Raw genomic sequence first — 57,032 nt, 5'->3', positions numbered from 1 at the left:
AAACGACTTCGCCGAAACGCCGTACACAGCCGAAGAGGTACAGCGCATCATCGACAGGCAGAACACAAATGGATGGAGCTATGCGGCGGCCGAACACTTCACCGGGCGCCTCACCACTACACCGAATGGCATGTTGATGGGATTGGGCGGCAATTTGATCGAAGATCCGCTGAGCCAACAAGGCGGTTCCACGTACGGCGACGTCTTCGTGGTGAACATCGACAACCCCGAGGATCCTGCGGAACAACTCCGCACCATCATCAAGTCGGTACGTATGTGGTACGACGGCGACGATGGACCGTTCAGGGGCGCACTCGATCTTGATCGGATCTTGCATCACGAGGAGCGCCATTCCCAGCAGTGGGCTCAGCTCGGCTTCAAAAACTTTGTCGAACAGTACGGGCAGAAGATGCTGGAGGAGCCGGTTACCGGTAGCCGCAACCCATTCGAGGACAATGCCGGCGCCTCCGACGGAGGTTATCACGAATGATCTGCCGGACCCGCGCGGTACTCATCCTGCTCATGACTTGGATTGCCGTCTGCGGCTGTGACCCGCTGGGAAAGCCGTCGCTGGAACCGAGTTTCGGAGTTCGTGTGACGGACGGAAAACTCCGGATCTGGACTGGTTCGCTGTGTAACGGCACTACGGGTGTCGATCTCACTTTCGATATGTCCCAAGACAGCGAGGCGACGCTGCAACTCCGAACACCCGCGACTGCACTGAAGCAGACGTCCCAGGCTGCCGGCTCGGAACCCGCCCTTGGGCCAGACCCCGGCGTCGCAGTCGAGTACATCACGGTCGGCGGACCATACCCCGGCCTCGAGATCACAAAAGCACTGCCGCCCGATTTCGATTGGCACCGTATGACATCTCTCTTTGTCGGCATCGAGGGCCCACCCACCGCGTGGGGGACTACAACCGATCTCACGAAGGTGCTCGCCGAGTCCGCACAGCACCCCTCTGATGCCTACTGGTTCCAGGGCGTCGGTTGGCTGACTTCAACCGATGTCGTGGCCCAAAATGGCAAGACTTTCCTGACGTTGTGCACGCCCGACCCGTCCTGACCACTTGCGCAAAGAAGATGAGGTCAGGCGCGGAGACTGGTGCCGATGGCCTTCGCATTCATCGATGTGAACGTCTCGGCAGCGGTCACAATGCTGATGGATTCGGCGGCATTGGGTCGAGACCAGTTGGGACACCAGGGCGGTTCCACCATCGGCGACATCTTTCTGGTCGACATCGACAACCCAGCTGATCCCGCTCAACAGCTCCGCGACGTCATCGGCCGGACAAGCTTGGTACAGCGAACAGCGTCCCCCATCGGGTTCGATGACCGATCTCGAGCCGTCGCTACCCCGGGCATTTGGCGCCCGCATCACGGCAGGGAAGCTTCAGATCTGGACCGGATCGCTGTGTATGCGCGTCAACACGATCAAGTTCCAGTTCGACTGGGACGAAGACGCCAGAGCAGAACTGGCTCTACAAACACCGGTCAAGTCGCTTCAGCTACATCCGCCACCAGGCCAAATCCAAGGCGGCATCGGGCCGCCGGAGTAGACGTCGAGCACCTCACCTTCGGTAGTCCGTATCCCGGCTTCAATGTCCTCAAACCTCTTCCCCCCGAGTTTGATTGGCGCAAGGCCAAGTCGCTGGGTGTCCTGACCGAGGTGTTCGAACAGTCCGCACATCACCCGGACGACACCTACTGGTTCCAGGGAGTCGGCTGGCTCAACCCGGCCGATGTCGCCGAGCACGACGGCAAAGACTTCCTGACCGTCTGCGCCCAGGTGAAATGAATTTCAAGCGTGCAGGGTGACGCCGCGGCCCTTGGCGTTCATCGAGGTGAAGGCCTCGGAGATCGCGATCTCACCAGCCGGAACGTGGGCCGCGACGACCGCCTGGGATTTGAATGCCACTGCGGCGGCACTCAAGCTGTGTCCGAATACGTGGTTCTGGTCCGGGGATTCACCCCAGACCAGAATCTCGGCACACCCGGCGGGAAGCTGTCGGCCGTCATCCGAGACCACCTTGGCATAGGCGTCGGGTCCCATGACCAGGACGCATTGCTCCTCGTCCGGTAGGCCCGGCGCTCCCCCCGCATCGACCAACTCGGCACCGAGGATCTGCACCGGCCGAACGTCGACCGCATCGGACAGCGCCACGCTGACCCGCCAACCACTCATCGTCCTGTCGACGATCAGTCCCCCGGCGTTGACAGCCAGTTCCGCGGCGTCCCGTGCCACCACGTGCATACGGTATCCGACTGCACCGCCGCCTTTTTCGCCCTTCATCGCAGTACTCGCACCGGGACGTGGGCCCATCCCGCGACGTTCTGCATACTCACTCGCTCGCAGCGGTCCCACGCCACCTCGTAGCGGGGCATGAAGTCCAGGAGCTTGTCCAGGGCGATGCTGCATTCCAATCTGGCCAGTGCAGCACCGAGGCAGCTGTGGATCCCGTATCCGAATCCGAGGTTCTGAGCCTCGGTCCGGTCTCGGTCGATGTCGAACACGTCGGGATCCGTCCAGGCATCGGGGTCACGGTTGGCCGAACCGCCGACCAGGAACACCGGCTTGCCCGCCGGAATCGTCACACCGTGCAGCTGGATCTCACGTTGCGAACGCCGAACGTTGTACTGGGCCGGAGCCTCGTACCGCAGCAGCTCTTCGATCGCGGCCGGTATCTTGCTGCGGTCCTCACGCAGACGCTGCCACTGTTCCGGGTGGCGGGCGAACATCACGGTGGCCGCACCGACCAGCTTGGTCACCGTCTCGGCCCCGGCACCGCCGAGAAGTGTGGCGAATCCCGCGATCTCGGAGTTGCGCAGGCGGGTCAGCTCGCCGTCCTCGCGTTCGATCTCGGCCGAGATCAGCCGGCTGATCATGTCGTCGCGCGGCTCGACCTGGCGCTGTTTGATCAGGTCGTAGTACAACAGCCAGGACTGGGCCATCGCTTCGATCCCGGATTCCGACATCTCGATCTGGCCCGGCTCCCGGTGCAGCGAGGCATCGATCCACAGCCGTACCTGCTGGCGTGATTCCGGCGGGACCCCGAGCATGGTGGTGATGACCTCGACCGGGAAGTATGCCGAGAAGTCGGACACCACATCGAATTCCGCCGGATCGACAGCCGCGAGGTAGCGATCGATCTGCTGGGACACCATGTCCTGCAACGCGGTGATCGCCCTGGGGGTGAAGACCTTGTTCACCAGGCTGCGCATGTGCCGATGCTCGGGCGGATCCAGCGAGATGATCATCTTCGCCGGTGCCTTCTGTCCTGTCCGGACCATGGCGAGGTCGACGCCGTACGCCGACGAGTACGTCTCGAAGTCCTTGAATGCGGCCGCCACGTCGACGTGCCGGGTCAGCGCGTAGAAGTCGTATTCGGCGCTGTAGTAGACCGGAGCTTCGGACCGCATGCGCCGATACGTCTCGTACGGACCGTTGAAGAAATCCGCCGAGAACGGGTCGAACACCACCTGCGCCGTCGTCAACATGGCCTCCCGCCGGAACACCCAACCCGCCCCGACATCATTGCGGGACGCCCAACTGTAATAGTTACAGTAGGTCTTGTTCAAGTATCCGATCGGCTAGTACCTCGGCTAGCGTGCGGGTGGCACCCCACTACGCCTGGTCAGCACCGGCCTTCAAGTTACCGCTGGAGTCACCTGGTCGGCGGTACCAGCGCGGTGAACTCGGCGCTCTGCGGCAGTAGCTGCACAAGGGTTGATCCGACCGCCCACATGGCAGGCGGATCGGCGATCTGCCATAGCGTCTCGCAGGTATTGGTGTCGACTGCCGTCAATGCCCCGTCACGTTCGAATCGACCGATCACCACCGTGCCGTCGGAGCCGACGAAGTCCATCGCACCCAGCGGTACCCCGGAACACGCCGAGACCTGGTCTCCAGTCGTCAGGTCGAACTTCTTCCACACCATGTCACGTCCGTGGACACCGAGATCGTGGTTGATGAAGAGGTGTTCGCCGATGAATCGGTCCGCTACGGCGTTCTCGGTCCTGACCACCGACATCGGAGTGCCGTGATTGTCGAGCACCAGCTGCGCATCGTCGAGGTTGATCGCCAACACCGGCAGCTCACCTTCGCCGGTGGGCACAGCCGATGCCCCCTTCGGTGGGCGATACTCGCCGACCTTGGTGCCCTTCTCGTCGTAGAACCCGAACACCTGGGAACCACGGCCGCGCCGCTCATCCACCATGAAGCCGCCGATGACGGGTTCGACTTGCCGGTCCACGTTTTCGGCCAGCACCGCCCCGTCGACGACAGAGAACACGGTCTCCGGACCGTCGGCATTCATGGTCGCCGCTACCGTTGCCGGTGGGTCGCCCGGGAATCGGCTTCGGTCGAACGTCGACAGCAGGTCACCGTCGCCCGCCACCGACCACGTCAGCTGTCCCTGGTCGCCGATACCGTGCGCTCCGACACCGGTTTCCAACGCGACCGCATAGTTGCCGACCTGCTTCACTTCAAGAGCTCGCGCGCCTTCCTGTTGTGGACGAAGTCCGGTCGGAACGTGCGCGATGATTGCACCTGCGTCACTGTCGACGACCCACACATCGTCGCGATCATCGCTCAACAGATCGTTGACACACACCAGCCGTCGCGGGCCGTTGAGAAAGCAGTCGGCGGATCGGGCATCGGGAATGTCCACCGGAGGAAAGAGCGTCGTACCGTTCGAGACATCGATGCCCAGCACGGCGGTCTTCCTCAGTCCCTTTGTGCGGACAAGATACTCGACAGTGAAGTAGGCGCGGTTGCCGTCGTTGCCGATGAATTCCGGGTTGATCCTGACCGGTTCGGAAAGGATCTTGTTGAGATCCACCCGCCACCCTGGCACCGGCTCCGATTGCAGCGACGGCAACAACACCTGACCTGGCACGCCGACCCGGCCGGGGTAACTGACCGGATCGAGTTCAACCGCGGACGGAAATGGGAGCCAACAGCCGCTGACGAGGCCTGCGATGCCGACGAGCGTCGCCGGCCACCACTTCCGACAGTGCCCACCGGATTCCGCCTCCGACCCACGCATGCGATACCCCCAAATCTCGTCTGCCTGGACACCGGTGACATTAGCAACGGTGCGACGCCGGCCCGGACATCAATTTGTGTTCAAGGGATAACGCACTCGTCAGTGGGTGATCTGCCAGTCGGCGGCCTCGCGCTGCTGATTCCAGAACTCGTCAAAACGTCCGCGCGCGGCCAGCAGTTCGTCGATACTGCCGTCCTCGACGATCTTTCCGCCATCGAGGAACAGCACCCGGTCCGCATGCCGGATGCTCGCCAGACGGTGCGCGACGATGACGCGGGTGCGCGACTTCTCATCAGCGGTCAGGGCATCGACCACGGCAGCCTCGTTCTCGGTGTCCAGCGCGCTGGTCGCCTCGTCCACCAGCAGCACCGGCGCCGGCTTGACCAGGGCACGCGCGATGCTGACCCGCTGACGTTCGCCACCCGACAGTGCCGTCCCGGCTTCACCGACCTTGGCACCGTCACCGTCGGGCAGCCGCGCAGTCAGCTCGTCCACACGGGCCAGTCGCGCCGCGGTGGCGAGCTGCCCGGCGTCGGCGTTCGGGTCGCCGACCAGAATGTTCTCCCGGATCGTCCCGTCGAACAGATAGGGGTGCTGGAACACCACACTTGTTGCCGCCCTGCGGGTTTCAGCGTCCATCTGGGCCGTGTCGACACCGTCGATCAGCACTCGCCCCGCGGTCGGCTGGTGCAGGCCCGCGATCAGCGAGAGGATCGTGCTCTTGCCCGAACCGGACGGGCCGACAATCGCGGTGGTACCACCGGGCTCCAGGACGAAGCTGACGTCCTGCAGCACCGGGGTGGTTCCGTAACCGAAACTCACGCCTTCGAACTCGATACGCGGCGCGGCGGTCGTGTCCAGCGTGGCGCTGCCGGTGGCCATGACGGGGGCATCGAGGACGGCCCGGATCCGGCCGAGGGAAGCCCGGGTGGTTTCGATCGCCGGGGCCAGCTCCGACAGCGAGGTGAACGGCTCGAGGTAGCGCGCAGCGACGACGATCATCGCGATCGCCTCGGGCACGCCGAGAGCGCCGCGCACCGTCAGCACCGTGGCCATGCCGGCCAGGATCAACAGTGCCAGTTGGCTGGCCAGGCTGAACAGCAACTGTCCGGGCACCTGCATGAGCAGCAGCCGCATGCTCGCGCCGTGCTGGGCAGCCAGGGCGTCGCCGACCATGCTGCGGGCCGGCTCCACCCGCCGGGCGGAGCGCAGCGCCTGCTGGGTGCGGGCGAACTCGATGATGCGTTCGGTGAATGCCCGGTTGGTCTCGTCGGCCACTGTGTCCGCCTTGCGGCTCAGCCGGCCCGAAGCCCAGAACGCACCGAGCAGGATCACGACACCGGCAAGCGCGGCCAACCCGAGCGGGACCGAAATGAACAGCAGCGCAATACCGATGGCTGCGGGCAGCAGAATCGCCCCGATCAACGGCGTCAGGAGGTTGACCACCATGCCGACCAGTTCGGGGCCGGTCGCCGCGATCGCCTGACGGGCGTTGGCGGTGTTCGCCCCGTTGTCACCCCCCAGCCAGTCCATCCGGATGCCGGGCAGCCGGTCGGCCACATCGTGTTGAGTGTTGTCGAGCAGGGCGAAGCCCAGATCGAATCCGAGCCGTGACGTTGCGGTGTCGATGATCCAGCCGATGACCGTGGCGGCGGTGAGCCAGCCCAGCCACGGCAGCGCGTCACGTGGCACATCGCTGAACAACGCTGCCACAAGGGGAATCAGCAGCACGGTGCCGGCCGCGCGGATCACCACCGAAACGAGGGTCAGCGTGGCATAGACGCCGACCCGGCCGCGGCGGTCTGCCGGGATGAGAGCGATCAGGGTGCGGATCATCGTGCGGCCTCTCCTGCGGTGACGGCGTCGCCGGGATGCAGTGACTGACCGGTCTGCCAGAGCTGGTGGTAACGCCCACCCGCGGCGAGCAGTTCTTCATGGGTGCCGGTTTCGGCGATACGGCCGCCGTCGAGCACCACGATCTGGTCGGCGTGGGTGATGGTGTGCAACCGGTGCGCGATCACCAGCACGGTCCGGTCCCTGGTCAACCGATTGAGCGCCTGCTGCACAAGGTATTCCGATTCCGGATCGGCGAAGGCCGTCGCTTCGTCCAGGATCAGGACCGGGGTGTCGGCCAGGATGGCCCTGGCGATGGTGAGACGTTGCCGCTCACCGCCCGAGAGTGCCGACGACGCCCCGAGCACCGTCTGATATCCGTCGGGCAGGCGCAGGATCCGTTCGTGAATCTGGGCGTCGCGGGCGGCCTGCTCGATCCGGGTCTGGTCGGCGTCCGGGTCGGCCAGCGCGATGTTCTCGGCGACGGTACCCGCCACCAGCTGGGTCTCCTGAAGCACGAACCCGACCTGGCGGTACAGCTCGTCAGCCGGTAGGGACCGGATGTCCTTGCCGTCCAGCCGGATCGAACCCGTACCCACGTCATGGAACCGGGCCAGCAGCGCGGCCAGAGTGGACTTGCCCGAGCCAGAAGGACCGACGAGCGCGGTGACAGTGCCCGGACGCAAGGTCAGCGAGACATCCTGGATCACCGGAACGCTCGGCCGGTACCCGAAGGTCACGCCGTCGAACACCACTGCGGCCGACGCACCCGGCTCGTCCGCGTGCTCGAGCAGCGCCAGGTCCGCCTCGTCGAGCGCGTTCTGGATGCGGCGGGCGGCCAGCATGCCGCCGCGGATTCCACCCAGCCCGTAGCCCACACCGAGCAGCCGGACGCCGAATGTGGTGCCCAGCAACAGGAACGGCAGCAGATCGACGGGGTCCATCGAGCCGCCGATGATCATCGGGGTGCCGACGGCGGCGATGAGCCACAGGAACGTACCGGGCCGGGTGACCAGGTCCATCAGCGACTTCTTGCCGGTGAACGGGCGCTGCCAGCCGACGAGGAAGCCGATGTACTCGTCGAGGCGGCGACGGAAACTCGACGATGCCGCACCGCCGAACACCCGGACGACGGGCTGGCCCTCGAGGTAGGCGCCGGCCTCTCCACTCATCCGGTCGGCCCAGCGTTGCGCCTGGCCGATCTTGGCACCGGACTGGATGGTCATCACCGACATCAGCACCAGATAGGTGAGCACCGGGATGAACAGCACCAGCGCCAAGCGCCAGTCGACGGTGAACAGGTAGACCAGCACGGCCACCGGAGCAACCACCGCCGCAACGGCATCCGGGATCGCGTGGGTGACCAGGTAGTGCAGTGACAGGGTGTCGTCCTGCACCAGCTGTTTGATCGAGCCCGAACCGCGGGCGGTGAACCAGCCGAGCGGCAATCGGGCCATCTTGGTCAACAGCCGGGTCCGCAGCTCGCGTGCGAACTTCGCGTCGAGCCGATGCAGCCACAAGGTCAGGCCGGCGCCCAGCAGCGCGCCCAGACCCAACAGCCAGACCGCAGTCAAACCCAGTGTCCACAACCGGGATTCATCAGCACCGGACAACAGCAGCCGGGCCAACTCGACCAGCAGGACGAAGGGCGCCAGCTGGACCAGGGTGATGATCGCCTGCAACACACCCGACACGATCAGCGGGGTTTTCAGTGGGGCCAGCAGCCGTCCCGCACCCTGAGCGCGCCAGGTGCCGCGTGCGGGCGCAGCCGTGGCTGTGGCGGCAACAGGCTCGGCCACAACAGCTTCGGGGCCGGCGGTTACGGACTCGGCCTCAGGGCCGGGCTCGGCTTCGGTGCGATCGGTACCCATTGCCCGGCCCTCGGTCCAGTAGGCCTGGGCGTGCAGTTCTGATTTGGGGAAGCCGAACTCATCCTTCAGCCGCGCACGCAGATGTTTGAGCGAGCCGGCCTCCGGTGTCACCCAGCAGTACCAGTCCGACCAGTCCCTGGCCTCGATCGCGGCGGCCAGTGAGGTCGTGTCGTGGCGCTTGACCCAGTGCACCTGTAGCCGTGGGTGCTCGGCGATCGGGATCAGCAGGTCGTTCTCGTCGTGCTGTTCGAGATAGGCCTCGATCGGGATGTCGCGCGGCAGGGCGCCGATGATCCCGTTGATGGCGGGTATGGCCGCCGCGTCGCCGATCAACAGGTAGCCGGCGGGCAGGTCGTCCGGCACGGTGAATCCCGTGGAGCCCAGGGCCATCACCGGGATCGTGTCGCCCGGCTTGGCAGTGCGCGCCCACTTCGACGCCGGTCCCGACGGCTCGTGCAGCACCACGTCCACCGCGAAATGTCCGGTGTCGGGATCCATTTCGGACATGGTGTAGCCGCGCTGGAATTCGGTCTTCGAGCCGTCGGGATCCGGAACCCAGAACCGCAGGTACGACGTCGGCTCGGCGATGGCGTCCTCGAACACCGTCGGCGACACCAGGCGCAGGCGCAGCATGTTCGGTGTCAGATAGGTCGTCTCGACCACGGTCGCCTGGTGATCACGCGCGCCGAAGCCGCGCATCATCACTCCCTGAAATCCGCGTGCCATCAGCGGTCCTCTCCCTGGGCGGTCAGATCCGCCACGATGTCGGTCATCGGCCTGCCGGGGGCCACGGACGTCAGCAGTCCCCGGATCAGCGCGTTCATCAGAAGTTCCAGATACTGCGGGCCACTGAGTTGCATACCTGCGGTGTGCACCGGCCCGAGCGCCGCGTCACCGGCCAGTCGTTGGGCGGCGGCATCGCGCTCTACGACGAACTCGTCGCCGCCGCTGGCCTCGGCCTTGAGTTCGTGCTGGGCCGCGAGCCCGATCGCGAGCACGGCCACCGAACTGCTGAGCAGCGCTGCCCCCTCGGCCGTGTAGCCGCGCCTGCCCAGTGCGGCGATCTCGTCGGTCAGCAGCTGGGCGCCGGCTTCCCCGCGCGGGAACAGCACCTGCATGTAGGTGGCCAGGCCCGGATTGTCCAGGGTGAACCGGTGCAGGCTGACCCCGAACGCCAGCAGATGGTCTTCGACGGAGCGGGTCGGATCGTCGACGAACTCCAGCTCGGCGAGCAGGCTCTCCCCGACCAGGCGCTCGAGTTCCCATCGGCCGCTGATGTGGCGGTACAGCGCGGTCGCGGAGACCCCGAGTCGGGCCGCGACGGCATTGATGCTCAGGTTGCGCATGCCGAGCTCGCGACCGGCGGAGACGATGTCGGACACCGCGATCAGCGGCGGGCGCCCACCCACGCGCGCGGGGACACCGGTTCCGGCCACGACTACCTCCACAGGAAAGTTACCCCCACAAACTAAGGGTCACCTTAGTGCGCGTCAACCCCCGCTTGCATAACAGAGCGATTGCTCTGTTATCGTGACCGAGTGCCCCGCCCTCGCGTCTACGATCCGGATTCGGTGCTCGACGCCGCCGAAGCCCTGGCCGTGCACTCGGGACCCGCCTCGGTGACCATCCGCGCGATCAGCGAGGCCGTCGGCGTTTCCAACGGCGCGCTGTATCACTCGTTCGGGTCCCGGGCCGGACTGCTCGGCCAGGTCTGGCTCCGGGCCGGGCGTCGGTTCCTGGCCCTGCAGCGTGAGCTGGTCACCGCGGCGCACCGCGGCGCCGACGCGATCGCCGCGGCCGCCTACGCGCCGGTGATATTCGCCGAACGACACCGAGCCTCCGCGCGATTGCTGCTGCAGGTCGGTCGCGACCAGGTGCTCGGCCATGATCTCCCCGCCGAGCTGGTCGAACAGATACGCGAGCTCGAAAAACAGCTGGTGGACTTGATGATCGAACTCTCGATGGCCACGTGGGACCGGCGCGACCGGGCCGCGGTGGACACCGTGACGACCTGCATCGTCGACCTACCGACCGCGATCCTGTTGCACCGCAACCGACTCGACGACCAGACTTCCCGCCACCACCTCAGTGCCGCCGTGGCGGCCGTGCTGGCGGTAGGACCCGCCCCCAACCCCAGAAGGAAGGAATCCCATGGCCACAAATCTTGATTACGACGGCGAGATCGCCATCCTCGACCTCGGCGACGACGAGAACCGGTTTTCCCCGGAATTCCTCGACGAAGTCGATGCGCAACTCGACGCGGTCCTCGCCAGGGGCGCACACGGCCTGGTGACGACCGCGGACAGCAAGTTCTATTCCAACGGTCTCGATCTGGATTGGCTTGGCGCCCACAGTGATCAGGGCGATTGGTATGTCGGCCGGGTACAGGGCCTGTTGGCCCGCATGCTGACCCTGCCCATTCCGACGGTCGCGGCCGTGGTCGGACACGCCTTCGGGGCGGGCGCGATGCTCGCCATCGCCCACGACTTTCGCGTGATGCGCGACGACCGCGGTTTCTTCTGCTTCCCCGAGGTGGACATCCGGATTCCGTTCACACCGGGCATGGCCGCACTGATCCAGGCCAAGCTGAGCCCGCAGGCCGCGGTCGCGTCGATGACCACGGGCCGGCGGTTCGGCGGCGTCGATGCCAAGGCGTACGGCCTGGTCGACGCCACGGCCACCGAGGGTTCGGTGACCATCACGGCCACCGAACTGCTGCGGCCGTTGGGCGCCAAGGACTCCGGCACCCTGGGTGCGATCAAGCAGGGCATGTTCGGCCCGGCGGTCCAGGCCCTGACCCGGGCCGGGCAGGCCGGCTAGACCGGGATGGCCGTGCCGGTCTCACGTTCGGCGAATTCGACGACGCGGGCGGCGATTTCGTAGTCGCACGCCACCGCGGAACGTCCGATCAGTACAGGACCGCCACGGAGCCCGAAACGGCCGTCCACCCCGACATAGCTTCCGGGCGGGATCGGTTCGCTCAGGCAGTACAGCGTGGGCGCCGCCCCCGCGTCGATGTCGTTGGCCAACACATCGGCCACCGCCTTGACGCCGCGCTGTACCGCGCTCATCAACGGTTTGTCGGAGACGTTCGGCAGATTGGACGCGACCCAGCCGGGATGCGTGAGTTGGGTGACCACCGGCGAATTCGCCGTACGCAAGCGGCGGTCGAGTTCAAGGCCCCACAACATGACGGCCAGCTTCGACCGGCCGTAGGCACCCATCACCGTCCACTTGTGGTGGCGCAGGTGCATGTCATCGAGGTGCAGCGTCGCGGACTTGTGCGCTTCGGAGCCGACGTTGACGATCTGCCTCCGGACCCTGCCGAACAACAGATTGGTCAACGCGAACGGTCCGAGCAGGTTGGTACCGATGGTCGTCTCGAAACCGTCGACCGTGTCCGTGCGGTGCTGGCTCAGTGCCCCGGCGTTGTTGATCAGGATGTCGACGTCACCTTCGAGGCGCCCCGGAAAGGCTTGCACCGAGGACAGATCGGCGAGGTCGAGTTCGATCACCTCGGTGGACCCGCCGATCTCCGCCGCGCGTTCGGCGCCCAGCGCAGTGTTACGGACTGCGAGGACCACGTGCGCGCCTGCGCGCGCCAGCGCCCTGGTCGTACCGAGGCCCACCCCATTGGTCGCGCCGGTCACGATGATGCGGGTGCCGGTGAGGTCGCCGAGACGACTCGGCGTCCAATGTGTGGTCATGGCAGGGTGATCCATCCCGGCAGGCTCAGGCCGGGATGGTCACCTCGGGGTGTCAGTTGCCCCAACCGCGCTGGCCGTCCCAGCCACCGCAGATGCCGTTCAAGCAGCCGTGGCCCCAGCCACCCTGGGCCGGGTTCCAACCACCGCAACCATTCCAGCCGGGGCCGCTGTCGCAGCCACCGCCACCGCCGGCGTCACCGCCGCCGCTGGGTTGAGCACTGATCGTCGTCGCGGGCGCGTCAGTCATAAGTGCGGCGGTCGGTCCTGCTGCAATCGCCACCGCGGCTCCCGCTACGAACACTGACCCCATGAGTTTTCGTATGGTTAGCATGACTCCATACTCCACTCCTGTGAGCCTCCTGCCAAGTGATGTGATCAAGCCCGCGTGTAGCGCAGCATTGTCACACCGGTCCCAGCAAAGGCGTCCGGGTAGTCGCAGAAAACGGGCTTGACCCGCATACCGACACAGATTTCCTCGGGTGCGACGTCAACGAGTTCTGTCGAGAACCGCGGACCCTCATCCCATTCCACGATACCCAGAATTTGCGGAACGGCATCGGCGAAGTGCGGGCCCACCGGCCGGCGGGCCACGGTGAACGAATACAAGGTGCCCATCCCCGAGATCTCCCGCCACTCCAGGTCACCGGCTAGGGTGCGGGGCGCCAGCACGCGGGGGTAGAACACATAGGCCTGCGTCGACGGCGAGTACTGGATGACGATGCGGTGCTGCGCGAGCGCATCCCAGAAGGGCGCGCTGGTAGGGGTTTTCACCGGCATCGGCCGGGTGAATGCGGTCATCGGTTTCAGTCGCCTTCCAGGATCAGAGTGGTTTGCTCGGACAGGATGCCGCCGTTACCGGACACGAACGCGCGATTGCAATCGCTGACCTGGGCCGCGCCGGCACGGCCCATGATCTGGCGGGTGGCGTCACACACGTGGTGCATGCCGCCAGCCAATCCTGCTTGCCCGAAACCGAGTTGGCCGCCTGCGGTGTTGAGCGGGAAATCACCGCGGAAGGTCAGGTCGTGATCGGACACGAAGGACATGCCCTTGCCCTTCTCGCAGAATCCGGCGTCCTCCAGGCTGAGCAGCACGGTGATCGTGTAGCAGTCGTAGATCGACACCATGTCCATCTGGTCGCGCGTCAGCTCGGTCATCCCGAACGCGGTATCGGCAGCCTTGCGCATCGGCGTGTCCAACAGATTCTCGGCGTAGGTAGGGGTCTTGAAGGGCACGTGTTCACCAAAACCCTTGATCCACACCGGCCGGTTGCGGGAACGAGCAGCCACCTCGGCGCTGGCCACGACGACCGCGGCCCCACCGACGCACGGCATCACGATCTCCAGCATGTGCAGCGGATCGGCGATCACCGGGCTGGCCAGCACATCCTCGATGCTCAGCGGGGTGTCTTTCCAGATGGCACCGTCGGTGTGGTTGGCATTGACCCGTTGATCCACCACGATCTTGGCCATCGCCCGCTCGTCGTAGCCGTACTCGTGGGAATAACGTTGGGCCACCTGCCCGTATGGCCCATTCTGACCGAGGTTGCCGTAGGGAATCTCGAATTCGGCCTGCGGCGAGCCGAATTGGTTGCTGGACGAACCGAAGAACACCGCATCGGTCAGTGCCTTCGGTTTCAGCTCGGAGGACGCGGTGATGTAACGCGCAGGCAGGGCACACAGCACCACGTCGCACAGGCCGAGTTCGATTGCGGCGGCCGCCCGCCACACCATTCCTGCGGCGCTCGCCCCGCCGAGGTCCAGCAACTCTGCGAAGTTCGCTCGTACACCGAGGTATTCGGCCACGGTGGAAGGTACGAAGATCTCCGACTCGCCCAGATGAGAGGTGACGATGCCGTCGACCTCCTCGGCGGACAGACCGGCATCCTCCAGTGCCGCTGCTGCCAGCAGTGCCCATTGTTCGAGGGTGAACGGAGCCGGTGCGGCCTTCGACAGGCGTTCGGGCGGCAACTCGACGTAGCCGACGATCGCGGCGTCGCCTTGTAATCCCCTACGCGGTCTCATACTCACTCCTCACTTACGGGGTAGTCCCAGGATCAGCTGGGCGATGATGTTGAGCTGGATCTCGGTGGTGCCGCCGCCGATCAACTCGGCGGGAAGGTCCAGGTAAGGCGCCACCACGGCCGGTTGGCTGTCCTGTTCCAGGGCAAGCGGTCCGGTGAGGCCGAGGGTGAGTTCGGCCGCACGGCGCAGCATCACGTTGGTGGCCACCTTGGCGATGCTCGACGCCGGACCGGGGGGCTGCCCGTCGAGCAGGCGCAACGTCTCGCGGACCCCCAGTGCCTTGAGCGCGTTGGTGTAGGCGTCGATCTCGCCGATGGCGTGCAGGACCGGGTCGGGATCGGGGCTGACCGCGACGAGTTCACGCAGTGCGCCCATCCGGTCGATGTGGACGTAGCCGCTGATCGCCACCCGTTCGTGGGCCATGGTGCTGATCGCCAACTGCCAGCCCGAAACCGGGTCCCCGAGCAGCATCTCGTCGGGCACGAACACGTCGGTCAGGAACACCTCGTTGAACTCGGCGCGCCCGCTGGACTGGGTGATCTGCTTGAATTCGACTCCGGGTGAACGCATGTCGAGGATGAAGTAGCCGATGCCGCGGTGCTTGGGGGCGTCGGGGTCGGTGCGGGCCAGCAGCGCACCGTAGTCGGCCCGATGTGCGAGCGACGTCCAGATCTTGTGCCCGTTGATGCGCCAGCCGCCCTCGACCCGCACGGCCCGGGTGCTCAGGGCGGCCAGGTCGGAGCCGGCACCCGGCTCACTGAACAGCTGGCACCAGGACAGGTCGCCCCGCAGCGTCGCGGGCACGAAACGCTCCTGCAGTTCGGCAGATCCGGCCGCGATGACGCTCGGCAGGATCCATTCGGCGATACCGATCGAGGGTCGCGCCAGGCCGGTGCGCTTGCCGAACTCCTCGTCCACGATGAGCTGCTGGCGCACGCTGGCATCGCATCCCCACGGCGCGGGCCAGTGCGGTGTGATCATTCCGGCGTCGGCCAGCAGGTTGCGCCGGTCGCCGACGGGGGACTCACCGCGATCGTCCTGTAATCCGAAGCCGTTGTCGGACAGCGTTAGTGCGCGGTCCAGGACCTCGGCGACGCGCGCCCGGAAGTCGGCATCGGAGTCGCCGAGTTTCACCGTCAGGTCGCGGGTGACGGTGGCCGACAGCTCGCCGAGTTCGCGGGTCCACCGCGACACCGGACCGATCGAGGCGGCCAGACTGGTGGCTCGCCGCCAGTACAGATGCAGGTCGTGTTCCCAGGTGAAGCCGATCGCCCCGAGCATGGTGAGTGCCTCAAGGACGAGGCCGGGAACCGGCATGACCGTTCTCACCGCGGCCGAGCAGGCGGTCAGTCGATGCTGGTCGGTGTCCGCGGATCCGTTAAGGGCACGCACCGCATCCCAGGCCGCTGCTGTCGCCAGCGCACTGTTCACGAGCAGCATCGCCGCCTTGTGTTGCAGCGCCTGGAACGTCCCGATCGGCTTGCCGAACTGTTCTCGCGTGCGCAGATGCTCGGTCACGGTGTCCACACACCACTGGGTGATGCCGGCTGCTGTCGCCGCGGTGAAGGCGACGGTCAGATCGCCGACCCAGCCGGCGTCGAGCCCGGGCAGGACCGCACCGGCAGGCACCGCCAGATCGTGCAGATGCAGGATGCCCAGATCGGTGGTCAGATCGGTGCCCCGACGCGATTCGACCTGCGCCTCAGCCGGATTCAGCACTGCCCAGGTCAGGCCGTCTGTCTCGTCGGTGAAGGGCACCACGACACGCTGTGCCGAGCAGATCCCCAGGGCCGGCCCGGACGACCCGGTCAGACGCCAGCCGTCACCGTCACGCCGGGCCGCGAAGGCACAGTGCTCACCGGACAGCACGACCGCGCGGGCGCCCGCGGCGATCTCTTTGAGGAGGGTTGATGCGGCCGCGCCGTCCAGGGCAGCCACCGCAGCCCCGGCGATCGCGGTGGTGAGCAGCGGCCCCGGCAGCAGCGCCGAGCCCGCAGCCTCCAGTACGCAGGCCATGTCCTCCAGTCCGCCGCCCTGACCGCCGACCGATTCCGGTAGATGAACAGCATGGAAGCCGTTGTCCACGAATATGTCCCACCAGGCTGGTGGTCGGCCCGCTGCCAGATCCTCCAACTCGGCCCGGGTGACATCGATCGGCGCGTGCCGGGCCGCGAACTGCTCGACGGCCTGACGGAGCTGCTGTTGCTCCGGGGTCAGAGCGATGGACACGTGGGTCATGCGCGCCTCCTGGCGGCGAAGAATCGGGCGCCTTCGACGATGGACTCCGTCGTCGGCCTCGGCTGCCAGCCGAGTTCGCGGACCGCCTTGCCGTGATCCATCGGCGACATCACGTGCATGAGCCGCACGGTCAGCGGGCTGAGCTGGTTCTCCTTCTTGCGCAGCCGGGCCAGGGGATCGACCACCGCGCCTGCGGCGGCCAGCACACGGACCGGAATCCCACGCCGGGGCGGCTCGACATCGACCGCCGCGCAGGCGGTCTGGTAGATCTCCTGAGCGGTCATGAAGCGTTCGGACACGATGTAACGCTCGCCGACGCGGCCCCGTTCGCCGGCCAGGACCAGTGCCTCGGCGGCGTCCGCGATGCCGACGGTCTCGGCTGCCGCGCCCTTGACGTAGAACGGCATCTTGCCCCGTACCGCGGCGGCGACCAGACCCCCGTGGGGCGTCGGCAACCAGTCGCCAGGTCCGTAGGTGTTGGACACACACATCGCGACCGCGGGCAGACCGTGCTCGCGGGCATAGCGCAGCACCATCTGTTCGGCGAGCACCCGGGTGTGCACGTAGTCGCCGCCCACGTCGAGCCAGTTGTTCGGCAGATCCTCGGTGGCAAGCCCGGATTCGGCGATGCCGACGGTGGCGATCGAGCTGGTGAAGACGAACTTCCGTAGACCAGCCTCGACCGCGACGTCCAGAACCTCTTGCAGCCCTTCGATGTTGGTTCGCCACAGCGGGGCCGGGTCGCTGAGCCAGGCCCTGGCGTCGACGACGCAGTAGTACACGACGTCGCAGTCGTCCATCGCGGAACGCACCGACTCAGGGTCGAAGATGTCCCCGTAGACCCGCTCCACGTCGAGGTCGTCGATCCCGCGGGTGGAGCTGGTGCTGCGGATGAGCACCCGAACATCCTCGCCGCGCTCGACCAGTCGCCTGGCGACATGCGACCCGAGGAAACCGCTGGCCCCGATGACCAGTTTCTTTGTTGCCATGCGCCCTTGCGTTCGTTGCTCTCCGAAATTCACGAGACGCTACGTCTCGTCTTGTGGGAGACTACGGTGGGTAGCTTTCCGTGTAAAGATCCCTGCAAAGGACCAACGAGGACATGCCGAGAACCCCTACCACCGAGGAAGCGACGGCTCCGCGACGACGCAGCGAGAAGTCGCGGGTCGCCATCATCGAGGCCACCCGAGCACTTCTGCTGGAGCGGGGTTTTGACGGGCTGAGCATCGAGGCCGTCGCCGCCCGAGCCGGGGTCGGCAAGCAGACCATCTACCGCTGGTGGCCGAGCCGGCCCGCGCTGGTCGCCGACGTGCTCCTGGAAGACGCCGACAAGATCCTGGCCACCATGCCGCGCACCGACGACGTCACCGCGGACCTGGTCTCCTGGGCCCGCACGCTCGCGTCCGCCCTGACCACGGAACGCGGCAACGCCATGCTGCGCATCCTGACCGCCGCCTCACTGGAACACGAGGACACCGCTGCGCGGCTGCGGGCAGGTTTCAGCCGTCCACTACTCGACTCGGTGCGCACCCGGCTGCTCGCCGAGCAGATCGATCCCGACCTGGCGTCAGCGGCCGCCGATGCGCTGCTCGGCGGGGTGGTCTATCCGGTGCTTTCCGAAGGACAGAGCTACTCGCGACAGCGCGCCGAAACCATGGCCCACACCATCGTCGCGAGCCTGCTCCGCCCGCCTTCCGCCTGACCTCAGACGGGTCAGACGGGTCAGGCCCGGGGTGCGGCCCCCGGGGCCCGCACCACCATCGGCACAGCAGGAAAGTACGTCGCCATCTCCGAGCGGCACTTGCGCAGGGCGGCGGTACCGTAGCCGCGCTTGCGGAAGTCCGGATGGATCCAGATCCGGACGTTGACTTCTCCGTGCGTCAGCTCACCGAACACCATGCCGACCTTCTCGTTGCCCTCCAACGCCACGAACCAGACGGCCTCTTCGGCGTCCACCCGGCGCAGCGCCGCGCGGATCTCGTCGTCGACATCGGCCGCCGGGGCACCCGATCCGTCGCCGGAAGCACCCACGTCAGTGGTCCGGGCGACGAAGATGTCGCGGTCGGTATCGGCGGCGAACGCCCGCAACTCCAGCGATTCACCCGAGGCCGCCGGACGCTCGGACACCGTGAAGCTGAGCTGGCTGTTCAAGTCGTCGAGTTCGGCGGCGATCCCCCGCCGCGAATCCTTCGTGATCTGCGCGAACGACAGCCCCACCACCGCCTCCGACGCCAGGTGTGAGGTGCCGAGAAGCTGGGCAACCGCCTCGACGGCGGCAGCCCGATCGTCGGCATCCACGATCACGTCGAGCACCTCGTGGCGCCGGTTCAGGGCGTTGAGCAGAGCGTCGGCAATTTCGCGCCGCGCCGCGGCTTTGTCGTGATCGGTCATACCGCGAGCGTAGATCAGCGGTCTGTGCTCTGTGGAGTGCAATCGTCAGCTCAGAGTCGGTCCATTTCTCGCACCAGGTGGCCTGAACTCAGCCGACCAACTCCTGCCCCAGGTAATCGTCGGGTGTCCGCACTCCACCGGGCACCACGAACACCGCCGAGCCGATTGCGGTGGTCCACTGGTTCAGCGCATCGAACTGCGCAAGACGCCGTTGCACCGGCAAGAACTGCTCGTCGATGTCGCGTTGGAAAGTCGCGAAGATCAACCCGCTGTTCGACGTCTGGCCGGGTTCTGCCGGATCGTCGTAGTTGTAGGGCCTGCGCAGGAACCGCTCGCGGGTGCCCCGATGGTGGGCCAGCGCGACGTGCGAGTTCTGCGGGATGACCGGAATCCCGTTATGTGTCAACGCGAAATCTGGCTCGTCATGCTCGCGGCTGCCGGTCAGGGGAGCACCTGAATCCAGGGTGCGCCCGACGGTGAACTCCTTGCTCCGGCGGTCCAGCTCATCCCAGGTGTCCAGGTGCATCGCGATGCGTCGGATGACCAACAACGTGCCGCCGACCAGTCCCGGGTGTGCCGGTCCCGACATCCAGACCAGATCGTCGAAGTCGGCGGCCGCCAGATTCGCGGTGCCGTCGACCTGCCCCATCAGGTTGCGCATGGTGGTGCCGCCGGCGTCGGCCCCGCGGGCATTGCGGAATCCGGCCTGCCGCCACCGCGGCGCCGCCATCGACCGGACGTTCTTGGTCAGTACCCGGTTGGCATGGGCCACCGTCACCGGATCGTCGGCACAGATCTGCAACAGCAGGTCGCCCCCGGACCACCGCTGTTCGAGCCGGTCCACGTCGAACAACGGCAACTCACGCGCCGACGGTGGCCGGGCACCGGTCGCGCCGATCCGGTCGAGCAGCCCGACCCCCAGGCCGACCGTGATGGTCAATCTGGCTGGGCGGGTGGCGAGTTCGGGCTCGGTGTCGGCCAATGCGGGCGCGCCCTGCGTCAACCGGGCCGCATCCGTCGTCCACAACCGCAGGATCGCGGCGACGGTCTCCCGCTCGGTGCGCCCTGCGGGAGGCCTTCCGCCGTCGCTCAGATCGAACGCCACGAACAGCCCGTGTGACTGCGGCGCGGTGGCGATCCCCCCTTGATGCGGTCCGTAGAACGGTTCGACGTCGACTCCGAAACCGTTGCGCACGGTGGCGGAATGGGCTGCACCGGATTGGTTCAGCACCGCACCGCCGGCCAGGGCGGCGGCGCCTCCGGCGAGGAGTCGGCGCCGGTTGACCGACAGACGCGACCGATCAGCCATGTCCGTGAGGTGACGGCGGCTGATAGTTCTCGTCACCCCCGGCGAAATCACGCACCTGGGCCGTGACCGGAAGCGACGAGCCGTCCTCGAACACCAGCGAGACCGGGACGTCCGCACCGGGTTGCAGCGGGGCCTTCAGGTCCATCAGCATCAGGTGGTCCCCGCCCGGCGCCAACTCGTGCGTGGCCCCGGCCCCGATGGCGAGCCCGCCTTCCTTGGGCCGCATGGTTTTCGAACCGCTGTCGTCGCCGACGACCTCGTGTAATTCCACCGTGCCCGCTGCGGGCGAGGTCGCCGAGACGATGCGGGCGTCGTGGTGCCCGGTGTTCGTGAGCCTGCCGAAGACCGCGGTCATTCCACCGTCTGCCGCACTGGCCCACTGCTCACTCACCTGAACCGTCTCGGCCATCTTCTCCTCGTGATGGCTCTCGGTGCAGGCCGCCAACCCGACCGCCAAGGTCAACGCGGTCGCCGTCAGAACAGCTGCAACCCTAGACATTTGATCTTCCTTTCCACCACGCCACGGCGACATCGACCAACAGGAAAGCCAGCAGGCTCAGCCCGAACAACGGCAGGGCCCACCCGATGCCGACGGCGACGGCAACCACCGCCACGCCGGCCCAGGGCGGCAATTGGCGCAGCGTGCCGCGCAGCGGTGCGCGACCCACCGCCCAGGCCGAACCCCGGGTAGGCCGGCGCTGCCACCACATCCGATAACCGCGCACGATGACCGAGATCAGGCCGACCATGGTGAGCGCCAACACGATCTGGTTGGCAACCCCGAACAACAGGCCCATGTGGGCGTCGATCGTCCAGTCGGTGAGCTTGGCCAGCAGGGGCCACTGTGACAGGTTGACCCGATCAGTGACCTTGCCGGTATCGGGGTCGACCGCGATCGCGTCGGCGCGCGTGGGCCAATCACGTTTGCGCTCGGCCACTTTCCAGGCCTGACCGGCTTCGGCCGGCGGGTACATCCACATCGGACCACGCAGCCCGGCCTGTTCGGCGGTGCGCAGCACGGTGTCCGCGCCGCCCAACTCGGACCTGCCGCCGTGGTGGCCGTGATGTGCCGGTTGGGCGGCCGGGGCTCCGGAGAGCGCGGTGTCCACGGCAGGTGCCGTGGTGTTCAGCTGCGCCTGGATGCCGTTGACCGTCTCGCCGCCGTACCGGGACCAGGTGATACCCGAAATCGACAGCGCCAGCAGCACCGCCACTATCCACACGCCGACCGCGCCGTGCCAGGACAGCGTGCGTCGTCGCCCCGAGGTCGTCCGGTCGGGCAGGACCAGGTCGCGCATCGCGCGGTTCTCCCGACGCCGCATGATCCACAGCGCCAACCCGGCCAGCACGATCACCCACATCCAGCTGGCCGCCAGCTCGCTGTAGTTGCGGCCGACTGCCCCCAGATGCAGGTTGCGGTGCAGCTCGTCGAACCAGGCCCGCACCGGCATCCATTGCCCGTAGGTGGTCAGCGCCCCGCGCACCTCGCCGGTGTACGGGTCGACGAACACCGTGCGGGAGTAGTCCGGCGGAACGTCCTTGAACTCCGGGCCCACCAGCAGGCTGATCTGGGTGGTCTCGTCAGGCGCGGCCGGCGGGCGGATGCTCTCCACCGTGCCCTCGGGATGGGCATGGCGGGCCGCGGCGAGTTGGTCCGCCAGTGGCAGGCGCTCGGTCCCCACCTGCGCGACCGTCAGCTCGTGCCGGTTGACGAATGTGTCGATCTGCGGGATCAGCGCATAGAGCAGGCCGGTGACAGCCGCGATCAGGATGAACGGTCCGACGAATACGCCGGCGTAGAAGTGCAACCGCACCAGAAGGGGGCGGATCGAAAGGCGTTTGACGGGCGGAGGTGATTCCTCGCGTAGTTGATCGTCAGGGGTGATGGTCATGGTGACGCTTTCGCTCAGGAGAACCCGTGGAGAGGTGCGCACGGGGCACAACGCGGAACAGCCCGTCACCGACGACGGGCTCAGCTCAAGGAGTGGGCGTTAGCTGCCCATGGCGGGCGCCGCCGGCGGTGCCCGCATCCCCAGCCCGGTGTGCAGCAGAACAGGCCGCGCCACAACCACATTCGAAGGCCACCAGAGCGTACGAACCGACGGCCGGATCCTGGCGGCAGCGAAGATCCGCAGCCAGGACAGCACCGAGGAGCAGACCACGTAGAGGTACTCGGCCAGACCGATGACCAGGCCCAGACCCACCGCGGCAGCGGCGTGCAGACCGACCATGGGGGCGCTGAGCAACGATGCCGCGTGATGGTGCCCGCCGGCCGTTGCCAAAGCGAAGTGACCGAGCAACTGCCCGGCGCCCAGGCCGCAAATGAGCAGGCCGCTCTTGGCCCGGCGCGTCTGCGGGTTCACGCCACCGACTGCGGCACCGAGTGCCGCACACAGCAACAACAGCACGATCAGTGGACTGCTCGCCGGAGCCATGCCCCCGGCCGCAGTATGGGCGACCGTCGCGGTCAGCGCGGAGCACGCGCCGACAAGACCACCGCGCAGGCGCGCGGCATGCTCGACAGACGTGCTCACCTGCGGAACCCTACCGTGCAGTCTGAGCAGGGCATCTGTTATGGCACCCTAGGGTGACCCTGTGGGTAGCCCGGCATACGACCAGTACGAGTTGATCGCCCCCGAGTACGCCCGGACCTTTGCCGGCGAATTCGAATCCCGGCCCTTCGACCGTGCGGTTCTGCGGTCCTTCGCCGACCTGGTGGCGCGGGCCGGCGGGCGAACCGCCCTCGATGTGGGCTGTGGGCCCGGTGAGGCCGCCGCCGAGCTCGCCGGGTGCGGATTGCAGACCGAAGGAATCGACGGCTCGGCTGCGATGGTGTCTCTTGCCCAGCAGCAATGGCCGGAGGTGCGGTTTCGGACCGCCGACATGTTCGACCTCCCGTACGTGCCGGAAACCTTCGATGCGGTCTGTGCCTGGTACTCGATCATCCACACCCCCGCCGCGGCGCTGCCGGAACTGTTCACCGAGTACCGCCGGGTCCTGAGCGATCCCGGCTGGGTGTTGCTCGGCTTCCAGACCGACGGCGAGCCCGCGGTCTATGACCACGCCTTCGGCCGGGACGTGGAGCTGACGTTCCTGCGTCACGACACGGCCGCGGTGTGCGCTGCCCTGGAGGCCACGGGGTTCATCGTGTACGCGACCACCAAGCGGGCGCGTCAGGCGCAGCTCGATGAGCCCACAGCGCAGGCCATGGTCATCGCGCACACCTCTTGATTATCACCCTTGACTTATATAAGTAATAACTTTTAGATTGGTCAGGTGCACGCCTTCGACATCCTCGGAGACCCGGTGCGCAGGCGGATCCTGGAGCTCATCCAGGCGGATGAGCTGTCGTCCGGCGCCATCACCGAGGTGATCCGGGCCGAGTTCGATATCAGCCAGCCTGCGGTCTCGCAACATCTCAAGGTGTTGCGAGACAACGGCTTCGCCAATGTTCGCGCCGAAGGCACGCGTCGGCTGTACAGCGTCGACACCGCGCCACTGCGTGAGGTCGACCAGTGGCTGGAGCGGTTCCGGCGCAACTGGACACCGCACCTCGATGCGCTGGCGACCGAGATCGCGCGCGGCAAGCGGGACCGAAGAACAACCACGAACAAGGAGGCTTCCCAGTGATCGACGTCCAACATCAGCTCAACGAGGTCCGCCGCAGTGTGGGCCGCACGACGTTCGAGGCCCGGGAGGCACGGGTCGTGAGCGTCAGCCAGACCTATCCGACCGATGCCGCCGATCTGTGGGATGCCTGCACCAACATCGAGCGGATCCCCCGGTGGTTCCTGCCGATCACCGGCGACCTGCAGGTGGGCGGTCGTTTCCAGCTGGAAGGCAACGCCTCGGGAGAGGTGCTGACCTGCGAACCGCCCCGCTCCTTCACGACCACGTGGGAGGCCATGGGCGCCACCAGTTGGGTCGAAGTCACCATCACCGAGGCCGGCGAGGGCCGGGCCACTTTCACGCTGGATCACATCATGCACTCCGGCGACGACGACGAGTTCTGGTTGCAGTTCGGCCCCGGGGCGGTCGGAGTCGGTTGGGACTCCGCACTTCTCGGACTCGCCGGATACCTCAGCGGCGGCGACCGCATCACGCCGGAGGAGGGTGCCGCCTGGGCGGCCGGCGACGAGGGCCGCGGTTTCATGACCTCTGCGAGTGAACTCTGGTACCAGGCCGACCTGGCGGCCGGAGAAGATCCGGCGCAGGCACGCGCTGCGGCAGATCGCACCGCCGCCGCCTACACCGGCGGCTGACCTGGGCGGACGCCACGTGATGGGGTGCGGCCGGACCACCGCCGTACCCTGTCGGTGTGCCTGACCTCCACCCGAACTTGACCGTGCTGGCTCCCCTGCTCGGCACCTGGTCCGGTCCCGGCGCCGGTGAATATCCGACGATCGAGTCGTTCGAGTACCTCGAAGAAATCACCTTCGGCCACGTCGGCAAGCCGTTCTTGACCTACAGTCAGCGCACCAAGGCCCGCGATGACGGCCGACCGCTGCACGCCGAGACCGGATACCTGCGGATCCCGGCGCCGGGGCGGGTCGAATGGGTACTGGCGCATCCGACCGGCATCACCGAGATCCAGGAAGGCACCGTGCGGGTCGTCGACGGGCGCATCGACATGGAGCTGGCGGCGACCACCATCGGACTGACCGCCTCGGCCAAAAACGTTGCGGCACTGTCGCGTTCCATCCAGGTGGCGGGCGACGAACTCACGTACAACCTGCAGATGGGCGCGGTCGGACAACCACTGCAGCACCACCTGTCCGCCTCCCTGACCAGGAAGACCGAATGAACCAACAAGCCCCGACGGGCAAGATCGCCCTGCCCTCCGACCTCGACGCGGTCACCGACATCGGCGACGAGGACCATTCGGACATCGACCCGTCCGCCGTCGAGCGCGTCTGGGAATCGGTCCGGTACTGGTACGGATCCGGCATGCACCCGGCCATCCAGGTGTGCCTGCGCCGCAACGGAAAAACCGTGCTGAACCGGGCCATCGGCCACGGCTGGGGCAACGGCCCCGACGACGCACCGGACGCCGAGAAGATCCCCGTCACCACGCAGACCCCGTTCTGCGTCTACTCGGCCGCCAAGGCGATCAGCACCACCGTCGTGCACATGCTCGTCGAACAGGGGCACTTCTCCCTCGACGACCGGGTCTGCGACTATCTGCCCAGCTACACCAGTCACGGCAAGGACCGCACCACCATCCGGCATGTGGTGACCCACAGCGCCGGAGTCCCGATCCACACCGGTCCGCGTCCCGACGTCACCCGCGTCGACGACAGCGAGTACACCCGGGAGCAACTGGCCCTGCTCAAGCCCGTGTACCGGCCGGGCCTGGTGCACATCTACCACGGACTGACCTGGGGCCCACTGATCCGCGAGATCGTCTCGGCGGCCACCGGGCGCAACATCCGCGACATCCTGGCCGACGAGATCCTGGATCCGCTGGGTTTCCGGTGGACGAATTACGGCGTTGCCCCAGAAGAGGTTCCGCTGGTCGCGCCGAGCCACGTGACCGGCAAACCGCTGCCCGCGCCGATCGCCGCGGCGTTCCGCGCGGCAGTGGGCGGGACACTGGACCGGATCATCCCGCTCAGCAACACCCCGTTGTTCCTCACCAGCGTGATCCCGTCGTCGACCACCGTCTCGAACGCCGACGAACTGTCGCGATTCGCCGAGATCCTTCGTCGCGGAGGCGAACTCGACGGGGTCCGGATCATGAAGCCGGAAACCCTGCAGGCCGCCACCACGCCGTGCCGGCGAATGCGGCCCGACGTGGCGACCGGACTCAAGCCGATGCGCTGGGGTACGGGGTACATGCTCGGCGGAAAACGCTTCGGGCCGTTCGGCCGCAACACTCCCTCGGCGTTCGGCCACACCGGGCTCGTCGACATCGCGGTGTGGGCCGATCCGCAGCGCAGCCTGTCCGCCGCGATCGTCAGCAGCGGCAAGCCCGGCGCGCACCGCGAGGCCAACCGCTATCCCGCGGTGCTGGACCGCATCGCGGCCGAGATGCCGGTCGGCTGAGTCCCTCAGGTCAGCGCAGCTTCTCCCCGTACACCCGCTCCACGGTCAGCTTCATCAGGACCCGCCGATCGGAGACCATCACCGACCGGTACTCGTCCCAGTCGGGGTGCTCCCCTGCCGCGCTGCGGTAGTAGTCGACGAGCGCCTCGACCTCAGGGCCGTGCGGATCGGTCCCCGGCCCGGTGAGCGTCACCGGCCCTTCGGCCGTGGCCCAGGCCCAGCCGTCCGGGCTGGTCACCTCGAGCGCGGCCCGGGGATCACGGCGCAGGTTGACCGTCTTGGCCCGGCCTTCGGTCATCGACACGTAGATGACGCCGGCGGCCCGGTCGTAGAACGGTGTCACCGGCGACAGCTGCGGAATGCCCGAGGCCTTGATGGTGGCCAACACGCCGAGGCCGGCCTCGGCCAACAGTTCGTGCGGATCGAACGACGGGTTAGATGAGGTGGCGGTCACATCTGTGCGCAACCGCGGACCGCACGCCCGCTATTCCAGGAGCCTGCCGATGCCCGACGACGCTGTCCGCGACGATCTCGCCGAACTGCTGCGCCGGAGGGCGCTGACGGAGGATGCCGGCCGGCCCGACGCGGTCGGCCGCCGTCACGCCGCCGGTGGCCGCACCGCCCGGGAGAACATCGCCGACCTGATCGATGACGGTTCGTTCGTCGAGTACGGGCGGTTCGCGATCGCGGCGCAGAAACAGCGTCGCAGCCTGGACGACCTCATCGAACGCACCCCCGGCGATGGTCTACTGGCCGGAACCGCGCGGATCGACGGCGCCGCATGCGCGGTGCTCTCGTACGACTACACCGTGCTGGCCGGAACCCAGGGCGCCATCGGCCATCGCAAGAAGGACCGGCTGTTCGAGATCATCGAGCGGCTCAAGTTGCCGACGGTGTTCTTCGCCGAGGGCGGCGGTGGACGCCCCGGCGACACCGACATCCCGACGGTCTCGTCGCTGGAGATCCGGGCGTTCGCGTTGTGGGCCGGACTGTCCGGCCTGGTGCCCCGCATCGCCGTGGTCAAAGGCCGGTGCTTCGCGGGCAACGCGGTGATCGCGGGAGCCGCCGACCTGATCGTCGCCACCCAGGACAGCTCGATCGGGATGGGCGGACCAGCGATGATCGCCGGCGGTGGCCTCGGTGAGGTCGCCCCCGACGACGTCGGCCCGATCTCGGTGCAGGCGCCCAACGGCGTCGTCGACGTCGTGGTCGCGGACGAGGCACAGGCCGTCGCTGCCACCCGGAAGCTGATGGGCTACTTCACCGGACCGACCGGACCTGGCCCCGTGGCCGATCAAACCGACCTGCGCACAATGATTCCCGAACGAGCCCGGCGCGCCTACCCGGTGGCGCCCATCGTCGAGACACTGGCCGATGCCGGCTCGGTGACCTTTCTGCGCGAGAAGTTCGCCCCGGAGATGGTGACCGCGCTGGCCCGCATCGACGGCAGGCCCGTGGGCATTATCGCCAACAACACCATGGTGATGGCCGGTGCCATCACCGCCGCGGCCTCCGACAAGGCCGCCCGGTTCCTGCAGCTGTGCAACGCGTTCGGCCTGCCGGTGGTGTCGCTGGTGGACTGTCCGGGATACATGGTCGGCCCGGCGGCCGAAGCCGAAGCCCTGGTGCGACGCGGTTCCCGGATGCTGGTGGCCGGGGCGGCGCTGACGGTGCCGTTGGTCGCGGTGATCCTGCGGCGCGGTTACGGCCTTGGGGCACAGGCGATGTGCGGCGGAAGCCTCCATGAACCGCTGCTCACCGTGGCCTGGCCCGGCGCGCACCTCGGCCCGATGGGATTGGAGGGTGCCGTCCGCCTGGGTCTACGCAAGGAGCTGGAGGCAATCGCCGACGACGACGAACGCGAGCAGGCCGTGCGGGCGGCCACCGCGGCCGCCGAAGAGAACGCCCGGGCGCTCAACTCCGCATCGTTGTTCGAGATCGACGACGTCGTCGACCCGGCCGAAACCCGGGGGCTGATCGCGGCCACGCTGGCCGCGGCCGCGCAGCATGAACGCCCTGCACCTCGTGCACGGTTCATCGACACCTGGTGACCGCCCCGCCCCTACGACCGAACCGTTGACTACACGCTGTAGTAGACGTAACGTCCGGACTGTGTCCAACAGTCCTCCTCGCGTGCGAGGTCGGCAGTGGAGTTTCGCGCAATGGGGACTGCTGATCATCTCGCTGTTCCACGTCGTCCAGGCAATCATCGGATTCATTGCCGAGCCGAGTTTCGCCATCGGACCGGATGCGCCGACCACACCGATTCTGGGCATGGATTACAACGGTTGGCATGCGGTGGCCGGCCTGGCGTTGTTCGGCCCCGGCCTGGTGCTGTGTTGGCGAAAATCGTGGGCCGTGCTCTATCTCCTGCTGGCCGCGGTGGCTGGGGCGCTGCCCGGAATCTGGGCGTTCTTCTCCAATCAGGTGGCCCTGATATTCGCCTTCCCCAACAACACCACGGATGCGATCGTGCACCTGGCAACCGCTGCGGTGATGCTGGCCGTGGCAGGCGTGCAGATCTACCGCGATGGAGGGCTGCGAAACTCGCTTGCCGGGCTAACGCTCAAACGGTAGACCACAGCGGTTTGCTGAAGGTCGGCCGGATAACGATTCGGTTACTACGCCCGTAGCCGCACATCACGATCAATTAAGAATGACGCCCGGTCTCTGAGACATTTCAAGATCATCGGCCCGAATTGGGCGAGACTGAGGCGCAATTCACGGTCGCCCGGCGTAACACATCCACACCCGTCACAGCTGTTTCACAGTGCAGAGGTTTTGCTCGACGACGATGCGGTTACTTTCGAATTCGGGCCGGGGAAAGCGATCACGGATCGCGACCCAATGAGAATCCCAGAATCCCGAAGGAAAATGATCATGAAATTCACTGGTATCACCGCGCGCCGTGGAATTGCCGGCGCTTGTGCCGCGGGCCTGCTCGGCGGCGTCGCCGCCGCGATGATCGGCGCACCGAGCGCAGCTGCCGCACCCGACTGCAGCGCCAGCGGGGTGGCGGGCACCGTCAGCAGCACCACCGGTGCCGCTCGCGCGTACCTCGACAGTCACCCCGGTGCCAACCAGGCAGTGACCACCGCGTTCACCCAGCCGCGTCCGCAGGCCGCGGCCACGCTGCGCGGTTACTTCACCGCCAACCCGCAGGAGTACAACGACCTGCGCGGCATCCTGGCCCCCATCGGGGACACGCAGCGTACGTGCAACGTGACTGCGCTCTCCCCCGAGCTGGCCTCGGCCTACTCGGAGTTCATGGCCGGGTAGTCCACTGGATAGCGTGGAGGTAAGCCGACACACGTCAAGGAGGACGGATGGCGAACCCGTGGCAGGTGGTCCGAGGAAACCGGGGCAAGAAGGTGGCCGGGCAAACGGCGACCCGCGTCCGTAAGCGCAACCCGTCTCCGCTGGAACCGGCCTGGACACCACCGCCGGCTCGCTATGGGATCGGCGTCCACCACAACGTCGCGATCCGCGCCTCCGACGGCACCGTGCTGCGGGCCGACATCCACTACCCGACAGTTCCCGAGACCGGGGCGCCGGCACCGGGACCGTTCCCGGTGCTGTTGTCCATCACCCCCTACGGCAAGAAGGCCCCGCCCCCGGCCGCCCAGATCGGCGGCGGGGCCACCCCGTACCTGATCCGGCGCGGCTACATCGAGGTGATGGCCGACGTCCGGGGCACCGGAGCCTCGGGCGGATCGTTCGAGATGCTGGGCGCCATGCAGGTCCAGGACGGCGTCGACCTGGTGAATTGGGCTGCAACGCTGCCGAATTCCAATGGCAGGGTCGGAATGTTCGGCATCTCGTACCTGGCCATCAACCAGCTGCTCACCGCCGCCGCGGTCGGCCCCGACTCACCGTTGAAGGCGATCTTCCCGGTGATGGCAGGCAATGACTTCTACCGCGATGTCGTCACGATGGGCGGGGTGCCGCACATGCGCACGGTGCGCGCCTACGGGGCTGTCTACTCACTGCTGAACGTGGTCAACCCGGTGCTGGAGTTCGCCAAACGCGGCACTCACGAACGGCCTCGCGCCGGAGGCCTGGCCGCGGTGCGCCAACGCGGACGTGACCAGCGGCAGTACTTCAAGACCATGATCGGCGACGCCACCGCCGGTGGGGACACCGCGTTCGACGGGCCGTTCTGGGACACCATGCGGGCGTCGGACGTATTGCCCGACATCGCGAAGAACAAGGTCGCCGTGTTCCTGATCGGCGGCTGGCACGACGCTTTCCAGCGCGGCGCTCCGCTGAACTACACCGCGCTGCAGAACGCCTACACCGGCCGGCCGCCCAACGCTCCCATGGAGCCCGGCCAGCCGCTCTCGGACCGGGTCCAATTGATGATGGGGCCTTGGTACCACGTCTCGGACATGGACGGGTTGCACGTCCATGCGTTGCAGCTCCGCTGGTTCGACCGCTGGCTCAAGGACGACACCGACGCCGCAGTCACCGGCCCGCCCATCCGCTTCCAGGCCATCGGCAGCTCGAAATGGTTTCAGGCAGAGGATTACCCGTTCCCTGAGGCCACGCCAACGCGGCTGTACCTGGCCGAGGGCGGGCAACTCGTCACCGAGCCGACTGCCGAGCAGACCGACGCCGTCCTGCGCTATGCGGTACGTGGGCCCATCTCCGGCCGCAGCCTCGAACAGTGGACGCTGGGCATGGGCAGTTTCATGGCTGCCCAGACCGGACGGCGCATCCGCTACGACCTGGACAACCGTCGCCTGCAGCGTGAGGCCCTGACCTACACCACAGAAGAGTTCACCGAAACCCGACTGATCGCAGGTCCGATCACTCTGACCGTGCACGCAACGGCTGACACGACCGAGACCCTGTGGGTGGCCCATCTCGACGATGTCGCCCCGGACGGGGCCAGTCGGCCGCTGACCCAGGGTGCGCTGCTCGGCTCACATCGGGCCCTGGATCCGGACAAGACGTGGTACCTGCCGGATGGGCCAGAAGGAGAAGTGCTGCGGGCGCATCACATCAGTACCCGCGCCGCCGCCGAACCGGTCGTGCGTGGCGAGCTCACCCGCTATGACCTGGAGATCTTCCCCACCGCCGCGTCGATCGCACCGGGCCACCGGTTGCGGCTGACCCTGACCACCTATGACTTCCCGCACCTCGTCCCCACGCAGCCCGCGCGGGAGGCACTGGTCGCGGGAACGTACCGAATCCGTCAGGGCGGAGACACACCGTCGAGACTGCTCATCCCGTTGGCTGAGCCCGCCGCGTTCACGCCGGACGAGTAGCGCGGAGGTACGTAAGCTTGCCGGCCAGCCGGATGTTCCCATAACCCACTACCGCGCAATCGAATCCGGCCTTCTCCAACAGCTGCGGCAGAGCGTCGCCGCGAACGTCGACGACGTGTAATACGCCGCCGGGCTGCAGGACCCGAAACACTTCGGCGGCGGCGGCCGCCTTGGTCGCCTCGTCGAGGTGGTGCAGCATCATCGAAGACAGCGCCACGTCGAACCCACCGTCATCGAACGGCAATTCCTGCGCGTAGGCACGTTCGAAGCGGACACCGGTCATCCCCTTGGTCTTTCGCTGCGCCCGCTGTAGTGCCCGTGGGTCGGGGTCGGTGGCGACGATATCGGCCGTGGCACAAGCTTTCTTGACGCGCACAGTCAGATTTCCGGTACCGCAACCTATTTCGATCACCCGCTGGCCGGCTGTCAGCCCGGCCTGGGTGACCAGTTCGCGATAGGCGGGGTTCATCCCCAAGACCCGCGTCAGCAGGTCGTAGCCGGGCAGGAAGGCGTCGTGGCCTGCGGCAGGCAGGTAGTCATGCCGGCTCTTCAGAAGATGTGGACGATGTTCTGTCATGAAATCCATGATCCAGCCTTCTGGGCAGGGTTAGTTGGGTGAAGGTTGGCGATATCAGGATTATCTTTGGCGCTATGTCCGATGCGTCCCGATTGGTTCGCCACCGCGATGGTGTCCCGGTCTACCGATATTGGACCGACCGCGACGCGCCGCCGGTGTCGGTGACCCGCGGCCGGCGTGCGGAATTCCCCGAACACCGGCCACACATACACGACTTTCCGGTGCTCTGGTACGTACCGACCGACGGGGTCATCTACGTGGTCGCGGCAGGCGAGGTGATCGACCCACGGCCGCTGACCGCCGAGGACGACGGCGTCGGCGTGTTCTTCGACCCCGCTGCGCTGGGGCACGACGCCGCCTCGCCCTGGCCCACCTGCCAGGCTCATCCCCTGCTGTTCCCGTTCCTCCACGGCCGGTCCGGCGGGCTGCTGCAACTGCATGTTCCGGCGGATCGACAGCCGCTGTGGGACAACACCATCCGATCCATCGAGGACGAGCTGGCCGCCCGGCGTGAAGGCTACCGCCAAGCGGTACTGGCCCATCTGACCCTGCTGCTCATCGATCTGGCCCGCCTCGCCGACGACATCGTGAGCGACCTGCGGCGCAGCGGCGAGCCATTGCTGGCCGAGGTGTTCTCGGTGATCGACCGCCGGTTGTCCGAGCCGCTCTCGCTCAGCGACGTCGCCCACGAGGTCGGGATGACAGCGGGTCACCTCACCACGCTGGTGCGCCGGCGGACCGGTCGCACGGTCGGCGAGTGGATCAACGAGCGCAGGATGAGCCGGGCTCGCGACCTGCTGGGTGAGACGGACCTGGCCGTCTCAGAGGTCGCCACGCGGGTGGGAATGGCCGACCCTGGATACTTCAGCCGCCAGTTTCGCCGCACGCACGGCGTGCCCCCACGCGAGTGGCGGCGGCGCGGCCACGGGCATCAGAACTGAATCACCTTGATAACAGAGGGGTTACGCCGGGCGCGGCCCCGGTAGTCGCAACTCAGGCGTTGTTAGCGTGCCGGTGTGAGACTGAGAATGTTCGGTCGGGTGTCGCGCCGCGTGGCGGCCGCTGCGATTTCAGGTTTGATGTTGCCGGCACTGGTGATGGCCGCGCCCACACCGACCGCCGCGGCGTATTCGCGCGATGGTCTGCCCGTGGAACGCCTGCAGGTGCCGTCGGCCGCGATGGGCCGCGACATCACGGTTCAGTTCCAGGGCGGCGGACCGCACGCCTTGTACCTGCTCGACGGCCTGCGCGCCCAGGACGACAACAACGGTTGGGACATCAACACCGCCGCGTTCGAGTGGTTCTACAAGTCGGGCATCTCTGTCGTCATGCCCGTCGGAGGGCAGTCCAGCTTCTACAGCGACTGGTACCGCCCCGCGGCCGGCAGTGCGGGCACCACCACCTACAAGTGGGAAACCTTCCTCACCCAGGAACTTCCGGCCTTCCTGGCTGCCAAACGCGACGTCGCGCCAGCCGGCAATGCCGTCGTCGGGCTGTCGATGTCCGGTGGCGCGGCCCTGACCCTGGCTATCTGGCATCCAGCCCAGTTCATCTTCGCCGGCGCCCTGTCCGGCTTCCTGAATCCGTCACAGGGCCTGTGGCCCACCATGATCGGCTTCGCGATGAAGGACGCCGGCGGCTACAACCCCACCGACATGTGGGGCATATCCAGTGATCCGGCCTGGCGTCGCAACGACCCGACGGTCAACATCAACCGGCTGGTGGCCAACAACACCGCGATCTGGGTGTACTGCGGCAACGGTGTTCCTTCCGAACTCGACGATCCCGGCGGTAACTTCGGCACGCTGTACAGCGCGCAGTTCCTGGAGAACATCACGATCAACTCCAACAAGGAGTTCCAGCAGAAGTACGTGGCTGCGGGCGGACGCAACGCGAAGTTCGAGTTCCCGCCGAACGGCACCCACAACTGGAACTACTGGGGATCGCAATTGCAGCAGATGAAGCCCGACCTGCTGCGGGTGCTCAGTCAGAACGCTGCGGCGGCCGCCGCTCCCCCCGCTCCGGCTGCTCCGGCTCCGGCCGTGCCGGGTCAGGTGCCGCCGGCTGTGCCCGGTCAAGTTGCTCCCGCCCTGCCCGGTCAAGTTGCTCAGGTGCCCGGACAGGTCGCTCAAGTGCCCGGTCAGGTCGCTCAAGTGCCCGGAGTCGCGGCAGCACCCGCTGCACCGGTGGTACCCGGCACGGCCGGAGTGCCCGGCCAGGTGCCCGGGGTAGCCGCCGTACCTCGGGTGGCCGGGGTACCGGGAGCGGTTCCCGCGCCGGTGAGCCCGGTGAGCCCGGGCCTGCAGACCGTGCCCGTCGCGCTGCCCCGGGCCTGAGCCGCGTTCGTAACCCCACGGCGGAAAATCAGCCGAAATCTCGCCGTGGCGTTACATACGCGAAAGTGTCAGCACCGAACCGCCCTACCGCGCTCGCCGACGATCCGACTGCCGGGGTCCCCCGCACCGAACTTCAGCGTTCTGCGGCTCCCACACCGGGTTTCGAGATCATCCAGACCCGTTCCTCATCCCGGCGGGCGTCGCCCACAATGCCCACAATGTCGGCACCGTGCGGACCCTGATGCTCGCCACCTATGTGGTGCCCGTCGATCAGCCGTTGGTGACGATGGATTGATCTCCGGGCCGCACGCCACGGTAGATGCCGCGGCGGACGATCCACGGCTGGAGTACCCGCTCGATCGACCAGGACGGAAATCGGAAGGCAAATCCGTTGGGAGCGAACACCTCCAACCCGTCCGGCTGCACTCCGAGCACCGAGCCCCATCGGCTGGACGGCGGACGGTAGCTGCGCGTCGTGCCGCCGGTGAAGTAGGCGGTCACGTTTCGGGCCAGCAGTCCGTCGGCCCGGTTTCGGGCCGAGGAGCGCAGCGGGTCGGTGGCCGCGACATCGCCGACAGCGAATACGCCATCGTGTCCCGGCACCCGCAGTTCCGGTGTCACCCGAACGAACCCGCGCTCGTCGAGGACGTCCGCCGGCAGCCAGTCCGTGTTCGGCCGGACCCGGCCGATGGTCCACAGCACCGCATCGGCCTGCACCGAAGGTTGTCCCGTGCTCCAGTAGACAGGTTCGGAGGTGATGGCCGCGCAGTCGAAGCCTTCCGGTACCACGGCGCGATGCCCCGGGTGCAGGGTCACGCCCGCCGCAGCCAGCCTGTCTTCGACCCGCTTCCGGGCCCGCCAATGGTGCTGCGGCAGAGGATGCTCGCCGGGGTAGTACAGCGCCACCCGGTTACCCGGCCACCGGACGGCGATGTTGGCCGCACTGCTGGCCGCCGCCGCGCCACCACCGATGACAGCAACCGAACGTGCCGAACCCAATCGCTCGTGTGCAGTCCTCAGCCCCGCATCGACATCGCCTGCCGACTGCAGAACCGCCTGCCGCCAGAAGCCGTTCGTCACACCGGTCGAGATGACCAGCGCGTCATAGGGTTCCACCTGCTCGTTCCCGCCGGCATCCTGCACGCTGACCGTGCGTGCCGAAAAGTCGACGCCTGCCAGCGTGCCGTGCACCGTGCGGACCCGGTCGAGTTCGCGGAACCGGTCGAAGCCGATCCAGTAGTTGCGTGCCCAGTCTTCGGGCCGGGCCAACCGGGTGCCCAGCTCCTGACCGCTGACCAGGCCAGGGTTGACCGAGATGCCGACGACGTCGAAACGACGCGCCAAGCGGATCGCGGTGAGCACGCCGGTGTCGCCGAGTCCCGCAATCACCACGCGCTTTCGGTCCACGACCGTGGACGCTACCGCCCGCCTGCAGGCCGGCAGACCCCTTTCCCTATCGTGGCTGGATGAGCAGCGTCGCTGATGCGGACCGGGTCGCCGACCTCGCCCGCCGGGTCGTGGCCGACCACGACCCCAAGAAAGTCCCAATCCCGGAGTACCTGGCCGCCTGTTACGACGCGGGCCTGTCCTGGGTGCACTTCCCCGAGGGCCTCGGTGGTCTCGGGGTGTCACGTGGTCTGCAGGCCGTGGCCGACCGCATCCTGCAGGGCGCCGGCGGGCCCATCCCGCTGAGCTTGAACCCGATGGGCTACGGCATGGCCGCACCCACGGTGCGCGAGCACGCACAGTCCGATGAGCTCAAGAAATCCTGGCTGCGGCCGCTGGCCAGCACCGAACACATCTGGTGCCAGCTGTTCTCCGAGCCAGGCGCCGGATCAGATCTGGCCGGGCTGGCCACGTCGGCGGTGCCCGATGGCGACGAATGGGTGCTGAACGGGCAGAAGGTGTGGACCAGTCTGGCGCACCGCGCCCGCTGGGGTCTGCTGCTGGCCCGTACGAATCCCGATGTGGCCAAACACAAGGGCCTGACGTACTTCGTGCTGGACATGCACGGCCCGGGCGTCGAGACCAGACCACTGCGACAGATGACCGGCCAGGCCGAGTTCAACGAGGTGTACATCACCGACGCCCGCATCCCCGATGCGCACCGGCTCGGCGCAGTGGGCAACGGCTGGAACGTCGCGATGACCACCCTGATGAACGAGCGCAGCGCGCTCGGGGGCAGCGGCAATCGTCGCGGAGCCGGGACCATCTCGGATGCCGTGGCGCTGTGGGCATCACGCCCGGACCTGCGGACTCCGGTGTTGCGGGACCGGCTGAGCCAGCTCTGGCTGCGTTCGGAGGCCCAACGGCTGACCGCCGAGCGGTCCCGGGCGGCCGCCACCGTCGGCGGACCGGGACCCGAAGGCTCGATCGGCAAGCTCGTCGGCGCCGAGCTCAACCAGCACATCTACCAGTGGTGCATGGATCTGCTTGGGCCCGAGGGGATCCTGTATCACGGCTACGGGACGGGTGATCGCGACGACGAGCAGGACGGCAAGGACTGGCGCGGGCCCCTCCAGCAGCGCTTCCTACGCAGCAAGGCCAACACCATCGAAGGCGGCACCTCAGAGGTGATGCGCAACATTCTCGGCGAACGGATCCTCGGGTTGCCGGGCGATCTGCGGGCCGATGCCGGTATGCCGTGGAAGGAGATCCCGCGTGGTTGAGAAGCTTGCGGATCAACCCGACGAGCAAGCTGAGAAGCTTGCGGATCAGTCCGAGTTCAGGTTCACCGACGAGCAGGCTCAACTGCGCACCGCGGTCCGAAAGTTCTGTGCCGAGAACTTCTCCGAGCCGACGGTGCGGACACTCATGGAATCCGAGCCACGGTTCGATCCGAAAGTGTGGGCCCGGTTGGGCGCTGAGCTCGGCGTGCTCGGCCTGGCGGTTCCCGAGGCCGACGGCGGAGCCGGCGGGACGCTCGTCGACCAGGCCGTCGCGGTCGAGGAACTCGGGGCGGCACTGGCCTGCGGACCGGTGTTCGGCACCGTGTTGCTGGCCGTCCCCGCTCTCGTCGCAGCCCCGGCCGGCCCGGTGCGCGACGAACTCCTCGGCGCACTCACCGAAGGCACGCGGATCGCGGCGTTCGCGGTGTCGGATCGGGCCGGTGCGTTCGATCCCACCGCGGTGAATGTGACTGTCGCCGAAGACGGGACGTTGACCGGCACGGTCGAGCGCGTGGTCGACGGCGACGCCGCGGACACCTTGTTGGTGGCGGCCGCCGGATCCGGCGGCGTCGGCCTGTACGTGGTCGACGCGTCAGACGCGGGAGTGCAACGCACCCCGCTGACCACGCTCGACCTCACGCGGCCGCAGGCCACCATCGTCTTGACCGCGGCGCCCGCCCAACTGGTGGCCGGTCCCGACGAGGCCGACCGCGTCATCACCCACGCATTCCAGGTGGCAGCGACACTCCTGGCCGCCGAACAGATCGGAGCCGCACAGCATCTGCTGGATCTGTCCGTGGAGTACGCGAAATCGAGGCTTCAGTTCGGCAGGCAGATCGGGTCCTTCCAGGCCGTCAAGCACCGGTTGGCGGATGACCTGGTCGACCTCGAGCACGCCCGGTCAGCGACCTATCACGCGGCGTGGGCGCTGACCGACGGCACCGACGACCCGGCGCTGGCAGCCAGCATTGCGCAGGCCACCGCGTCGGCGGCATTTGCCAAGATCGCGGCGGACACCATCCAGGTGCACGGCGGGATCGGGTTCACCTGGGAGCACCAGGCGCACCTGTACTTCAAGCGGGCCACCACCGATGCCGCCCTGTTGGGCAGTGCCGAAGCCCATCGGTCACGCGTGGCCGACCTCGTGCTCGACGATGCCCGGGCCGATCGCGTCCCGTGGGTGGCGACAGGCACACAGTGATCGGTTGAAAAGACGCGGCGGACCTTCTGCGACCGTAAGATTCCGCTGATGGACAGCCCCGTCGAGCACCGCACGCTGGCGGTCGACGGGGTGCGGTCGCCGGTGCTCGTCGCCGGCGCGGCGGGACCGGACGCCGGCGAGGCAGTGGTGTTCGTGCACGGCAACAACGCCGGGGCCAGATGGGACCGTTTGCTGATGCCGGTCGCCGGTATCGCTCGGGTGATCGCCCCGGAGATGCCCGGATTCGGTGCGGCCGACAAGCCGGCACAGTGGCCGTACACCGTGGCGGCCTACGCCGCACATCTGGGCGCGCTTCTGGACCAACTCGGTGTCGAGCGCGCCCACCTGGTCGCCCACGATTTCGGCGGCCCCTGGGCACTCGCCTGGGCGGTCGACCATCTCGATTCCGTCGCCAGCATCACGCTGATCAACACCCCCGTGGTGATCAACCACTTCGCCGCCAAGCTGTGGCGGACACCCGTACTGGCCGAGGCATTGTCGCGGATCGGCAACCCGGCAGTGCTGCGTCGTGTGCTCGCCATGCGCGATCCGGGGCTGCCGGCCGATGCGCTGGAGTCGATCGCCGAGCACATGTTCGCCCGTGGCACACCCGATGCGGTGCTGAAGCTGTACCGATCCACCGGCCCGAATGCCCTTGCCCCGTATGCCGATCGGCTCACCGAGTTCACCGGCGATGTCCTCGTGGTGTGGGGCGCCGATGACCACTACGTGCCGTACGCGCAGACGGACGAGTACCGCCGGATCTTCCGGAGCTGTGAGGTACAGCCGGTGCCAAGCACAGGCCACTGGCCATGGCTCGAGCAACCAGACACGGTGGCCGGACACGTCACCGAGTTCCTGCGCAGGCAGCTCGGGAGGACTCGGTGAAACTACGCCGTGTCCGCACCGCCACCGGCCTGAGGGTGCAATCCCTTGATTCCCAGGGTGATTGGTCTGAGCACTCAGACCGCACAGCCCTTGGTGGTCCGGTTTTCGACGAGGCCTGGCTGACAGCAGCAGCCGACCGCCAGCTGCAACACAGCGACCACCTCCTGCCGTTCCAGCCGGTGTCATTTCGCGACTTCATGTTGTACGAACAGCACAACATCGACGCGGCCCGCGGGCTGATCCGGCGCTTTCACCCCGGCCTCTACCGGGTGACGTCGCTGTACGAACGCGTCACCGGTCGCCCGGTGCCGCAGTTCAGGCCGAAGCCGCTGTTCTATGAGCAGCCGATCTACTACATGTCCAACGCACAGACCTTCGTGCCGACCGGCACCCCGGTTCCGGTCCCGGACTATTCACAGGCGCTCGACTTCGAGTTGGAGATCGGATTCGTGTTGGCCGCACCGTTGTTCAACGCGACACCCGATGCGGCCGCCGAAGCGATCGGAGCGTTCGTCGTACTCAACGATTTCAGCGCCCGCGATGTGCAGCGACCCGAGATGCTCAGCGGCTTCGGGCCGCAGAAGTCCAAGCATTTCGCCAGCTCGATGTCGGACACCGCGGTCACCGCCGACGAGATCCTGCCGCGCATCGAAACCCTCACCGGTTCGGTGGCACTCAACGGGTCGGTGGTCAGCACCGTGAGCAGCGCCGGCATGCAGCACACATTGGGCGAGGTGCTGGCGCATGCGTCACGCAGCGAACCGCTCTATCCGGGTGAGCTTTTCGGCACCGGGACGCTGCCCGGGGGCAGCGGTATGGAGACGGGGCACTGGTTGCGTCGCGGGGACACCCTCACCCTGACCCTCGACGGCGTCGGGCAGATCGAGCACACCATCCTCTGATTCTCGCCGAAACCGCATTCCAGCAGAGAAAGTGCGAGAGAGGGCCTGCCGGAATGCCGTTTCGGCGGAGGGGCTGTCAGCGGGTGACGCCGTCGATGGCCTTGTAGATGCGCTGCTCGCTGACCGGGCGCGGCGTACCCAGCTGCTGGGCCCACAGGCTCACCCGCAACTCCTCGATCTGCCATGCGATGTCACGGATGTTGGCCGCTGCGGCCCGGCCTGGCGAAAGCGCCTGAACCAGTTCGTCATAGGCATCCTCGACCGCGTGCACACGCGACATCCGGTCTCGGTCGGCGCCGAGCGCCTGGGGCAACCGCTCGAGCCGGCGGGCGATCGCGGTGACATATCGGGCCAGGTCGTTCAGCCGCGCTATCCCGGTCTCGGTGACAAAACCCTTGGGCAACAGGCGTTCCAGTTGAGACCGGATGTCAGCTACCGCATCGGCCTGGGCAGCTGACGGCTTGTCGGGCAGCGCGACCTCCACCTCGTGCACCGCGGCCAGCACCTTCTCCACCCGGTTCACCCCGGCTTGGGTAGTGGGGCCGAGTTCCTTGCCTGCCCGGGTCAGAACCCCGGCGAACTCCGCCTTGGTCCATACCGGCTTGGGTACCAGCACGTCGGCGGCCGCATCGGCGCAATCATCGAGCAACGCGGCCAGCGAACCGTCAGGATTGGCGTTGAGCGCCAGCCGGGTGCGGGTGCTCAGGCCGCGTTCGATCGCCTTCACCGGTGAGGGGGTGGTCAGTCGCAGTAGACGCCGCAGGCCCGGCCGCATGGCCGCGGCCTGGTCGGCCGGGTTGGCGAACACCTTGATATCGACGGCTTTTCCGGTGTCGACGAAGGCCGGATAGCCCCTGACTGTGTGACCGCCGCTGACGTTCTCCACTGTGCGTGGCAGCTCGTCGAGATCCTCGGGCCACGCCCGCAGCCCGGTGCGTTCCAGGTCGCCGCCCAGCGCGTCGGCCACAGCCTGTGCGACGGGCACCGCGAGCTGCTCACGCAGCGCGTCGATGTCCTTGCCGCGGGCCACCTCTTTGCCGTCGACTGATTCCACGGCGAAGGTCATCCGTAGATGGTCCGGTATCTTGCTCAGGTCGAATGCATCGATGGGCACCAGAATGCCGCTGCGCCTGCGCAGTTCGCGCTGCACCTCGTCCAGCAGGGACCCGGCGGACGGATCGATGTCACCCAGGATGGCCCGCGCGGTGTCGGGCGCCGGGACGAAGTTGCGGCGCAGGTCCTTGGGCAGCGATTTGATCAGTGCGGTAACCAGTTCCTCCCGCAGGGCCGGTACCTGCCAGGCGAAACCGTCACCACCGAGCCGCGCCAAGACCCCCACCGGCACATGCACAGTGACGCCGTCGTCGGCCGCCCCGGGCTCGAATCGGTACGTCAGCGGCAGTTCGAGATCGCCGGCCTGCCAGGTATCGGGATTGTCCGCGCCGTCCTCGGACCGCAGCAGATCGTCACGGGTGAAGGTGAGCAGGTCAGGTGTCTTGTGGCGCTGCTTCTTCCACCACGCGTCGAAGTGACGCGCCGATACGATATCGGCCGGGATCCGGGCGTCGTAGAGCGCGTAGATGTCGTCGTCGCCGACCAGCAGGTCACGCCGACGGGCGCGTTCCTCGATCTCCTCGAGTTCGGCCCGCAGCCGCGCGTTGTCGCGGAAGAAGTGGTGGCGGGTCTGCCAATCCCCCTCGACCAAGGCGTGCCGGATGAACAACTCACGGCACAGCTCCGGATCGATCTGGGTGTAGCCGATCTTGCGGCGCGGGACCAACGGTAGCCCATACAGCGTGACCCGCTCGAAAGCCACGACCGCACCGCGTTTGGCTTCCCAGTGCGGCTCGCTGTAGTTGCGCTGCAGCAGATGTCCGGCGACACGCTCGATCGCCTCGGGCTCGACCTTGGCGGCGATGCGGCCGAACAGCCGGCTGGTCTCCACCAGGTCGGCCACCACGATCCAGCGCGGCGGCTTCTTCGTCAGCACCGAGCCGGGAGCCAGCACGAACTTGGAGTTGCGGGCACCTTGATAATCGCGGGACTCACCCTCGCGCAAGCCGACGTGGGACAGCAGGCCCGCGGTCAGTGCGGCGTGAATACTGGCCGGCTCGGCGACCTCATCACTCTCGCGGATCCCGATGTCGCGGGCGATGCTGCGCAGCTGTCCGGTCAGGTCCTGCCATTCTCGGATTCGCAGGTAGTGCAGGAACTCGTCGCGGCACATCCTCCGGAACGCATTGCCGGAGAGTTGGTTTCGCTGCTCGCGCAGATAGTTCCAGAGGTTGAGATACGAGATGAAATCCGAGTGCTCGTCGGCGAACCGGGCGTGCTTCTGACGCGCCGCCTCTTCCTTGTCGCTCGGGCGTTCCCGGGGATCGGGAATCGACAGCGCCGCGGCCAGCACCAGTACCTCACGCACGCAGCCCTCGGTGTCGGCCTGCAGGATCATCCGGCCGACCCGCGGATCGAGTGGCAGCCGGGCCAGGCGCCGACCGACGTCGGTCAGCGCACCCGCGGTGTCGAAGGCGCCGAGTTCCTGCAACAACTGCACGCCGTCGCGGATGCTGCGGGCGTCTGGCGGATCCAGAAACGGAAACTCCGCGATGTCGCCCAGTTGCAGAGCGGCCATCTGCAGGATGACCGCGGCCAGGTTGGTCCGCAGGATCTCCGGATCGGTGTAGCGCGGCCGAGATTCGAAGTCCTGCTCCGAGTACAGCCGGATACATATGCCCGGAGCGGTGCGCCCGGACCGCCCCGCCCGCTGGGCTGCCGACGCCTGCGAGATCGGCTCGATGGGCAGGCGCTGCACCTTGGTGCGGCGGCTGTAGCGGGAGATCCGCGCGGTGCCGGGGTCGACGACGTAACGGATGCCCGGCACGGTGAGCGATGTCTCGGCCACGTTGGTGGCCAACACGATTCGCCGCCCGCTGTGGCTGGGTTGGAACACCTTCTGCTGATCGGCGGTGGGGAGCCGCGCGTAGAGCGGCAGCACCTCGGTGTTCCGCATGTCCTTCAAGGCTTCTGCGGTGTCGCGGATCTCGCGTTCGCCGGACAGGAAGACCAGGACGTCTCCCGGGGGCTCGGACTCGAGCTCGCGAACCGCGTCGACGATGGCCTCGGTCGGATCCCGTGGTTCAGTGCGCACGATCTCGTGGTCGGGATCGTCGGGGTCGTCGTCGTCCGAGACCGGTACGGGGACTTCCAGTGGCCGGTACCGGATCTCGACCGGGTACGTCCGGCCCGACACCTCGACGATCGGGGCGTTCGAGAAGTGAGCCGCGAATCGCTCCGGCTCGATGGTCGCCGAGGTGACGATGACCTTGAGGTCGGGACGGCGGGGCAACAGCTCGCGCAGGTAACCCAGCAGGAAGTCGATGTTGAGGCTGCGCTCGTGGGCCTCGTCGAGGATGAGGGCGTCGTAGCGCAGCAGCCGGCGGTCTCTTTGAATCTCGGCGAGCAGAATGCCGTCGGTCATCAGTTTGATCAGGGTGGAGTCGCTGACCTGGTCGGTGAACCGCACGGTGTACCCGACGGCGTCGCCGAGCGGGGTGCCGAGTTCGTCGGCGATGCGTTGGGCGACGGTGCGGGCGGCCAGCCGGCGGGGCTGGGTGTGGCCGATGGTGCCGCGAATGCCGCGACCCAGCTCCAGGCAGATCTTGGGCAGCTGCGTGGTCTTGCCGGACCCTGTCGCGCCGGCAACCACCACCACCTGGTTCTCACTGATGGCCTTCGCGAGCTCGTCGCGGTGTTCACTGACCGGCAGATCCGGGTAGGTGATTGCCGGGACCGCGGCCCGGCGGGTGAGTACGAGGCCCTCGGCAGTGGCGATCTGTTCGGCGATCTTGGCGGTCTCGCCACCGCGCAGATTCCGCAAGCGACGGCGGAGCCGCTCCGCGTCGCGGATGGTCAGCCCGTCGAGGCGGGAGCGGAGCTCGGCGACTGACGGTTCGGACACTCGGTCAAGGATAGGGGCTGGACCCGGTGTGATGCAGATCACAGCAGATACTGAACTGGCAACCTCCGGTTCCGTAGCCGTAGGTTGCTGCAACCTACGCTTGCGTACCCCGTCGGGACTGGTCGACGCTGGCGGATCGTGGGTCACTACATCGCGAACGTCCGCGACATCGAGTTCAATCTCTTCCAGGTTCTGGCCTTGGGGCCGGTCATCGACTCGGGCGCATTCGGCGACCTCGACACCGAGACCGCGCGCACCATGCTCGACGAGGTGGCGCGCTTTGCCGAAGGTGTTGTCGCAGAATCGTTCGTCGACGCCGACCGCAACCCTCCCGAGTTCGATCCGGCCACCCACGACATCACCGTGCCGGGACCACTCGCCAAGACCGTGCAGGCCGTCAAGGACGCCGAGTGGTGGCGCGTCGGGCTCGCCGAGAACGCCGGGGGCACAGCGGCGCCCGCATCGTTGGTGTGGGCGATCCAGGAAATGATCATGTCCGCCAACCCGTCGGCGATGTTCTTCTATGGTCTCGGCCCGGCGATGGCACACACGCTGGCCGAGGTCGGCACCGAAGAGCAGCAGCGCTGGGCGCGCATGAGCATGGACAAGGGCTGGGCCGGCACCATGGTGCTGACCGAGCCCGACGCGGGGTCTGATGTGGGCGCCGGGCGCACCAAGGCCATCGCACAGCCCGACGGCACCTGGCACATCGACGGGGTGAAGCGCTTCATCTCCGGTGGCGACGTCGGCGATACCGCCGAAAACGTCTTCCACCTGGTGCTGGCCCGCCCCGAGGGCGCCGGGCCCGGCACCAAGGGGCTGAGCCTGTTCTATGTCCCGAAGTTCCATTTCGACTCGGAGACCCTCGAACTCGGTGAGCGCAACGGCGTGTACGTCACCGGGCTCGAGCACAAGATGGGCATCAAATCTTCGCCGACGTGCGAGGTCACCTTCGGCGCGCACGGCACCCCGGCCGTCGGCTATCTCGTCGGCGACGTCCACAACGGCATCGCTCAGATGTTCCGGGTGATCGAGAACGCCCGGATGACCGTGGGAGTGAAGTCCGCGGGCACTCTGTCCACCGGCTACCTCAACGCGCTGGCGTACGCCAAGGACCGCATCCAGGGCTCCGACATGCTCAAGATGACCGACAAGACCGCACCGCGAGTCGCGATCATCGAGCACCCCGACGTGCGACGCAGCCTGCTCACCCAGAAGGCCTACGCGGAGGGCCTCCGGTCGGTGTACCTGTACACCGCCGCGCACCAGGATTCCGTGGTGGCGCAACATGTCTCGGGCGCGGACACCGAATTGGCCCATCGCGTCAACGATCTGCTGCTGCCGATCGTCAAGGGTGTCGGTTCGGAGAAGGCCTACGAGGTTCTCACCGAATCGCTGCAGACCCTCGGCGGATCCGGTTACCTGCAGGACTACCCGATCGAGCAGTACATCCGCGACGCCAAGATCGACTCGCTGTACGAGGGCACCACCGCCATTCAGGCGCTGGACTTCTTCTTCCGCAAGATCGTCCGCGACCAGGGCAGCGCGCTGGCCCACGTCGCGGCCCAGATCTCGGCAACTTTGGAAGCCGGGGGTGGGCTGGAGCCTGAAATCGCCCGGCTCGCCACCGCGCTGAACGACGTGCAGTCGATGGCCGCCACCCTCACCGGCTACCTCATGGCGGCACAGGAACAGCCCGAGCAGCTCTACAAGGTCGGCCTCGGTTCGGTGCGGTTTCTGCTGGCGGTGGGCGATCTGCTGATCGGCTGGCGGCTGCTGGTCGGCGCGCAGGTCGCTCAGGCGGCACTGGACACAACGAGCGATCGCGACCGGGCCTTCTACGAAGGCAAGATCGCGGTGGCGAAGTTCTTCGCGCACAACATGTTGCCGCTGCTGACCGCGGTGCGGGAGGTCGTGGAATCGGTCGACGGCGACGTCATGCACCTGGACAACGACGCATTCTGACGCGGGCCCGGGGAAGATGGTTCCCATGGCCGACTTCGTGATCCCACCTCCACCGCAGGCGTCGCTCCCGGTCAGTACCGGGGATGGCCGCTTTCCGGTGCGGCGGGTGTTCTGCGTCGGACGTAACTACGCCGCGCACGCGCGTGAGATGGGCAAGGATCCCGACCGGGAACCGCCATTCTTCTTCATGAAGCCGGCCGACGCCGTGATCGACGCGGCGGGCACCGTCCCGTATCCGTCGCTGACGTCGTCGTTTCACCACGAGATCGAGCTGGTGGTGGCGCTGGGCTCCGGTGGCCGCGAGGTGGCACCGGACGACGCGCTGGAGCTGGTCTGGGGCTACGGCGTCGGTGTCGATCTGACCCGGCGCGATCTGCAGGACGAGGCCAAGAAACTGAGCCGGCCCTGGGATTGGGCCAAGGGTTTCGACGCGTCCGCCCCCTGCACCCCGATCCATCCGGTCTCAGAGGTCGGTCACCCGGACAGCGGCGAGATCTGGCTGCGGGTCAACGGTGAGCTGAAGCAGCACGGCGACCTCAGGGACCTGATCTGGTCGGTCCCCGAGGTCATCAGTGCGATCTCGGCGGCCGTGGACCTGGCCCCCGGCGACCTGATCTACAGCGGGACCCCCGCCGGGGTCGGGCCGATGCAGCCCGGTGACGTCATCTCCGGTGGCGTCGGAGGAGTCGCGGAGTTCAGCTTCACGATCGGCCCAGCCGATCGGCGGCCCGCCTGACCCGCTGGCCGGCGGTGTCCACCTGGCGAGCGGTCATGGATCGCAGCGGGTGTACCGACAGGATCAGCGCGACCCGACCGTCGGCATCGAAGACGGGTGCGGCAATGGTGGCCACCGGCTGCGCCTTGCCTGCCATCCCACCGGACGGCACCAGACCGATCGTGGCGAATTCGGCGAGCAGTTGATCGGTGATGTCGCGAACATGGTCGGGCAGTCCGTCACTCGACAACGTGCCGACCAGTTGTGCCGCCCGGGTCAGATCCGGTGTCGTCCAGTCGATGTCGTAACCACGTTCCCGGGTCTGGGCGAGCACCTCCTCAAGGCGGCCGGCCAACTCCTCGCTGAGGCCAGGTGCCCGTCCGATCCAGCTGCGTTGCTCGTCTGAGCCGCCCCAGGCCGCAAACGCAACGCCGAACGGCGGTGCGTATCGGATCCGGTCACCCGGCGCCGAGGCCGGCTGCCGGCCGGCCCCCTCGAACGCGGTGATCACCAGCTCGTCATCGAGCCGTTCGACGACCGAGGCCGCACAGTCGAGTTCTTGCGAAAGTTTTTGGGCAGCAATGCGAGCCGCATGCGCCAGGGGTCGCGCCGCCTCCGTCCGGGCCGCCACCACGGCCAGGCCCGGTCCGAGAGCGAACGTCTTGTCAGCGGGATCGCGGATCAGCCAGCCGCGGTCGCACAAAGTCTTGAGGATGGCGTGCGCGGTGGCCTGAGTCAGGTCCAGCGCGCTGACCACATCGGAGAACCGCAACCGGGTATCGCCGGCACCCGCCAGCAACTCGATCACATCGAGCACCCGATTGGTCGGCGCCGAGCCCGCACCACGCACCCTTGACTCCGTTCTGGACGGTTCCTACAGTCGACCTTGTCAATTCGAGAGACTATCTCGAATATTAGAGAATTGGTATGCGATGCGCGCAGTTGTCCTCCGGGCCGGTCAACTCCAGGTCCGCGAGATCCCTGATCCCGTACCGGGTCCCGGCGAGCTTCTCTTGCGGGTGCTCAGTACCGCGATCTGCGCGTCCGACGTCCACTTCATGGACCACCCCGAACTCGGTCTCAACGATCCGACCGGCCGATCGCTCTATGACGCGGACCGTGACGTCGTGCTGGGCCACGAGTTCATCGGCGAGGTCATCGGTCACGGGCCCGGCTGCAGCGATCAGTTCCCCGTGGGTAGCCGAGCCACGTCGATCCCCATCAGGCTGGTCAACGGTGGCGCCGACGGCGCCCACATCATCGGCCAGCACCCGGACACCCCAGGGAGTTTCGCCGAACTGCTGGTAGTGGCTGAATCGATCGCCCGCCCCGTCACCGGCGGCGCCTCGGATGACGCCGTCGCGCTGACGGACGCTTTCGCAGTCGGCGAGTTCTATGTCCGATCCGCCCGGCTCGAGCCCGGCGAGATCCCCATCGTGATCGGCGCCGGGGCGATCGGGCTGTCCGCGGTCGCGGCATTGGCCCGCCGTGGCGTCGAACCGATCATCGTCTCGGACTTCCAGGCCGACCGATGTGCCCTGGCGTGCAAGGAGTTCGGCGCCCACATCGCCGTCGACCCGGCCGAACGCTCACCGATGGACGTCTGGCGCGAGGTACGCGCCGAACGCAACCTGTGGGGCCCGGCGGTGGTGTTCGAATGTGTCGGCGCATCGGGTCTGATCCAGAAGATCGTCGAGGAATCCGAGATGGGTACCAGGATCTACTGTGCGGGCGGTTGGTACACCGGCGACACCCTCGACATCACCACCGCCACCCGCCAGGGCGTGACCTTGCAGTTCGGCGGCGGGCCGTGGCCGCAGGACTGGTACGGAACACTGGATGCCATCGTCTCCGGAGACCTGGACCCGACACCCAGCATCGGCATGGTGGTGCCACTCGACGAAGTTCCCGACGCGCTCGACCTGGCCCGCCGCTCGGCAGGACCCGCGCGAATCATTGTGCATCCGAACGGAGACCACGCATGACCACCCACGAAGACCACCTGGACATCATCGACGTACTGGTCCGCTACGCCACCGGGATCGACCGGCGGGACTGGCCGCTGTTCCGCACCGTCTTCACCGATGACTGCGTGCTGGACTATGGCGAGATCGGCAAGTGGAACGGGGTGGACGCCGTCACCGAGTTCATGGACCAGTCCCACGCGATGGCCGGGCACACCATGCACCGGCTGAGCAACCACGCGATCACTGTTGACGGGGATACCGCCACCGCGCGCACCTACATCGACGGACTGATCCTGGCACAGGACAACAACTCCGGCGTCAACGCCGTCGGCTTCTACGACGACGAGTTCGCCCGAACCTCAGCGGGCTGGAAGATCGCGCGACGACAGTTCACCGCGGTGCGGATAGCCAATGTCTGACTTCACAGATCGGTACGGTCCGTGGGCGCTGGTGGCGGGCGCCTCCGACGGGGTCGGCTCGGCAATGGCCGAGGAGTTGGCGCGGCGTGGCCTCAACGTGGTGCTGCTGGCCCGGCGACAAGGCGTTCTCGACGACGTGGCAGCGGCCATCACGGCACGTACCGGCGCGCAAACGCGAACGCTGGCAATAGATCTGGCCGCGCCAGAGGCTGCCGGCGAAGTGATCGCTGGGACCGAGGATCTCGATATCGGTTTCCTGGTCTACTGCGCGGGCGCCGATCCGAACTTCCGGCCGTTCCTGTCCAGCCCTCTGTCGGACGCCGAATCGCTGGTGCAACGCAACTGCCTGGTGCCGATGCAACTGTGCCATCACTACGCCCAGCCCATGGTGGAGCGAGGCCGTGGCGGCATCGTCATCTTCGGGTCCGGGGCCGGATTCGCCGGCGGGCCGAACATGGTGGCCTACGGCGCGAGCAAGGCCTTCGACATGGTGTTCGCCGAGGCACTCTGGACCGAGCTGCAGCCCTCGGGTGTCGACGTACTCGGACTGATTCTCGGTAAGACCGACACTCCTGCCCTGCGCAAGCTGGAACACGAGCGAGGCCAGATCTCCTCACCCGAGCACACTCCGCCGGGTGCGGCAGCCGTCGATGATGTGGTGGCGGCGGCATTCGCCAATCTCACCCAGGGACCGACGTGCCTGGTGGGTCCCGAGATTCAGGCTGCCGCACAACTGATGGCCTCGGTGAGCCGCAACGATGCGGTGCGGTTCATCGCGCAGGCGGTCACCGCCGCCATGGGTGCGAACTAAGGTCCGCGTACTGCCTTGTTTCCGGTGGTGCGGTCGTTGCCGATGCGTTGCCATGGGTCGGGGTGGTCGAGTAGGTCCCAGGCGGGTGGGAGTCGGGGGTGGGCCGGTTCGGGGGCGGACAGGTCTGGGTGTGACGGGTCCGTGGCGAACAGGCCTGTGGTGAACGGGTCTGTGTCCCAGAGGTAGTCCGGGTGGGGTGGGGGTGGGTCGAAGTCGTTGTCCCACTGCCGGTCCCAGTCGGGATTCCACTTCAGGTCCCACTGCGGGTCCCAGTCCAGGTCCCATTCGGGGTAGGGCTCGGGTTCGGGCTCGCGGGTGAGATCCGGTGCCGGTGCCGGTGCCGGTGCCGGTGGCTGTGTCACGTCGGGTTCGGGCGTGAGGTCGGGGTCGGGCTCACGTTCCGGCTGATTCCCGGGTGGGGTGAGCAGCAGTTCGGGGCGGTGAAGGTAGTTGATGCGGTTTTGGCCGTGATCCAGCTCTGGCGGTGGGTGCCACTGCACGACACCGTCGGCGGTGATAGTGGTGCTGTAGCCGCCGTCGTCATCGACCAGGCGATTGTCGGGCCCGCAGGCCAATGCCATCACGTCGACATTGGTGTTACCGCCGGCAGCCCAGTCGGCCTCGCCGTGATGGGCTTGACAGCCGTAAGCACCGACGGTGCAGCCCGGTTTGGTGCAGCCCCCGTCGCGGGCGATGAGCATGATGCGTTGAGCCGGGCTGGCGATACGCCGAGCCCGAAAATAGTTCAACGCCGCCCCCGTGGCCCGATCGAACACCGCCAAGTAATGACTGGCATGAGCACCCATGCGGATGACGTCGCGGATGGGGATCTTCGTCCCACCCCCGCTGACCCCGATCCCGGCACGCGATTCCAGGTCTTGCAAGGTGGTACGCACGATGATCGACACCGGTAACCCGTTGAGCTGACCCAGATCCGTCATCAACGCGATCCGCCCGATCACCACCAACGCGTCGTGCTGACGCTGAGCCAAACTGCGCTGATCCTGCTCGATCTGGGCCTGGGTGGGGGTGCCCGACATGCAGGGCTGCTCGTCATCGGGATTGCACATCCCGGGCGCGGCGAACTTCGCGAACAGCACCTCCCACACCGCAGCCGCCTCCGGGGTCAGGTTCGCCGTCAACGCGGTCATGGCATCGCGGCCCTGCTTGCCGACACTGACCCCGCGTTTGCGGGCCCGTTCGGTGTCATCAGGTGCGGGGCCGTCCTGATCGAGCAGGAACAGCCGCAACTCGGCGGTGTCTTTGAGTTCTTTGGGACCCACCCCGACCGCGACCCGCACCAGGTCGGCTTCGAACTGTTCCCGGGTCACCTGGTCGACGAACCCGGGTAGCCGGTGCACCGCATCACGCAACACCTTGACGTGATCGGCGTTGATCAACCCCGCACCTTGCGCGGCAGCCACCACCGGCAACACCGCAGGCAAGGATTCCCCGGTCAACGAACGGCGCGGCCCCAACTCGGCGGCCTCACCCAATCGCCGGCCGGCCTCAGCGGTCGACAGCCGCCACCGGATCCGCAGCACCTCATTCCAGGATTTGGCACCCAACTCCTGCGAGGTGGCTGCGGCCTGCAACTGTGCGAGCAGCCGATGCCCCACAGCGGGCAGCTGACACAGCAGTTCCTCGTACTCGTCGAGCACCGCCACCAGCTCAGACCGGGTCAACGACTCAAAATCACCTGCGGCGAACGCGTCGAAAGCCGCGCGTAACCCCGCTACCGCCTGGACCGCACCCGCCTCCATGAATCGAACATACATTCGACCACCGACAAGTGCGGCCGGCGCGCTAGACCCGGTCCGGGGCCCAGTACTCCAGCATCTCGGCGAAGGTCTCGAACGCCGGCTTCGACACCCCGTAGGCCGCTTCGAAGTGGATGCTCAACGGGAAACCGAGCTCGGCCACGCCGTCGATGACCCGCTTGTAGAGGTCGAGCATCAGGCGGCGCTTGTCCGCGGGCTCCCGCTGGGCCAGGTCGGTGACGAATGCCTGCTCAGCGGCGACGGCCTCGTTGCCCGGGTCCTGGATGAGCCAGTTGATCAGACCGACCTTGGTCTCCATCTTCGGCACGAACCCGAACGACAGCAGGATCTCTGGGCGGTGATCGGTGGTCTTGGCGAGCTCGGTCAGGAACTCGACGATGGCATCGGAGTACAGCAGCTGGGTCATGCCGTATGTCGCGCCCTGGTCGCACTTGAAGTTGAACCTGCCCTGCTCGCCCTCACGGGTGGGGATCAGGATGGCGCCGCGGTTGGGCACCAGCTCCTCATAGGTCGACAGGGCATCGGTCGGGGCCACACCCTCGCCCTCGCCGTCCTTCATCGTCCGGGGCACGCCGACGAACGCGATGCCCTCGAAACCCGCCGCACTCAGATCGGTCAGGCGCTTGCCCAGCGCCTCGGAGTCCAGGAACGAGGTGACCTGTGTGCACAGACCTCGCATGCCGGGCAGTTCGGGCCGGAGGATGTTCCAGTAGTCCAGGACATCCATCCGTGGCTTCATCTCGATCGGACGGTCGTGGTCCTCATCGATCATCCCCGGGATCATAACGTGGCGGATCCGGCCTTCGATACCGGTCTCAGATGCCAAGGCGAGCACTTTTCGCGCCTCGTCAACGGGGTACTGCACACCGCGATCAAGGGTGGGCGGGACGAGTTCCAGCGCGATGGTGTTCAGAGGCACCTGATTGCTCCACACTCTCATTACATTCAGACACGGCGTCATGGGCGGCGTTGACCATGACCGGCCGGTCCATCCACCCTACGGAGCCAGGCCGTGCGACCACACAGGTACCTCCGCCAACCCGCAGCGTGGTAGACCACCTGCATGGCTGAGCGCGTCACATTCCCCAGTTCGACAGGCCCGATGCTGGCCGGGGTGATCGATCGGCCCGACGGACCGGTGCGCGGCTGGGGCGTGTTCTCGCACGGCTTCACCCTCGGCAAGGACTCTCCGGCCGCCTCGCGCATCTGCAAACAGCTGGCTGCCGACGGCATAGGAATGCTGCGCTACGACGCACTCGGCCTGGGCGGATCCGAGGGCGACTGGGGTGACGGCTCCTTCACCCACAAGACCCAGGACATCATCGAGGCCTGCAAGTTCATGGCCGAGCGCGGCACCCCGGCCGACATCCTGATCGGACATTCGTGGGGTGGTTCGGCCGTCATTGCCGCGGCCCGACGATCACCGGGTGTCCGGGCCGTGGTGACCGTGGGTGCACCGTTCGATCCCACACACGTCGAGCGTCAATACGACGCGGTGATCGAGCAGGTCTGCGCCGAGGGCAGCGGGCAGTGGATGGTCGGCGGGAAGACCCTGACCCTCAAGCGCGCATTCGTCGAGGATGTCCGGGCCACAGAGCTGCTCGACAAGATCAAGGGCCTCAAGATGCCACTGCTCATCCTGCACTCCCCGACCGACAACACCGTCGGCATCAAGAACGCCAGCGACATCTTCTGGGCCGCCCGCCATCCGCGCAGCTTCGTCTCGCTGGAAGGTTCCGAACACCTGCTGACCGGGCCCGGGCAGGCCAAACGCGCCGGACGAATCATCGGCGCCTGGGCCGACGCCTACCTCGACGTGCGATAGCGTCGCTACATGTCTGACGCAGCCACTCAGATCGCGTTCGTGCAAGCCACCTGGCATCGCAACATCGTCGACAAGGCCCGCGAGGGGTTCACCGAGCAGATCGGCACCCATGGCTTCGACGGCGCGGCCCTGGAGTTCTTCGAGGTTCCCGGCGCCTTCGAAATTCCGCTCACCGCAAAGCGTCTGGCACTCACCGGACGTTACCGGGCGATCGTCGCGGCCGGGCTCGTGGTCGACGGCGGCATCTATCGCCACGAGTTCGTGGCCACCGCGGTGATCGACGGACTGATGCGCGTGCAGCTCGACACCGATGTGCCGGTGTTCTCCGTCGTGCTCACCCCGCATCACTTCCACGAGCACGACGAGCACATCGAGTACTTCACCAAGCACTTCGTCAAGAAGGGCGCGGAGGCCGCCAACGCCGTCGCGGCCACCCTGGCGTTGCACAGCTCGCTGGATTAGTCGCGCACCAGGGCGTCCCGGCCGGCCTGGATCATCTCGTCTCGCGCCACCACCTTCACGCGCTCTCGCCCCTGGACCTCCCCCAGTGAGATCTCGTGAGAGTCGAGGCGCTCCCATTCCGCCCACGTGGTGTAGTCGACACCGGTGGCCGACAGGTGCTCGAGTATCGCGTCAGGATCGCGAGTTTCGGGAGTACGCAGACCCGGCAGGTCGTCGAGCAGGCTCGCAACGGTTTCGGCCGCATCGGACTTGGTATGTCCGATCAACCCGATCGGGCCTCGCTTGATCCAACCCGTCACGTAGGCGGCATCGATCAGCCCACCGTCGATATCCAGCACCCGGCCCGCGTCATTCGGCACCACGCCCGCGTGGTGGTCGAACGGCAGCTCCGCCAGATGCGACGACAGATAACCCACGGCACGGTACACCGCTTCCACCCGCCAATCGGTGAATTCTCCTGTGCCGCGGACATTCCCGTCGCCACACAGTTCGGTGCGCTCGGTGCGCAGGCCCGCGACCCGCTCTGTGCCCAGTACCGCCACCGGCGACTGGCACAGGTGAAGGTGAATGCGGTGCGGCGCACCGGTGGGTTCGCGCTGCAGATACTTCATCATGGTGTCCACCACGAGCCTGGTCGACTTGCTCGTGTTGATCGCGTGCTGGCTGGCGTCGTCGATCTCGAAACCCTCCGGATGCACGATGACATCGACGCTGGGCGAGTGTGACAGCTCGCGAAACTCCATGGGGCTGAACTTGATCTGCGCCGGACCGCGGCGGGCGAAGACGTGGACGTCGGTGGCCTGGTTGGCGGCCAGCCCCTGGTAGACGTTGCCCGGGATCTCGGTGCTGAGTTGTTCGTCGGCCGGCTTGGCCAGCATCCGCGCGATGTCGAGTGCCACGTTGCCCGCACCGAGCACGGCGACGCGCTTCGCGGTCAGCGGCCAAGTGCGCGGCACGTCGGGATGCCCGTCGTACCAGGACACGAAGTCGGCGGCACCGTAGCTTCCCGGCAGATCGATGCCCGGGATGTCCAGCGCCCGGTCGGCCCTGGCGCCGGTCGAGAAGATCACCGCGTCGTAGTGGCGGCGCAGATCGGCCAACCGCAGATCCGTGCCGTAGTGGACATTGCCGATGAACCGCACGCTGTTCTCGTCACGGGAGAGCACGCGGCGCAGTGCCTTGATGATCTCTTTGATCCGCGGATGATCCGGGGCGACTCCGTAACGCACGAGTCCGTACGGGGCAGGCAACCGGTCGAATACGTCGACGCGCGCGTGCTCGTACTCCTTGGTCAGGATGTCGGCGGCGTAGATGCCGGCCGGGCCCGCGCCGATGACTGCTACCTGGATCTTCCTCATGCCACCCCTTCTATTTAGGTAAGGCAAGCCTAAATAGAAGGGGTGGCCGTGTGAGGGCTTCCCTACGAGATCCCTGTCACGGTGCGGTGGCGCGCCGCACGTGCCCGGCGATGTGGTCGTAGACCTTCCTGGTGACGTCGACGTTGTTGCTCATGATGTTGTAGCCGTGGTCGACGTCGGGCACTTCGTAGTACTCGGCCAATGCGCCGACCGCGTCGAGTTTCTCGGCGTATCGCCACGCCTCGTCGCGCAACCGGTCGTACTCGGCGGTGACGATCAGCGCCGGGGCGATGCCCTCGATTCCGTCGGCGTTCGCGCCCCAGGCCGGGGACGCCAGCCGGTCGGTGCGACGGGCGCGATCGGGTATGTAGGCGGTATCGAACACCTCGCCCATCCACGGCTTCAACACGGCCTTGGCGCCCACCGGGGAGTGTTTGTCCTTGGTGGCAGTGACCAGGTCCAGCGGCGGGTAGTGCAAGACCTGTAACGCGATCCGCGGTCCACCGCCCTCCAGCGCCAGCCGCGCGGCCGCCGCGGACAAGCTGCCGCCCGCACTCTGCCCACCCACACACAACCGGCTGCCGTCCCAGTCATGTTCGGGCTTCGAGACCCAGCTCAGCACGTCATAGATCTGTTCGGCCGGGGCGGGAAACCGACGATGCGGGGCCAGTAGGTAATCGACGTTGATCACAACGACATCCGCGTGTGCGGCGAGGAAACGGCACCACGGGTCGTCCTGCTCTCGGTGTCCGACGACGAAACCTCCGCCGTGCACGTTCACGTACACCGCGGGCTTTCCCTCGCCGGCCGCCGGGTGATACACCGTGGCGGCAACGTCACCGTGACGGGTCGGGATCGCGATCAGCGTTGTGCGGCCGGGTATTTCGGGGAACCGAACGGCACTCATGGGCCCCGGACGCACTCCTACGGAGAACAATCGGGCCAGGGCATCAGCCACCATCGGCGTGGACAGTATGGACACGTTTTCCTTCGCATGAGCGGTGAGTTCAGTTGGTTCAACTGAGGGTGTCGGACGGATTCTCACCGAAGGTACGCCGGTAGGCAGCCGCGAAACGCCCGGTATGGGCGAATCCCCATCGAGCCGCGACGGCTTGCACCGTCGTTGTCGCCGGATCGGCGTTCAGAAGCTGGCGCCGCGCGAGGTCCAGACGCACCCGGCGCAGATATCCCATCGGCGAGACCTCGAGATGGCGCCGGAACATGTATTGCAACGCGCGGGGCGTGACGTAGACCGCCTCGGCGATGTCGGCAAGGGCGATATCGCGGTCGGCGTTGGCTTCGATGTAGGCGATGGCTCGCCGCAGCAGCGCCGGTTTCGCGTCGCGCCGATCGGTCGGACCGGGTTCGAGCCCGGCGTTGGTCGGCATCGTGGAGACCACGGTCGCAGCCAGCATCGAGGCGGTGGCCGAGGCCAGCAGAGGCGGTACGGGCCCACTCCTGGC

At 67.0% G+C, this 57,032-nt stretch carries 55 protein-coding genes (2 of these 55 cut by a window edge); 28 read left to right on the top strand and 27 right to left on the bottom strand.

From position 1 onward, the window contains the following. The 3 genes in view from AC4ELS_RS15620 to AC4ELS_RS15610 are tightly spaced (at most 45 nt apart) and all read left to right on the top strand, a layout consistent with a single transcriptional unit that may run on beyond the window. Positions 1-490: the 3' end of a WXG100 family type VII secretion target gene (locus AC4ELS_RS15620; RefSeq protein ID WP_499048056.1), read on the top strand. The gene continues 722 nt to the left of window position 1, outside the view; 490 of the gene's 1,212 nt are visible here — the last part of the coding sequence; the start codon falls outside the window, past its left edge; it ends in the stop codon at positions 488-490. Positions 491-522: 32 nt separating this feature from the next. After that, positions 523-1,065 carry a hypothetical protein gene (locus AC4ELS_RS15615; protein ID WP_499048054.1) on the top strand — a complete coding sequence of 181 codons (543 nt, stop codon included), beginning with the start codon at positions 523-525 and terminating at the stop codon, positions 1,063-1,065. A gap of 45 nt (positions 1,066-1,110) precedes the next feature. Next, a complete protein-coding gene (locus AC4ELS_RS15610) occupies positions 1,111-1,797 on the top strand; it encodes a hypothetical protein (RefSeq protein WP_448444681.1) in 687 nt (228 codons plus the stop codon). 3 nt (positions 1,798-1,800) lie between these two features. Here the strand turns inward: AC4ELS_RS15610 and AC4ELS_RS15605 are convergent, their stop codons facing one another. The 6 genes from AC4ELS_RS15605 to AC4ELS_RS15580 form a co-directional block, all read right to left on the bottom strand. Continuing rightward, a complete protein-coding gene (locus AC4ELS_RS15605) occupies positions 1,801-2,247 on the bottom strand; it encodes a hypothetical protein (RefSeq protein ID WP_499048052.1) in 447 nt (148 codons plus the stop codon). A 41-nt stretch (positions 2,248-2,288) separates the two neighbouring features. Further along, on the bottom strand, positions 2,289-3,497 hold the full coding sequence (locus AC4ELS_RS15600) for a cytochrome P450 (RefSeq protein ID WP_499048050.1): 1,209 nt from the start codon (positions 3,495-3,497) through the stop codon (positions 2,289-2,291). Positions 3,498-3,664: 167 nt separating this feature from the next. Beyond that, complete coding sequence (locus AC4ELS_RS15595) at positions 3,665-5,047, bottom strand: 9-bladed beta-propeller domain-containing protein (protein ID WP_499048048.1); 1,383 nt, start codon at positions 5,045-5,047, stop codon at positions 3,665-3,667. A gap of 99 nt (positions 5,048-5,146) precedes the next feature. Next, on the bottom strand, positions 5,147-6,883 hold the full coding sequence (locus AC4ELS_RS15590) for an ABC transporter ATP-binding protein (RefSeq protein WP_499048046.1): 1,737 nt from the start codon (positions 6,881-6,883) through the stop codon (positions 5,147-5,149). Continuing rightward, the gene (locus AC4ELS_RS15585; protein ID WP_499048044.1) at positions 6,880-9,477 is read right to left on the bottom strand and encodes an ABC transporter ATP-binding protein/permease; all 2,598 of its coding nucleotides are present in this window, start codon (positions 9,475-9,477) and stop codon (positions 6,880-6,882) included. Before AC4ELS_RS15585 ends, AC4ELS_RS15590 begins: the two co-directional genes overlap by 4 nt. Continuing rightward, positions 9,477-10,187, bottom strand: coding sequence for a TetR/AcrR family transcriptional regulator (locus tag AC4ELS_RS15580; RefSeq protein WP_499048042.1), 711 nt, complete (start codon positions 10,185-10,187; stop codon positions 9,477-9,479). Before AC4ELS_RS15580 ends, AC4ELS_RS15585 begins: the two co-directional genes overlap by 1 nt. 102 nt (positions 10,188-10,289) lie before the next feature. On the opposite strand from AC4ELS_RS15580, the gene AC4ELS_RS15575 reads away from it, so the two are divergent. Together AC4ELS_RS15575 and AC4ELS_RS15570 are read left to right on the top strand one after the other, a co-directional pair. After that, complete coding sequence (locus AC4ELS_RS15575; protein WP_448444667.1) at positions 10,290-10,919, top strand: TetR/AcrR family transcriptional regulator; 630 nt, start codon at positions 10,290-10,292, stop codon at positions 10,917-10,919. Further along, positions 10,903-11,571 (top strand): enoyl-CoA hydratase-related protein, encoded by a 669-nt coding sequence (locus AC4ELS_RS15570; RefSeq protein WP_064887443.1) that lies wholly within the window; start codon positions 10,903-10,905, stop codon positions 11,569-11,571. Before AC4ELS_RS15575 ends, AC4ELS_RS15570 begins: the two co-directional genes overlap by 17 nt. Here AC4ELS_RS15570 and AC4ELS_RS15565 read toward each other — a convergent pair. From AC4ELS_RS15565 to AC4ELS_RS15540, 6 genes are read right to left on the bottom strand one after another with little or no spacing between them, the layout of a single operon-like run. Then, on the bottom strand, positions 11,568-12,458 hold the full coding sequence (locus AC4ELS_RS15565) for an SDR family NAD(P)-dependent oxidoreductase (RefSeq protein WP_064958589.1): 891 nt from the start codon (positions 12,456-12,458) through the stop codon (positions 11,568-11,570). The genes AC4ELS_RS15570 and AC4ELS_RS15565 overlap by 4 nt on opposite strands. A gap of 52 nt (positions 12,459-12,510) precedes the next feature. Beyond that, positions 12,511-12,789, bottom strand: a complete 279-nt coding sequence (locus tag AC4ELS_RS15560; RefSeq protein WP_082449148.1) for a hypothetical protein — start codon at positions 12,787-12,789, stop codon at positions 12,511-12,513. Between the two features lie 44 nt (positions 12,790-12,833). Further along, the gene (locus AC4ELS_RS15555) at positions 12,834-13,256 is read right to left on the bottom strand and encodes a Zn-ribbon domain-containing OB-fold protein (protein ID WP_499048041.1); all 423 of its coding nucleotides are present in this window, start codon (positions 13,254-13,256) and stop codon (positions 12,834-12,836) included. 5 nt (positions 13,257-13,261) lie between these two features. Beyond that, positions 13,262-14,482 carry a thiolase family protein gene (locus AC4ELS_RS15550; protein ID WP_499048039.1) on the bottom strand — a complete coding sequence of 407 codons (1,221 nt, stop codon included), beginning with the start codon at positions 14,480-14,482 and terminating at the stop codon, positions 13,262-13,264. Positions 14,483-14,491: 9 nt separating this feature from the next. Further along, complete coding sequence (locus AC4ELS_RS15545; RefSeq protein ID WP_499048260.1) at positions 14,492-16,711, bottom strand: acyl-CoA dehydrogenase family protein; 2,220 nt, start codon at positions 16,709-16,711, stop codon at positions 14,492-14,494. Between the two features lie 5 nt (positions 16,712-16,716). Continuing rightward, entirely contained in the window at positions 16,717-17,709 is a 993-nt protein-coding gene (locus AC4ELS_RS15540; RefSeq protein WP_463791755.1) for an NAD-dependent epimerase/dehydratase family protein, read from the bottom strand. Positions 17,710-17,822: 113 nt separating this feature from the next. On the opposite strand from AC4ELS_RS15540, the gene AC4ELS_RS15535 reads away from it, so the two are divergent. Beyond that, entirely contained in the window at positions 17,823-18,422 is a 600-nt protein-coding gene (locus AC4ELS_RS15535; protein WP_498884938.1) for a TetR/AcrR family transcriptional regulator, read from the top strand. A gap of 20 nt (positions 18,423-18,442) precedes the next feature. Here AC4ELS_RS15535 and AC4ELS_RS15530 read toward each other — a convergent pair whose 3' ends face one another. The 5 genes from AC4ELS_RS15530 to AC4ELS_RS15510 all read right to left on the bottom strand — a co-directional run bounded on the left by AC4ELS_RS15530 (position 18,443) and on the right by AC4ELS_RS15510 (position 22,954). Beyond that, a complete protein-coding gene (locus tag AC4ELS_RS15530) occupies positions 18,443-19,111 on the bottom strand; it encodes a GNAT family N-acetyltransferase (RefSeq protein ID WP_064958559.1) in 669 nt (222 codons plus the stop codon). An 88-nt stretch (positions 19,112-19,199) separates the two neighbouring features. Next, the gene (locus AC4ELS_RS15525; RefSeq protein WP_498884935.1) at positions 19,200-20,420 is read right to left on the bottom strand and encodes a Dyp-type peroxidase; all 1,221 of its coding nucleotides are present in this window, start codon (positions 20,418-20,420) and stop codon (positions 19,200-19,202) included. Further along, positions 20,413-20,919 (bottom strand): copper chaperone PCu(A)C, encoded by a 507-nt coding sequence (locus AC4ELS_RS15520; protein WP_064887458.1) that lies wholly within the window; start codon positions 20,917-20,919, stop codon positions 20,413-20,415. The genes AC4ELS_RS15525 and AC4ELS_RS15520 overlap by 8 nt, the downstream gene beginning before the upstream one ends. Continuing rightward, on the bottom strand, positions 20,912-22,312 hold the full coding sequence (locus AC4ELS_RS15515; protein ID WP_499048037.1) for a PepSY-associated TM helix domain-containing protein: 1,401 nt from the start codon (positions 22,310-22,312) through the stop codon (positions 20,912-20,914). The genes AC4ELS_RS15520 and AC4ELS_RS15515 overlap by 8 nt, the downstream gene beginning before the upstream one ends. Positions 22,313-22,411: 99 nt before the next feature. Beyond that, positions 22,412-22,954, bottom strand: coding sequence for a hypothetical protein (locus AC4ELS_RS15510; protein WP_499048035.1), 543 nt, complete (start codon positions 22,952-22,954; stop codon positions 22,412-22,414). Positions 22,955-23,015: 61 nt separating this feature from the next. Here AC4ELS_RS15510 and AC4ELS_RS15505 point away from each other — a divergent pair, with 61 nt between their 5' ends. Genes AC4ELS_RS15505 through lipE form a run of 5 tightly spaced genes read left to right on the top strand, consistent with a single transcriptional unit; the run spans position 23,016 to position 26,465 of the window. Next, positions 23,016-23,651, top strand: a complete 636-nt coding sequence (locus tag AC4ELS_RS15505; protein ID WP_499048033.1) for a class I SAM-dependent methyltransferase — start codon at positions 23,016-23,018, stop codon at positions 23,649-23,651. Positions 23,652-23,696: 45 nt separating this feature from the next. Beyond that, on the top strand, positions 23,697-24,050 hold the full coding sequence (locus tag AC4ELS_RS15500) for an ArsR/SmtB family transcription factor (RefSeq protein ID WP_064887463.1): 354 nt from the start codon (positions 23,697-23,699) through the stop codon (positions 24,048-24,050). Further along, positions 24,047-24,682, top strand: a complete 636-nt coding sequence (locus tag AC4ELS_RS15495; RefSeq protein WP_064958564.1) for an SRPBCC family protein — start codon at positions 24,047-24,049, stop codon at positions 24,680-24,682. Before AC4ELS_RS15500 ends, AC4ELS_RS15495 begins: the two co-directional genes overlap by 4 nt. A 56-nt stretch (positions 24,683-24,738) precedes the next feature. Then, positions 24,739-25,224: a peroxynitrite isomerase gene (locus AC4ELS_RS15490; protein WP_064887467.1), complete on the top strand. Its 486-nt coding sequence runs from the start codon at positions 24,739-24,741 to the stop codon at positions 25,222-25,224. Beyond that, complete coding sequence (gene lipE, locus AC4ELS_RS15485; protein WP_064887469.1) at positions 25,221-26,465, top strand: lipase LipE; 1,245 nt, start codon at positions 25,221-25,223, stop codon at positions 26,463-26,465. Before AC4ELS_RS15490 ends, lipE begins: the two co-directional genes overlap by 4 nt. Before the next feature lie 10 nt (positions 26,466-26,475). Here the strand turns inward: lipE and AC4ELS_RS15480 are convergent, their stop codons facing one another. Further along, on the bottom strand, positions 26,476-26,919 hold the full coding sequence (locus AC4ELS_RS15480) for a PPOX class F420-dependent oxidoreductase (protein WP_064958566.1): 444 nt from the start codon (positions 26,917-26,919) through the stop codon (positions 26,476-26,478). Between the two features lie 49 nt (positions 26,920-26,968). Between AC4ELS_RS15480 and AC4ELS_RS15475 the strand changes: the two genes are divergently transcribed. The 4 genes from AC4ELS_RS15475 (at position 26,969) to AC4ELS_RS15460 (ending at position 31,735) form a co-directional block, all read left to right on the top strand. Beyond that, entirely contained in the window at positions 26,969-28,516 is a 1,548-nt protein-coding gene (locus tag AC4ELS_RS15475; protein ID WP_448444647.1) for an acyl-CoA carboxylase subunit beta, read from the top strand. A gap of 61 nt (positions 28,517-28,577) precedes the next feature. Beyond that, the gene (locus tag AC4ELS_RS15470; RefSeq protein WP_236734931.1) at positions 28,578-29,042 is read left to right on the top strand and encodes a DUF4383 domain-containing protein; all 465 of its coding nucleotides are present in this window, start codon (positions 28,578-28,580) and stop codon (positions 29,040-29,042) included. Positions 29,043-29,345: 303 nt separating this feature from the next. Further along, a complete protein-coding gene (locus tag AC4ELS_RS15465) occupies positions 29,346-29,744 on the top strand; it encodes a heme-binding protein (RefSeq protein WP_064887517.1) in 399 nt (132 codons plus the stop codon). Positions 29,745-29,923: 179 nt separating this feature from the next. Next, positions 29,924-31,735, top strand: coding sequence for a CocE/NonD family hydrolase (locus AC4ELS_RS15460; RefSeq protein WP_499048258.1), 1,812 nt, complete (start codon positions 29,924-29,926; stop codon positions 31,733-31,735). On the opposite strand, the gene AC4ELS_RS15455 is transcribed toward AC4ELS_RS15460, so the two are convergent. Continuing rightward, positions 31,719-32,312: a class I SAM-dependent methyltransferase gene (locus AC4ELS_RS15455; RefSeq protein WP_498884923.1), complete on the bottom strand. Its 594-nt coding sequence runs from the start codon at positions 32,310-32,312 to the stop codon at positions 31,719-31,721. The genes AC4ELS_RS15460 and AC4ELS_RS15455 overlap by 17 nt on opposite strands. A 74-nt stretch (positions 32,313-32,386) precedes the next feature. On the opposite strand from AC4ELS_RS15455, the gene AC4ELS_RS15450 reads away from it, so the two are divergent. Both AC4ELS_RS15450 and AC4ELS_RS15445 read left to right on the top strand, forming a co-directional pair. Continuing rightward, positions 32,387-33,253, top strand: a complete 867-nt coding sequence (locus tag AC4ELS_RS15450; RefSeq protein WP_499048031.1) for a helix-turn-helix transcriptional regulator — start codon at positions 32,387-32,389, stop codon at positions 33,251-33,253. 75 nt (positions 33,254-33,328) lie between these two features. Beyond that, positions 33,329-34,648: an esterase family protein gene (locus AC4ELS_RS15445; RefSeq protein ID WP_499048029.1), complete on the top strand. Its 1,320-nt coding sequence runs from the start codon at positions 33,329-33,331 to the stop codon at positions 34,646-34,648. A gap of 270 nt (positions 34,649-34,918) precedes the next feature. Here the strand turns inward: AC4ELS_RS15445 and AC4ELS_RS15440 are convergent, their stop codons facing one another. Then, positions 34,919-36,055 (bottom strand): FAD-dependent oxidoreductase, encoded by a 1,137-nt coding sequence (locus AC4ELS_RS15440; protein WP_499048027.1) that lies wholly within the window; start codon positions 36,053-36,055, stop codon positions 34,919-34,921. A 59-nt stretch (positions 36,056-36,114) separates the two neighbouring features. On the opposite strand from AC4ELS_RS15440, the gene AC4ELS_RS15435 reads away from it, so the two are divergent. From AC4ELS_RS15435 to AC4ELS_RS15420, 4 genes are read left to right on the top strand one after another with little or no spacing between them, the layout of a single operon-like run. Next, on the top strand, positions 36,115-37,317 hold the full coding sequence (locus AC4ELS_RS15435) for an acyl-CoA dehydrogenase family protein (RefSeq protein WP_499048025.1): 1,203 nt from the start codon (positions 36,115-36,117) through the stop codon (positions 37,315-37,317). Continuing rightward, positions 37,310-38,518, top strand: a complete 1,209-nt coding sequence (locus AC4ELS_RS15430; RefSeq protein ID WP_499048023.1) for an acyl-CoA dehydrogenase family protein — start codon at positions 37,310-37,312, stop codon at positions 38,516-38,518. Before AC4ELS_RS15435 ends, AC4ELS_RS15430 begins: the two co-directional genes overlap by 8 nt. Positions 38,519-38,566: 48 nt before the next feature. Continuing rightward, positions 38,567-39,406 (top strand): alpha/beta fold hydrolase, encoded by an 840-nt coding sequence (locus AC4ELS_RS15425; protein WP_499048021.1) that lies wholly within the window; start codon positions 38,567-38,569, stop codon positions 39,404-39,406. Next, the gene (locus AC4ELS_RS15420; RefSeq protein ID WP_499048019.1) at positions 39,403-40,308 is read left to right on the top strand and encodes a fumarylacetoacetate hydrolase family protein; all 906 of its coding nucleotides are present in this window, start codon (positions 39,403-39,405) and stop codon (positions 40,306-40,308) included. The genes AC4ELS_RS15425 and AC4ELS_RS15420 overlap by 4 nt, the downstream gene beginning before the upstream one ends. Before the next feature lie 76 nt (positions 40,309-40,384). Here the strand turns inward: AC4ELS_RS15420 and hrpA are convergent, their stop codons facing one another. Further along, positions 40,385-44,266 (bottom strand): ATP-dependent RNA helicase HrpA, encoded by a 3,882-nt coding sequence (gene hrpA / locus AC4ELS_RS15415; protein WP_499048017.1) that lies wholly within the window; start codon positions 44,264-44,266, stop codon positions 40,385-40,387. Between the two features lie 138 nt (positions 44,267-44,404). Here hrpA and AC4ELS_RS15410 point away from each other — a divergent pair, with 138 nt between their 5' ends. Then, on the top strand, positions 44,405-46,231 hold the full coding sequence (locus AC4ELS_RS15410) for an acyl-CoA dehydrogenase (RefSeq protein ID WP_448444627.1): 1,827 nt from the start codon (positions 44,405-44,407) through the stop codon (positions 46,229-46,231). A gap of 25 nt (positions 46,232-46,256) precedes the next feature. Further along, complete coding sequence (locus AC4ELS_RS15405; RefSeq protein WP_499048015.1) at positions 46,257-46,967, top strand: fumarylacetoacetate hydrolase family protein; 711 nt, start codon at positions 46,257-46,259, stop codon at positions 46,965-46,967. On the opposite strand, the gene AC4ELS_RS15400 is transcribed toward AC4ELS_RS15405, so the two are convergent. Further along, a complete protein-coding gene (locus tag AC4ELS_RS15400) occupies positions 46,933-47,763 on the bottom strand; it encodes an IclR family transcriptional regulator (RefSeq protein WP_498885048.1) in 831 nt (276 codons plus the stop codon). The genes AC4ELS_RS15405 and AC4ELS_RS15400 overlap by 35 nt on opposite strands. Positions 47,764-47,878: 115 nt before the next feature. Here AC4ELS_RS15400 and AC4ELS_RS15395 point away from each other — a divergent pair, with 115 nt between their 5' ends. Genes AC4ELS_RS15395 through AC4ELS_RS15385 form a run of 3 tightly spaced genes read left to right on the top strand, consistent with a single transcriptional unit; the run spans position 47,879 to position 50,143 of the window. Further along, positions 47,879-48,931 carry a zinc-binding dehydrogenase gene (locus AC4ELS_RS15395; protein ID WP_499048013.1) on the top strand — a complete coding sequence of 351 codons (1,053 nt, stop codon included), beginning with the start codon at positions 47,879-47,881 and terminating at the stop codon, positions 48,929-48,931. Continuing rightward, the gene (locus AC4ELS_RS15390; protein ID WP_499048011.1) at positions 48,928-49,332 is read left to right on the top strand and encodes a nuclear transport factor 2 family protein; all 405 of its coding nucleotides are present in this window, start codon (positions 48,928-48,930) and stop codon (positions 49,330-49,332) included. Before AC4ELS_RS15395 ends, AC4ELS_RS15390 begins: the two co-directional genes overlap by 4 nt. After that, the gene (locus AC4ELS_RS15385; RefSeq protein ID WP_499048009.1) at positions 49,325-50,143 is read left to right on the top strand and encodes an SDR family NAD(P)-dependent oxidoreductase; all 819 of its coding nucleotides are present in this window, start codon (positions 49,325-49,327) and stop codon (positions 50,141-50,143) included. The genes AC4ELS_RS15390 and AC4ELS_RS15385 overlap by 8 nt, the downstream gene beginning before the upstream one ends. Here AC4ELS_RS15385 and AC4ELS_RS15380 read toward each other — a convergent pair. Together AC4ELS_RS15380 and AC4ELS_RS15375 are read right to left on the bottom strand one after the other, a co-directional pair. Continuing rightward, entirely contained in the window at positions 50,140-51,921 is a 1,782-nt protein-coding gene (locus AC4ELS_RS15380) for an HNH endonuclease signature motif containing protein (RefSeq protein WP_499048007.1), read from the bottom strand. The genes AC4ELS_RS15385 and AC4ELS_RS15380 overlap by 4 nt on opposite strands. A 28-nt stretch (positions 51,922-51,949) precedes the next feature. Then, complete coding sequence (locus AC4ELS_RS15375) at positions 51,950-52,843, bottom strand: mycobacterial-type methylenetetrahydrofolate reductase (protein ID WP_499048005.1); 894 nt, start codon at positions 52,841-52,843, stop codon at positions 51,950-51,952. Between the two features lie 144 nt (positions 52,844-52,987). Between AC4ELS_RS15375 and AC4ELS_RS15370 the strand changes: the two genes are divergently transcribed. Next, a complete protein-coding gene (locus AC4ELS_RS15370; protein ID WP_055118957.1) occupies positions 52,988-53,749 on the top strand; it encodes an alpha/beta hydrolase family protein in 762 nt (253 codons plus the stop codon). Between the two features lie 9 nt (positions 53,750-53,758). Further along, complete coding sequence (locus AC4ELS_RS15365) at positions 53,759-54,211, top strand: 6,7-dimethyl-8-ribityllumazine synthase (RefSeq protein WP_064880485.1); 453 nt, start codon at positions 53,759-53,761, stop codon at positions 54,209-54,211. Here the strand turns inward: AC4ELS_RS15365 and AC4ELS_RS15360 are convergent. The 3 genes from AC4ELS_RS15360 to AC4ELS_RS15350 all read right to left on the bottom strand — a co-directional run. After that, complete coding sequence (locus tag AC4ELS_RS15360) at positions 54,208-55,569, bottom strand: FAD-dependent oxidoreductase (RefSeq protein WP_499048004.1); 1,362 nt, start codon at positions 55,567-55,569, stop codon at positions 54,208-54,210. The two genes, AC4ELS_RS15365 and AC4ELS_RS15360, sit on opposite strands and share 4 nt — an antisense overlap. Before the next feature lie 76 nt (positions 55,570-55,645). Continuing rightward, entirely contained in the window at positions 55,646-56,551 is a 906-nt protein-coding gene (locus tag AC4ELS_RS15355) for an alpha/beta hydrolase (protein ID WP_448444614.1), read from the bottom strand. Positions 56,552-56,585: 34 nt separating this feature from the next. After that, positions 56,586-57,032, bottom strand: partial view of an AraC family transcriptional regulator gene (locus AC4ELS_RS15350; protein ID WP_498884887.1) — the end only. 510 nt of this gene lie beyond the right edge of the window; only the last 447 of its 957 coding nucleotides appear in the window; its start codon lies off the right edge, out of view — the gene reads right to left on this strand; its stop codon occupies positions 56,586-56,588.

The sequence above is a fragment of the Mycobacterium shunyiense genome, assembly GCF_058270035.1.
Note: the sequence above shows the minus strand (reverse complement) of the source record. Positions and strands in the feature narration are given on the sequence as shown.

Coding starts and splice junctions, on each gene's coding strand:
- AC4ELS_RS15615 (WP_499048054.1), top strand. CDS start 523: ATGACTTGGATTGCCGTCTGCGGCTGTGACCCGCTGGGAAAGCCGTCG.
- AC4ELS_RS15610 (WP_448444681.1), top strand. CDS start 1,111: ATGGCCTTCGCATTCATCGATGTGAACGTCTCGGCAGCGGTCACAATG.
- AC4ELS_RS15600 (WP_499048050.1), bottom strand. CDS start 3,497: ATGTTGACGACGGCGCAGGTGGTGTTCGACCCGTTCTCGGCGGATTTC.
- AC4ELS_RS15595 (WP_499048048.1), bottom strand. CDS start 5,047: ATGCGTGGGTCGGAGGCGGAATCCGGTGGGCACTGTCGGAAGTGGTGG.
- AC4ELS_RS15590 (WP_499048046.1), bottom strand. CDS start 6,883: ATGATCCGCACCCTGATCGCTCTCATCCCGGCAGACCGCCGCGGCCGG.
- AC4ELS_RS15585 (WP_499048044.1), bottom strand. CDS start 9,477: ATGGCACGCGGATTTCAGGGAGTGATGATGCGCGGCTTCGGCGCGCGT.
- AC4ELS_RS15570 (WP_064887443.1), top strand. CDS start 10,903: ATGGCCACAAATCTTGATTACGACGGCGAGATCGCCATCCTCGACCTC.
- AC4ELS_RS15565 (WP_064958589.1), bottom strand. CDS start 12,458: ATGACCACACATTGGACGCCGAGTCGTCTCGGCGACCTCACCGGCACC.
- AC4ELS_RS15560 (WP_082449148.1), bottom strand. CDS start 12,789: ATGCTAACCATACGAAAACTCATGGGGTCAGTGTTCGTAGCGGGAGCC.
- AC4ELS_RS15555 (WP_499048041.1), bottom strand. CDS start 13,256: ATGACCGCATTCACCCGGCCGATGCCGGTGAAAACCCCTACCAGCGCG.
- AC4ELS_RS15550 (WP_499048039.1), bottom strand. CDS start 14,482: ATGAGACCGCGTAGGGGATTACAAGGCGACGCCGCGATCGTCGGCTAC.
- AC4ELS_RS15540 (WP_463791755.1), bottom strand. CDS start 17,709: ATGGCAACAAAGAAACTGGTCATCGGGGCCAGCGGTTTCCTCGGGTCG.
- AC4ELS_RS15535 (WP_498884938.1), top strand. CDS start 17,823: ATGCCGAGAACCCCTACCACCGAGGAAGCGACGGCTCCGCGACGACGC.
- AC4ELS_RS15530 (WP_064958559.1), bottom strand. CDS start 19,111: ATGACCGATCACGACAAAGCCGCGGCGCGGCGCGAAATTGCCGACGCT.
- AC4ELS_RS15525 (WP_498884935.1), bottom strand. CDS start 20,420: ATGGCTGATCGGTCGCGTCTGTCGGTCAACCGGCGCCGACTCCTCGCC.
- AC4ELS_RS15520 (WP_064887458.1), bottom strand. CDS start 20,919: ATGTCTAGGGTTGCAGCTGTTCTGACGGCGACCGCGTTGACCTTGGCG.
- AC4ELS_RS15515 (WP_499048037.1), bottom strand. CDS start 22,312: ATGACCATCACCCCTGACGATCAACTACGCGAGGAATCACCTCCGCCC.
- lipE (WP_064887469.1), top strand. CDS start 25,221: ATGAACCAACAAGCCCCGACGGGCAAGATCGCCCTGCCCTCCGACCTC.
- AC4ELS_RS15475 (WP_448444647.1), top strand. CDS start 26,969: ATGCCCGACGACGCTGTCCGCGACGATCTCGCCGAACTGCTGCGCCGG.
- AC4ELS_RS15465 (WP_064887517.1), top strand. CDS start 29,346: ATGAAATTCACTGGTATCACCGCGCGCCGTGGAATTGCCGGCGCTTGT.
- AC4ELS_RS15455 (WP_498884923.1), bottom strand. CDS start 32,312: ATGACAGAACATCGTCCACATCTTCTGAAGAGCCGGCATGACTACCTG.
- AC4ELS_RS15450 (WP_499048031.1), top strand. CDS start 32,387: ATGTCCGATGCGTCCCGATTGGTTCGCCACCGCGATGGTGTCCCGGTC.
- AC4ELS_RS15435 (WP_499048025.1), top strand. CDS start 36,115: ATGAGCAGCGTCGCTGATGCGGACCGGGTCGCCGACCTCGCCCGCCGG.
- AC4ELS_RS15425 (WP_499048021.1), top strand. CDS start 38,567: ATGGACAGCCCCGTCGAGCACCGCACGCTGGCGGTCGACGGGGTGCGG.
- AC4ELS_RS15405 (WP_499048015.1), top strand. CDS start 46,257: ATGGCCGACTTCGTGATCCCACCTCCACCGCAGGCGTCGCTCCCGGTC.
- AC4ELS_RS15395 (WP_499048013.1), top strand. CDS start 47,879: ATGCGCGCAGTTGTCCTCCGGGCCGGTCAACTCCAGGTCCGCGAGATC.
- AC4ELS_RS15390 (WP_499048011.1), top strand. CDS start 48,928: ATGACCACCCACGAAGACCACCTGGACATCATCGACGTACTGGTCCGC.
- AC4ELS_RS15385 (WP_499048009.1), top strand. CDS start 49,325: ATGTCTGACTTCACAGATCGGTACGGTCCGTGGGCGCTGGTGGCGGGC.
- AC4ELS_RS15380 (WP_499048007.1), bottom strand. CDS start 51,921: ATGTATGTTCGATTCATGGAGGCGGGTGCGGTCCAGGCGGTAGCGGGG.
- AC4ELS_RS15370 (WP_055118957.1), top strand. CDS start 52,988: ATGGCTGAGCGCGTCACATTCCCCAGTTCGACAGGCCCGATGCTGGCC.
- AC4ELS_RS15365 (WP_064880485.1), top strand. CDS start 53,759: ATGTCTGACGCAGCCACTCAGATCGCGTTCGTGCAAGCCACCTGGCAT.
- AC4ELS_RS15360 (WP_499048004.1), bottom strand. CDS start 55,569: ATGAGGAAGATCCAGGTAGCAGTCATCGGCGCGGGCCCGGCCGGCATC.